Source organism: Dyella japonica (assembly GCF_040545895.1).
GTDB classification, from domain to species: Bacteria; Pseudomonadota; Gammaproteobacteria; order Xanthomonadales; family Rhodanobacteraceae; genus Dyella; species Dyella japonica_D.
Map to the genome: position 1 here is coordinate 285,010 of NZ_JBEPMU010000002.1, position 56,517 is coordinate 341,526.

General features: G+C 65.0%; 51 protein-coding genes, 1 tRNA gene and 1 riboswitch (2 of these 53 cut by a window edge). Of the genes, 12 read left to right on the plus strand and 40 right to left on the minus strand.

Annotation, left to right across the window (positions count from 1 at the left end; genetic code table 11):
* Both ABIC75_RS07965 and ABIC75_RS07970 read left to right on the plus strand, forming a co-directional pair.
* A protein-coding gene (locus tag ABIC75_RS07965) for a TVP38/TMEM64 family protein (RefSeq protein WP_354013313.1) crosses the window boundary here: on the plus strand, nt 1-714 show its 3' portion. It extends 24 nt beyond the left edge of the window; only the last 714 of its 738 coding nucleotides appear in the window; the start codon falls outside the window, past its left edge; the stop codon is at nt 712-714.
* A gap of 109 nt (nt 715-823) precedes the next feature.
* Nucleotides 824-2,725 (plus strand): ATP-binding response regulator, encoded by a 1,902-nt coding sequence (locus ABIC75_RS07970; RefSeq protein WP_354013314.1) that lies wholly within the window; start codon nt 824-826, stop codon nt 2,723-2,725.
* A 9-nt stretch (nt 2,726-2,734) separates the two neighbouring features.
* On the opposite strand, the gene ABIC75_RS07975 is transcribed toward ABIC75_RS07970, so the two are convergent.
* Nucleotides 2,735-4,501, minus strand: coding sequence for a type VI secretion protein IcmF/TssM N-terminal domain-containing protein (locus ABIC75_RS07975; RefSeq protein WP_354013315.1), 1,767 nt, complete (start codon nt 4,499-4,501; stop codon nt 2,735-2,737).
* 546 nt (nt 4,502-5,047) lie between these two features.
* On the opposite strand from ABIC75_RS07975, the gene ABIC75_RS07980 reads away from it, so the two are divergent.
* Nucleotides 5,048-5,728: a response regulator transcription factor gene (locus ABIC75_RS07980; protein WP_354013316.1), complete on the plus strand. Its 681-nt coding sequence runs from the start codon at nt 5,048-5,050 to the stop codon at nt 5,726-5,728.
* A gap of 117 nt (nt 5,729-5,845) precedes the next feature.
* Nucleotides 5,846-6,856 carry a phosphate/phosphite/phosphonate ABC transporter substrate-binding protein gene (gene phnD / locus ABIC75_RS07985; protein WP_354013317.1) on the plus strand — a complete coding sequence of 337 codons (1,011 nt, stop codon included), beginning with the start codon at nt 5,846-5,848 and terminating at the stop codon, nt 6,854-6,856.
* Between the two features lie 10 nt (nt 6,857-6,866).
* Here the strand turns inward: phnD and ABIC75_RS07990 are convergent, their stop codons facing one another.
* On the minus strand, nt 6,867-7,388 hold the full coding sequence (locus ABIC75_RS07990; protein WP_354013318.1) for a DUF3617 domain-containing protein: 522 nt from the start codon (nt 7,386-7,388) through the stop codon (nt 6,867-6,869).
* A gap of 349 nt (nt 7,389-7,737) precedes the next feature.
* Here ABIC75_RS07990 and ABIC75_RS07995 point away from each other — a divergent pair, with 349 nt between their 5' ends.
* Nucleotides 7,738-9,174, plus strand: a complete 1,437-nt coding sequence (locus ABIC75_RS07995; protein WP_354013319.1) for a sensor histidine kinase — start codon at nt 7,738-7,740, stop codon at nt 9,172-9,174.
* A 91-nt stretch (nt 9,175-9,265) separates the two neighbouring features.
* Here the strand turns inward: ABIC75_RS07995 and ABIC75_RS08000 are convergent.
* From ABIC75_RS08000 to btuB, 30 genes are all read right to left on the minus strand, one after another.
* A tRNA-Lys gene (locus ABIC75_RS08000) sits at nt 9,266-9,341 on the minus strand.
* A gap of 61 nt (nt 9,342-9,402) precedes the next feature.
* The gene (queC, locus tag ABIC75_RS08005) at nt 9,403-10,089 is read right to left on the minus strand and encodes a 7-cyano-7-deazaguanine synthase QueC (RefSeq protein WP_354013320.1); all 687 of its coding nucleotides are present in this window, start codon (nt 10,087-10,089) and stop codon (nt 9,403-9,405) included.
* A gap of 164 nt (nt 10,090-10,253) precedes the next feature.
* A complete protein-coding gene (queE, locus tag ABIC75_RS08010) occupies nt 10,254-10,946 on the minus strand; it encodes a 7-carboxy-7-deazaguanine synthase QueE (protein ID WP_354013321.1) in 693 nt (230 codons plus the stop codon).
* Between the two features lie 10 nt (nt 10,947-10,956).
* On the minus strand, nt 10,957-11,832 hold the full coding sequence (ybgF, locus tag ABIC75_RS08015; protein ID WP_354013322.1) for a tol-pal system protein YbgF: 876 nt from the start codon (nt 11,830-11,832) through the stop codon (nt 10,957-10,959).
* Complete coding sequence (gene pal / locus ABIC75_RS08020) at nt 11,832-12,338, minus strand: peptidoglycan-associated lipoprotein Pal (RefSeq protein WP_354013323.1); 507 nt, start codon at nt 12,336-12,338, stop codon at nt 11,832-11,834. The genes ybgF and pal overlap by 1 nt, the downstream gene beginning before the upstream one ends.
* A gap of 249 nt (nt 12,339-12,587) precedes the next feature.
* Entirely contained in the window at nt 12,588-13,910 is a 1,323-nt protein-coding gene (gene tolB, locus ABIC75_RS08025; protein WP_354013324.1) for a Tol-Pal system beta propeller repeat protein TolB, read from the minus strand.
* 11 nt (nt 13,911-13,921) lie between these two features.
* Nucleotides 13,922-14,866, minus strand: coding sequence for a cell envelope integrity protein TolA (locus ABIC75_RS08030; protein WP_354013325.1), 945 nt, complete (start codon nt 14,864-14,866; stop codon nt 13,922-13,924).
* Entirely contained in the window at nt 14,863-15,300 is a 438-nt protein-coding gene (gene tolR / locus ABIC75_RS08035; RefSeq protein WP_354013725.1) for a protein TolR, read from the minus strand. Before tolR ends, ABIC75_RS08030 begins: the two co-directional genes overlap by 4 nt.
* Before the next feature lie 15 nt (nt 15,301-15,315).
* Entirely contained in the window at nt 15,316-16,005 is a 690-nt protein-coding gene (gene tolQ / locus ABIC75_RS08040) for a protein TolQ (protein ID WP_354013326.1), read from the minus strand.
* A 33-nt stretch (nt 16,006-16,038) separates the two neighbouring features.
* Nucleotides 16,039-16,467, minus strand: coding sequence for a tol-pal system-associated acyl-CoA thioesterase (gene ybgC / locus ABIC75_RS08045; RefSeq protein ID WP_354013327.1), 429 nt, complete (start codon nt 16,465-16,467; stop codon nt 16,039-16,041).
* Entirely contained in the window at nt 16,460-17,509 is a 1,050-nt protein-coding gene (gene ruvB / locus ABIC75_RS08050) for a Holliday junction branch migration DNA helicase RuvB (protein WP_354013328.1), read from the minus strand. The genes ybgC and ruvB overlap by 8 nt, the downstream gene beginning before the upstream one ends.
* 96 nt (nt 17,510-17,605) lie before the next feature.
* Nucleotides 17,606-19,486, minus strand: a complete 1,881-nt coding sequence (locus ABIC75_RS08055) for a potassium transporter Kup (protein WP_354013329.1) — start codon at nt 19,484-19,486, stop codon at nt 17,606-17,608.
* Between the two features lie 27 nt (nt 19,487-19,513).
* Nucleotides 19,514-20,113 carry a Holliday junction branch migration protein RuvA gene (gene ruvA / locus ABIC75_RS08060; protein ID WP_354013330.1) on the minus strand — a complete coding sequence of 200 codons (600 nt, stop codon included), beginning with the start codon at nt 20,111-20,113 and terminating at the stop codon, nt 19,514-19,516.
* On the minus strand, nt 20,110-20,628 hold the full coding sequence (gene ruvC, locus ABIC75_RS08065) for a crossover junction endodeoxyribonuclease RuvC (RefSeq protein ID WP_354013331.1): 519 nt from the start codon (nt 20,626-20,628) through the stop codon (nt 20,110-20,112). Before ruvC ends, ruvA begins: the two co-directional genes overlap by 4 nt.
* A gap of 38 nt (nt 20,629-20,666) precedes the next feature.
* On the minus strand, nt 20,667-21,401 hold the full coding sequence (locus tag ABIC75_RS08070; RefSeq protein WP_354013332.1) for a YebC/PmpR family DNA-binding transcriptional regulator: 735 nt from the start codon (nt 21,399-21,401) through the stop codon (nt 20,667-20,669).
* A gap of 101 nt (nt 21,402-21,502) precedes the next feature.
* Nucleotides 21,503-22,138 carry an esterase/lipase family protein gene (locus ABIC75_RS08075; RefSeq protein ID WP_354013333.1) on the minus strand — a complete coding sequence of 212 codons (636 nt, stop codon included), beginning with the start codon at nt 22,136-22,138 and terminating at the stop codon, nt 21,503-21,505.
* A gap of 323 nt (nt 22,139-22,461) precedes the next feature.
* Nucleotides 22,462-24,234: an aspartate--tRNA ligase gene (gene aspS / locus ABIC75_RS08080; RefSeq protein WP_354013334.1), complete on the minus strand. Its 1,773-nt coding sequence runs from the start codon at nt 24,232-24,234 to the stop codon at nt 22,462-22,464.
* A gap of 119 nt (nt 24,235-24,353) precedes the next feature.
* Nucleotides 24,354-24,917: a DUF3011 domain-containing protein gene (locus ABIC75_RS08085; protein ID WP_354013335.1), complete on the minus strand. Its 564-nt coding sequence runs from the start codon at nt 24,915-24,917 to the stop codon at nt 24,354-24,356.
* Nucleotides 24,918-25,042: 125 nt separating this feature from the next.
* The gene (locus tag ABIC75_RS08090) at nt 25,043-25,342 is read right to left on the minus strand and encodes an FmdB family zinc ribbon protein (RefSeq protein WP_354013336.1); all 300 of its coding nucleotides are present in this window, start codon (nt 25,340-25,342) and stop codon (nt 25,043-25,045) included.
* A 122-nt stretch (nt 25,343-25,464) separates the two neighbouring features.
* Nucleotides 25,465-26,184, minus strand: coding sequence for an adenosylcobinamide-GDP ribazoletransferase (locus tag ABIC75_RS08095; protein ID WP_354013726.1), 720 nt, complete (start codon nt 26,182-26,184; stop codon nt 25,465-25,467).
* Nucleotides 26,181-26,759 (minus strand): histidine phosphatase family protein, encoded by a 579-nt coding sequence (locus ABIC75_RS08100; protein WP_354013337.1) that lies wholly within the window; start codon nt 26,757-26,759, stop codon nt 26,181-26,183. The genes ABIC75_RS08095 and ABIC75_RS08100 overlap by 4 nt, the downstream gene beginning before the upstream one ends.
* The gene (gene cobT / locus ABIC75_RS08105; protein WP_354013338.1) at nt 26,756-27,802 is read right to left on the minus strand and encodes a nicotinate-nucleotide--dimethylbenzimidazole phosphoribosyltransferase; all 1,047 of its coding nucleotides are present in this window, start codon (nt 27,800-27,802) and stop codon (nt 26,756-26,758) included. The genes ABIC75_RS08100 and cobT overlap by 4 nt, the downstream gene beginning before the upstream one ends.
* Entirely contained in the window at nt 27,799-28,320 is a 522-nt protein-coding gene (gene cobU / locus ABIC75_RS08110) for a bifunctional adenosylcobinamide kinase/adenosylcobinamide-phosphate guanylyltransferase (RefSeq protein ID WP_354013339.1), read from the minus strand. Before cobU ends, cobT begins: the two co-directional genes overlap by 4 nt.
* Nucleotides 28,308-29,792, minus strand: a complete 1,485-nt coding sequence (locus ABIC75_RS08115) for a cobyric acid synthase (protein ID WP_354013340.1) — start codon at nt 29,790-29,792, stop codon at nt 28,308-28,310. Before ABIC75_RS08115 ends, cobU begins: the two co-directional genes overlap by 13 nt.
* Nucleotides 29,789-30,787 (minus strand): threonine-phosphate decarboxylase CobD, encoded by a 999-nt coding sequence (cobD, locus tag ABIC75_RS08120; protein WP_354013341.1) that lies wholly within the window; start codon nt 30,785-30,787, stop codon nt 29,789-29,791. The genes ABIC75_RS08115 and cobD overlap by 4 nt, the downstream gene beginning before the upstream one ends.
* Nucleotides 30,780-31,709, minus strand: coding sequence for an adenosylcobinamide-phosphate synthase CbiB (cbiB, locus tag ABIC75_RS08125; protein WP_354013342.1), 930 nt, complete (start codon nt 31,707-31,709; stop codon nt 30,780-30,782). Before cbiB ends, cobD begins: the two co-directional genes overlap by 8 nt.
* Entirely contained in the window at nt 31,706-33,004 is a 1,299-nt protein-coding gene (locus ABIC75_RS08130; RefSeq protein ID WP_354013343.1) for a cobyrinate a,c-diamide synthase, read from the minus strand. The genes cbiB and ABIC75_RS08130 overlap by 4 nt, the downstream gene beginning before the upstream one ends.
* Before the next feature lie 45 nt (nt 33,005-33,049).
* Nucleotides 33,050-33,670, minus strand: coding sequence for a cob(I)yrinic acid a,c-diamide adenosyltransferase (gene cobO / locus ABIC75_RS08135; protein ID WP_354013344.1), 621 nt, complete (start codon nt 33,668-33,670; stop codon nt 33,050-33,052).
* A 2-nt stretch (nt 33,671-33,672) separates the two neighbouring features.
* Nucleotides 33,673-34,251, minus strand: a complete 579-nt coding sequence (locus tag ABIC75_RS08140) for a hypothetical protein (RefSeq protein ID WP_436407894.1) — start codon at nt 34,249-34,251, stop codon at nt 33,673-33,675.
* A 64-nt stretch (nt 34,252-34,315) separates the two neighbouring features.
* Nucleotides 34,316-36,274 carry a TonB-dependent vitamin B12 receptor gene (gene btuB / locus ABIC75_RS08145; RefSeq protein WP_436407905.1) on the minus strand — a complete coding sequence of 653 codons (1,959 nt, stop codon included), beginning with the start codon at nt 36,272-36,274 and terminating at the stop codon, nt 34,316-34,318.
* Nucleotides 36,275-36,295: 21 nt separating this feature from the next.
* Nucleotides 36,296-36,534: riboswitch (cobalamin riboswitch) on the minus strand.
* A 61-nt stretch (nt 36,535-36,595) separates the two neighbouring features.
* Here btuB and ABIC75_RS08150 point away from each other — a divergent pair.
* On the plus strand, nt 36,596-36,925 hold the full coding sequence (locus tag ABIC75_RS08150; protein ID WP_354013346.1) for a hypothetical protein: 330 nt from the start codon (nt 36,596-36,598) through the stop codon (nt 36,923-36,925).
* Between the two features lie 908 nt (nt 36,926-37,833).
* On the opposite strand, the gene clpB is transcribed toward ABIC75_RS08150, so the two are convergent.
* Nucleotides 37,834-40,416, minus strand: a complete 2,583-nt coding sequence (clpB, locus tag ABIC75_RS08155) for an ATP-dependent chaperone ClpB (RefSeq protein WP_354013347.1) — start codon at nt 40,414-40,416, stop codon at nt 37,834-37,836.
* Nucleotides 40,417-40,651: 235 nt separating this feature from the next.
* Between clpB and otsB the strand changes: the two genes are divergently transcribed.
* Genes otsB through otsA form a run of 3 tightly spaced genes read left to right on the plus strand, consistent with a single transcriptional unit; the run spans nt 40,652 to nt 44,614 of the window.
* Nucleotides 40,652-41,422: a trehalose-phosphatase gene (otsB, locus tag ABIC75_RS08160; RefSeq protein WP_354013348.1), complete on the plus strand. Its 771-nt coding sequence runs from the start codon at nt 40,652-40,654 to the stop codon at nt 41,420-41,422.
* Nucleotides 41,394-43,223, plus strand: coding sequence for a glycoside hydrolase family 15 protein (locus tag ABIC75_RS08165; RefSeq protein WP_354013349.1), 1,830 nt, complete (start codon nt 41,394-41,396; stop codon nt 43,221-43,223). The genes otsB and ABIC75_RS08165 overlap by 29 nt, the downstream gene beginning before the upstream one ends.
* 2 nt (nt 43,224-43,225) lie before the next feature.
* Nucleotides 43,226-44,614: an alpha,alpha-trehalose-phosphate synthase (UDP-forming) gene (otsA, locus tag ABIC75_RS08170; protein ID WP_354013728.1), complete on the plus strand. Its 1,389-nt coding sequence runs from the start codon at nt 43,226-43,228 to the stop codon at nt 44,612-44,614.
* Between the two features lie 31 nt (nt 44,615-44,645).
* On the opposite strand, the gene pgeF is transcribed toward otsA, so the two are convergent.
* Complete coding sequence (gene pgeF / locus ABIC75_RS08175; RefSeq protein ID WP_354013350.1) at nt 44,646-45,395, minus strand: peptidoglycan editing factor PgeF; 750 nt, start codon at nt 45,393-45,395, stop codon at nt 44,646-44,648.
* A complete protein-coding gene (gene rluD, locus ABIC75_RS08180) occupies nt 45,395-46,372 on the minus strand; it encodes a 23S rRNA pseudouridine(1911/1915/1917) synthase RluD (protein ID WP_354013351.1) in 978 nt (325 codons plus the stop codon). Before rluD ends, pgeF begins: the two co-directional genes overlap by 1 nt.
* A gap of 69 nt (nt 46,373-46,441) precedes the next feature.
* On the opposite strand from rluD, the gene ABIC75_RS08185 reads away from it, so the two are divergent.
* Nucleotides 46,442-47,284 (plus strand): outer membrane protein assembly factor BamD, encoded by an 843-nt coding sequence (locus tag ABIC75_RS08185; protein ID WP_354013352.1) that lies wholly within the window; start codon nt 46,442-46,444, stop codon nt 47,282-47,284.
* A gap of 156 nt (nt 47,285-47,440) precedes the next feature.
* Here the strand turns inward: ABIC75_RS08185 and ABIC75_RS08190 are convergent, their stop codons facing one another.
* Complete coding sequence (locus ABIC75_RS08190) at nt 47,441-47,893, minus strand: winged helix-turn-helix transcriptional regulator (protein ID WP_354013353.1); 453 nt, start codon at nt 47,891-47,893, stop codon at nt 47,441-47,443.
* Between the two features lie 179 nt (nt 47,894-48,072).
* On the opposite strand from ABIC75_RS08190, the gene ABIC75_RS08195 reads away from it, so the two are divergent.
* Entirely contained in the window at nt 48,073-49,014 is a 942-nt protein-coding gene (locus tag ABIC75_RS08195; RefSeq protein ID WP_354013354.1) for an alpha/beta fold hydrolase, read from the plus strand.
* Nucleotides 49,015-49,221: 207 nt separating this feature from the next.
* Here the strand turns inward: ABIC75_RS08195 and ABIC75_RS08200 are convergent, their stop codons facing one another.
* Nucleotides 49,222-50,853, minus strand: coding sequence for an NAD+ synthase (locus ABIC75_RS08200; protein WP_354013355.1), 1,632 nt, complete (start codon nt 50,851-50,853; stop codon nt 49,222-49,224).
* Between the two features lie 153 nt (nt 50,854-51,006).
* On the opposite strand from ABIC75_RS08200, the gene ABIC75_RS08205 reads away from it, so the two are divergent.
* Nucleotides 51,007-52,779 (plus strand): sensor domain-containing diguanylate cyclase, encoded by a 1,773-nt coding sequence (locus ABIC75_RS08205; RefSeq protein WP_354013356.1) that lies wholly within the window; start codon nt 51,007-51,009, stop codon nt 52,777-52,779.
* A gap of 22 nt (nt 52,780-52,801) precedes the next feature.
* Here the strand turns inward: ABIC75_RS08205 and ABIC75_RS08210 are convergent, their stop codons facing one another.
* From ABIC75_RS08210 to ABIC75_RS08220, 3 genes are all read right to left on the minus strand, one after another.
* Entirely contained in the window at nt 52,802-54,934 is a 2,133-nt protein-coding gene (locus ABIC75_RS08210; protein ID WP_354013357.1) for an NAD(P)-binding protein, read from the minus strand.
* Nucleotides 54,934-55,914, minus strand: a complete 981-nt coding sequence (locus tag ABIC75_RS08215; RefSeq protein WP_354013358.1) for an acetoacetate decarboxylase family protein — start codon at nt 55,912-55,914, stop codon at nt 54,934-54,936. Before ABIC75_RS08215 ends, ABIC75_RS08210 begins: the two co-directional genes overlap by 1 nt.
* 76 nt (nt 55,915-55,990) lie before the next feature.
* Nucleotides 55,991-56,517 carry the 3' portion of a LysE/ArgO family amino acid transporter gene (locus ABIC75_RS08220; protein WP_354013359.1) on the minus strand. It continues 91 nt past the right edge of the window, so the window shows 527 of its 618 coding nt (coding positions 92-618); its start codon lies off the right edge, out of view; the stop codon is at nt 55,991-55,993.

A 56,517-nucleotide genomic window follows, 5' to 3' on the forward strand; every position in this document is an offset into this window, starting at 1 on the left:
CCGCTGATCCTGCTGGTACTCGCCGGCATCGCCTTGTTCAGCTCCGGGCTGATGGACCGGCTGCATCCGGAGCAGCTGGTGCAACATCAGGCGCAGTTGCGCGGTGAGATCGAAACCGCGCCCTGGGTGAGCCGCATCACCTACATCGGCCTGCTCACGCTGGCCATGTCCACGGGCATCCCGGGCACGGTGATCATCATCATGGCCGGCGGTTTCGCGTTCGGCGCGGTGGAGGGCACCATCTATTCCTCCATCGGGCTCACCCTCGGCACGCTGATCCTGTTCCTGGCCAGCCGCTACGCCTTCGGCGCCGGCAGCAAACATCCGCCGGCCCTGGTGGACAAGCTCCATCACGGCTTCGAACGGCACCCGGTGGCTTACACCATGTTCCTGCGTTTCGTGCCGGTGGCGCCGTTTGGTCTGGTCACGGTGGCGCTGGCCTGGCTGCGCTGCCCGCTGTGGCTGTTCATGGGCGCGAGCTGGCTGGGCGGCACTGTCTCCCTGATCTTCGAGACGTCGATTGGCGCTGGCCTCGGCGATGCGCTGGCGAAGAGCCATGGCCATTTCGGGCCGGAATTGCTGATGCAACGCGGCGTATGGATGCCGCTCACCGCCATCGCGGCGCTGGCCCTGCTCCCGCTGCTGGTCGAGCGGCTTACCCGCCGGCTCCACAAGGCCGCCCCCGCGACCAAGCCGGCCCATCCTCCACAGTAAGTCCTACAAGCGCCATAGCCCATTCGCTAACCCAGTCGGCTTGCTGCCTGGCTTGGAAAATCGCGCTAGGCTGACTCCGCCTGACGCATACAGCGTGCAAGGGGATCTGATGGGTGCAGGGGCCAACTCCCGGACGGTGCAATGGTGGCGTCGTACGTCGCTGATGCAACGGCTTGCGCTTGTCACGCTGATACCGACGCTGGTGACGGCGACCTTGCTGGTCGCCATGCTGGCCCCGCAGCAACTGATGACGCTGCGCGGCATGGCGCAGAACACCGCCGACGCCATTGCGACACAAGCGGCATCGGTCACCGCGGCGCCGTTGCGCGAGATGCAGCGCCGCGAGCTGGTGCGCATTGCCGAATCCATCAGTGACTTGCCTCACGTGGCCCGCGTGCAGATCCGCGCGGCCGACGGGGAAATCCTGGCCGACAGCCTGGGCCGCAGCGGCGCCGACAACAACGAAAGCCTCACCGTCGTGCGCGACGTGGTGGACAGCGAGCGACCGGGGCAACCCGTGCTGGGCTCGGTGATGGTGGACGTGAGCCTGCGCGACGCGATTGCCATGCAGCAGGCAAGCCTTCGCCACGCACTCGTCGCACTGGTGATCAGCCTTTTCGTGGCCGCCATCATCGCGTGGCAGGCCGCGCGCTGGATCAGCGCCCCGCTACGCCGGTTGGTGGACGCGGTGCATCAACTGGGTCGCGGCGACCGCCACGTGGAAGTGGAAGTCACCGACCAGACCGAAATCGGCGAGCTGCAACGCGGCTTCAACAGCGCCGCCATGGCGCTGTTCGACGTGCAGCGCGGCATGGAACGCGAGATAGAACACGCTACCGTGGAGCTGGCGCGCAAGAACGCCGCGCTCGAAGCCGCCAGCGTGGCCAAGGCGCGCTTTCTCGCCGCCGCCTCGCACGACCTGCGCCAGCCGCTGTATGCGCTGACCTTGTTCTCTTCCGCACTGGCCGAGGACGAACGCGATCCCGTGCGCCTCGATCGCATCGCGCACATCCAGGAATGTGTGGAAGCGCTGGACCATCTCTTCAGCGAACTGCTCGACCTGTCGCGCCTGGAAACCGGCGCCATGCAGATCGAGATCGCCGAGTTCCCGCTCGATCACGTGTTCCAGGAAGTGAGCCGCAACTTCCGCATGATTGCCGAGCAGCACGGCCTGCGCCTGATCATGCGCGCCACCAATCTGTGGGTGCGCAGCGACCGCACGATGCTGTCGCGCATCCTCAACAACCTGGTGAGCAATGCATTGCGCTACACCAGCCGCGGCGGCGTGCTGGTGGTGGCACGCCACCGCGAGGACGGCACGGTGCGCGTGGACGTTTGGGATACCGGCAGCGGCATTGCGCAGGAACACCAGGTGCGCGTGTTCGACGAGTTCTATCGCGTCGAAAGCCACAGCAATGAACACGACGTGGGCCGTCGCCGTGGATTGGGTCTTGGCCTTGCCACTGTGCAGCGTCTGGCCGAGTTGCTCGACACGAAGGTGGAACTGAAATCCAAACCCGGTCGCGGCAGCGTCTTCAGCTTCCATCTGCCGGAAGTGCCGGCGCAGCACATTCCGGTCGTCAGCGGCGAAGAAGCCTCGCCCGATGTGTCGGGCATGCGTGTGCTGGTGATCGACGACGAGCCGGCGATCCTCTCGGGCATCCGCTATCTGTTGAAGAGCTGGGGCTGCGAAGTGGCCGTGGCCGAGGACCGCGTGCAGGCCTTGCTGGCCGCGGAAGAATGGAACGTTCCGCCCGACATCGTGATCTCCGATCTGCGCCTGCGCGATGGCGAAAGCGGGCTGGACGTGCTGGCCGCGCTGGATGCGCACTACCAGATCGATGGCAATCCGCCGTTCTCCCGCCTGCTCATCACTGGCGAAACCCGCAGCGATCGCCTGCGCGAAATCATGGCCGCGCGTATTCCCGTGCTCTACAAACCGGTATCGCCGGAACAATTGCGCGAAGCCTTGATGGTGGCGTGGAGCGCATCGCGCGTCACCACCGTCTGACGCGAACGCTCAGCCCTTCGGCGCCACGCGGCGCGCCAACACGCGGTCGGCCGGCAGGAAGCGACTGAACAGATCGTCGACGAAATCGCCGCCCGGCGCCTGGTTGCGCGAACCACCGGTGACGTAGATGCCCTGCCAGTGCAGGCGGCGCTCGCCATGCACTTCGTTGGCCTGAAGACGCTCCAGGAACGTGCGCAGTCCGCGCTGCATGCCGTAGAGCGACTGCAGGAACACAAAGGCTTCGCGACGCGCGCGCGGATCGCGCTCGGTAGCCAGCACGGCCTGTGCCGTTGCCACCAGGCGCTCTGTCATTGCGTCCGCGTGGGCTTCCATGCGCGCATCGGGCACGCCGTCTTCGATGACGGCCGGATGGCGCCAGCCCAGCACGCGACGAAACACCGACGCGGGAAGCGCGGCGCGGAAAGCACCGTGTCCCGGCAACGCTTCGAGCCCGGTGACCACCACGTATACCGGCAGCTGCAATTGCAGGCGACGGGTGGCTTCGTCGGCCAGGCGATGCAGGCGGTCGGCATGCGTGGCGACGACGCCTTCGGGTTCACGCAGGCTCTGCGCGGCAATGCAGATCACCATGCCGTCCAGCGGAAGTTTGCGGCGTTCCTTCGCCAGCAGCGAAAGCGCCTTCGACCAGGGCGCATCGCCATCGCCGATGGTGGCATGCGGATGCGAGAGCCGCGGGCCGGGCTCGATCGCCACCAGGGCACGGAATACCCACCAGTGCCACGGGCGCGTGTCGTTGGCGCGCGACAGCTCGCGTGCATGCGGCGCGGACGCAGCGGCCTGCAACAACGAACGGACGTCCGCCGCGCTGTCGCCCATGAACAGCAGCCACGGGTGACGCGACAGTTGCCGCCATGGGCCGCGGCGACGAAACGGGTGAAGGATCGCGCCCCGCAAGCGGCGGGCGGCGTCCTTCACCGCGGCGGAAAAACTGCCTATGCCGTAGCCGGCCTCCGTGCTGTCGGCCACGCGTGTGTGGGCGCGCATCATCACCAGCGATTGCCACGCCAGCACGCTGGTCCAGCCGACGACGCCCAGCACGGCTACGATGATGCCTCCCGTGAACCACGCCTGCTCGGACAGGGCCTGACTGAACACCGGCGCCACGAAGGCCACGAACACCAGCAGCACCAGCAGCGCGGCCACGAGTTGGGCGAGACGGCGCCCCATCCAGGTCACCGGCAGGCGCAGCACCGGCGAGCCCGGCACCATGTACGGCTGAGGCGTGACCGATTCGCGCTGCAAGGTCTGCAGCACCATTGCCGCCCCGGTGCTCGCCGGGCAATACAGGGCCTTGATGCGGCCCAGTTCGCCGGTATCGCCCTGCTCGTAGTAGTACTGGCCGGAGAAACCGAGCAGCAACGCCATGCTGAACACTTCGCGGACTTCGTCGTCGCCGCTGCCCAGGCGCCCCAGCTGATCGAAGAACTCCGTGGCGGCACTGCCCGTGCGGAAGAGGGTCTGCTGCAGCGGCGTCGACGGACCGCGCCAGCCACCGTGGCGGGTGATGACCTCGTCAAACCATGCCGTGACGGCGAACGCGGCCAGCTCCACCTCGGCCAGCGACTTGCCGCGCGCGAAGGCGGCGCCACGGCTTTGCTCCACCAGCGCAAGCGCGCGCGCGTGCACGGACGGCAGTTCGTCGTCGGAAAGATTCTGGCTGGCGGCCTGCTCGTCGATCAGCAGGCCATATGCGAACAGAGGCGCAAAACATTCCAGCAGCCGCATGGCACCTATAGCCGTCAGAGCCTGTTGCATGTTGCTCCATCGCCCCCGCCGGAACACATGGCCGCACCGGCTGGGGATGAGCGCCGAAGTCTACGACGATACACGCCGTCGTGCCGACCAAGGGATGCCCGAGGTGAGATCCAGCCCGAAAAACCGGAGACAACGCTGTCTCCGGACAAGAGGGCCATCCATGGCGAACCGGCCGACGCGGGCGTTACTTCCCGCATGCCGGAGGTTCCAACGGGTTCAGGGGAGGCTTGCTGCAGCACGCGGTGGGCTCGCTTGGGCCGGTGACGCTACGCGTGGCATTCATCAAGTACCAGATCTCTAGCGGTGTTCGGTGTGGATCGCGCCGTGTCCTGCACGATCTGACTCACTCCGCCTCACATCGCGGTATCGATGAGCGATTCCCCTGATCGCAGCGGAATTTTCACGGTTGGCGCCAGCAGCGGCCATATCCCGTTGAGGCTATGCCGTTCGTACGCGCCTTGAGGTTGCCGCGCGAACGAGCTAGGGCTATGTTGCGCAGGCGGACGTGCGGTAATGGGATTACCGTACAGCGCCATGGGGAATGAGATGCGCATATTGATCGCAGACGACCATCGACTGATCGTCGAAGGTGTCAAGCTCAAGCTGGCTGAGCTTGGGCCGAACACGGAGTTTGTGATGGCCATGGACATGGCTGAATTGCGCGAGGCCATCCATGCGCCGGAGGCGCCGTCGCTGTCGCTTGCGCTCATCGACCTGGCCATGCCCGGCGTGCAGGGCAGCGAGCACCTGGCCGAAGTCATCGAGCATCTGCCGCACGTTCCCGTGATGGTGCTTTCCGGTTCCGAGGACGGCGCGCTGATGAAAAGCCTGCTGGCCATGGGCGTGCAGGGCTTCATTCCCAAGGCGTATTCGCCCGATGTGATGCTCTCGGCCGTGCGCCTGGTGCTGTCCGGCGGCGTGTACGTGCCGCCCCTGCTGCTGCAGGAGCGCGTGGATGGCGCCGTACCCACACCGCCGCCCGCCAACGCCACGCAGACCGCGCCCGGCGCCGATTCGCTGGAAGAACGGCTGCGCAAGCTGCTGACGGAGCGCCAGATCGACGTGCTGCGCCTGCTCTCGCAGGGCAAGCCGAACAAACTCATCGCTCGTGACCTGGGGATCAGCGAAGGCACGGTGAAGATCCATCTCGCCGCGATCTTCCGCGCACTGAACGTGCGCAACCGCGTCGAGGCCGTGGTGGCCTCGCGGCGCATCAGCGGCCTCTGATCGCCGCGCCCCACGTCCCGGCAGCCAGACCCATCCATGTTCCTCGCTCCGGACAGACCTGCTAAGACCACCCACGAACGGTCCATCGTGTGCGGCAGCGTGCCGGCGAAAAGCATCGTGGCCCGAGTGCTGCGCGGCGCCCTGCTCCTTGCTGCCCTCGTCTGCGGTTCGGCTGCATGGGCCGATCCACCGCAGGACAGTGGGCACATCAACGCGCTGACCTTCGGCATCCTGCCGATTGGCGGTCCGTCCGAATCGCTGGCCGCCTGGCGCCCCATGCTGGACGACCTGAGCCGCACGCTGCACCTGCCCATCCACAGCCTCTCGGTAAGCACGTACGAGGGGCTGGGCCAGGCCATGGCCGAGGAACGCGTGGACTTCGCCTTCGTGTCCGGCCGGCTCGCGCTCGATGCGGTGGTGCACGATCGCATGCAGGTGATCGCGCAGCTCACCCGCAGCAACGGTTCGCGTGGCTATTACTCGGTGCTGCTGGTGGCCAAGGATTCGCCCATCCGCAACCTTGACGACCTGTTCCGCCGGCCCGGCAAGCTGCGCTATGCGCGCGGCGAGGTGCTCTCGGTCTCCGGCTATCTCGTGCCCGAGACCCAGGTATTCGCCAACCGCCGGCTGGATTCGGACACGTTCTTCGCCAACGTCACCGTGGACAACCATCAGAACAATGCACTGGCGGTGGCGAACAACGAAGCCGACATCGCCTCCAACAATACGGCCGACATGGAGCGTTTCGCCGAACGTTTTCCCGATCAGTACGCGCGCCTGCGCGTGCTGTGGACGTCCAGCCTGATTCCCCATGCCGTGGTGGTGATCCGCACCGATCTCCCGGCCGAACTGCGCCAACGCGTAGCCGCGGCACTCACCTCCTACGCCAAGGGCAAGAACGCGCAGGCGGAGCTGGCCAAGCTGCATCTGATCCACGACATCAGCGGTTTCTCGCCGGCCGGCAACGAGACCCTGGTGCCTTTCGCCGATATCGAATTCAACCTCGATCGCCGGCGCGCCTACAGCGCGCAATGGGTGAGCGATGCGGCCATGCAGACCCGGCTCAAGAAGATCGACGCCGAGCATGAGGCGCTGGTACGCCAGCTGATGGCGCCCAGCACCCCGTAGCGCATGGGCCTCAGTGGCCCGGCATATCCTTGATGTTGAAGGTCTGCCCGTTGGGCATGAGCATATCGCCCGGCTTCTGGCCGGCGGCGCACTGGCCCACCCAATGACCGCTGCTGGTCATCGCCATTTCCGAGTGGCCCATCACCGCCGGGTCGTACTTGATGTTGCCCTGCGTGGAATATGCCGTATCGCCCTGATACGTGGTCTCGCTGTGGCTGCTCATGTTGACCGTGCCGCTGGGTGCGTTGATCTTGCACACGGCGTCCGTCAACACCTTGTTGCCCTGCACGTCGATCTTGAACGTGCTGCACATCTGGCCACTCATGTGCGTGCCCATCTTGTACATCGCGGTGTCGGTGTCGGCGTCAAGGCAGATCTTGGTCGTCTGCGGCTGGCCGCCCATGCCGGAGGTCTGCATTTCCCACAGGCCCGGCTTGCGCTTGGGCATGTTGGCTGGAATATCCTGCGCCAGGGCAGTGCCGGCCAAACCCAGCAGGGACACAGCAAGCAACCAGCGACAACGTGAGGACATGGGGTTCTCCATTTCGCCCGGGGTGGGCGTGCGGGTGGCAAGGTAACGCCAAAAGCGCCCCGCGTCATGCCGAACCGTTGCGCAGCGCAACACGTCACAGTTTCGGCCCATAGACCGTTAGGACTATGGCGCGTCGCGCTAGATCGAACTGCGTATCGAAGGGGCGTCGTGGATTCTTTAGAGTGCCAACCAGGGCGATTCCGTGACTGAAACGCCCACGAACCATTTTGTTCCCTGTTTGCCGGGACCTTGAGTGATGCCTTCAACCCGCCGCTATCTTTGTCCAAGGCCCCGATGGCGGCTCCATTGCCCGCCGTCAGCGCGCCACTGCGACCGGGAGGCCTGACGCATGGAGCCGCGCGCGCACCTGCTGCCCCGCCTGTTCATCGATGTGGTGTTGCCCAGCACGATCGCCGCCTTGGCGTTGATCCTGGCGCTGTGCCTGCAACAGACCCACAGCCTGGCCGAACGCGTGGATGCGGCCGCAAGCCTGCGCCTGGCACGCCTCGCCGGAGAACTCGGTGTTGTAGAAGGCGTGTCGCCGCAAGCTGCGCTCGATCGCACCCTGCAGGAAGGCAAGGTCGACCAGGTGCTGCGCGTGGAGCTGCACGGCTCGGATGGCCGCCTCTGGAGCAGTGGCTCGGCAGCCGTTGCGGGTGGCTCCACCTATCGGAACGAAGTGCGGCCGCAAGGCAGCATGTCGTCGTGGGTGAGCATGGACGTGGACACGCACCCCCTGCGCAAGGCGCAGGCCATGGTATGGCTGCTCGGTGCCTTGTGTGCGACAGGCATTCTTGTACTCGCATGGCTTGCGCGCGTATCGATTCGTCATCGCGTGCTGGAGCCCTTGGCGCAGGCTCGCTACGCCGCGCATGAACTGGTGAATGCGCGACATCCGCAGATCGACAACACGCCCGTCAGCACCGAATTCCTCGAACTGCGCAAGACGCTGCAGCGTCTCTCCGAACTGCAGGAAGCGCAGCGCCGCGACTGGAGCACGATGCAGCACGACAACGCCGTCGAAGCGTTGGATCGCCTGCGCCAAAGCCAGGCTGCCACGCGCAGCAAATCGCAGTTCATCGCACTGGTGAGCCATCACTTCCGCCAGCCGCTGCAGGCATTGGAACTGTTTGCCGCCGGCCTCGACCAGAATGCGAGCGAGGAGCAACAGTCGTTGTTCCAGCAGATGCGTCACAGCATTGCATCCATGACTCGCCTGCTCGATGCGCTGTTGGAAATCTCACGGCTCGATGCCGGCGTGATCGCCGTGAAGCCCATCGGTTTCACCGCTGCGGAACTCTTCATGCGCGATCGCACCTCGCTCAACCACGAGGCCGCGCAGAATCACGTGACGCTGGCCTGGCGCGGCAGCCATCACCAGCTGCATGGCGATGCCGATGTCGCTGCCAGCTTGCTCTATCAGCTCGCCAGCAATGCCATCGCCAATGCGCCGGAAGGGCGCGTGCTCATCGCAGCGCGCCGTCGCGGCCAGGCCATCCGCATCGAAGTACGCGACAACGGCCCGGGCATCGCCGTGATCCATCAGCAGCGCATCTTCGAAGAATTCGTGCAATTGCAGGCCAGCGAAAGCGAACGTCGCGGCGGCTACGGCCTGGGCCTGGCCATCGCCGAACGCCTGGCGCGACTGCTGGGCACACGCATCGGCCTGCGCTCGGAACCGGGGCGCGGCAGCACCTTCTGGTTCGACCTGCCGCGCATGCCGGTGATGGAGCGCCACTCCAGCGCGCAGAAGCCGGCCGCACCGGCCTGGCGCCAGGCGAGCTGAGATCGCCGGTCTCGGCAGCCATCGATTGATATCGAGGCCGCTTACCGCAGACAAAAAAAGACCCGCGTTGCCGCGGGTCCCTGAGTACTTTTGGTGGGTCGTCCGAGATTCGAACTCGGGACCAATAGATTAAAAGTCTACTGCTCTACCGACTGAGCTAACGACCCATGCTTCAAAAGCCAGCCCAATATTTTATGGGCTGGGCGCCCGTGGCACAAGCAACGCCGTTCAGGCGTAGCGGGTGGGGTCCGGCAGGCCAGCCGCTTTGAAACCCTGCGCACGCAGGAGGCAGGCGTCGCAATGGCCGCAGGCACGGCCTTCGGCGTCGGCCTGGTAGCAGCTCACCGTCTCGGAGAAGTCCACGCCCAGGCGCCCGCCTTCGCGGGCGATGTCGGCCTTGCTCATGCGCATCAGCGGCGCGTGGATGCGGATGCCGGCCCCTTCCACGCCGGCCTTGGTCGCCACGTTGGCCAATTGCTCGAAGGCTTCGATGAAGGCGGGGCGGCAGTCCGGGTAGCCCGAATAATCCACTGCATTCACGCCACACCAGATGTCGGTGGAGCCGAGCACCTCGGCCCAGCCCAGCGCGATGGACAACATGATGGTGTTGCGCGCCGGCACGTACGTCACCGGAATGCCCTGCTCGCCGGCCTGGTCGAGCGGCACGTCGATGTCGGCCGTGAGCGCGGAGCCGCCGATGGTGCGCAGATCCACCTGCACCGTCTTGTGCTCGACCGCGCCCAGCAGATGCGACACGCGCTCCGACGCCGCCAGTTCCGCACTATGGCGCTGGCCGTAGGCCACGCTAAGCGCGTGCACCTGATAGCCCTGCTCGCGGGCGATGGCAATGGTGACGGCCGAATCCATGCCGCCGGAAACGAGCACGACGGCTTTGCGGGGAGTTACTTGAGACATGGGATGACATCCACTGAAAGTTCAGGCCGGTGATCCGGCCGAAAGAGCACCACCGGCAACACAGGCCGAAGCGCAGTAGAGGTAGAAGTAAGTGAAGAGGAGTGAGAAGCGAGAGAAGGCGGTCGCTCTTTCATGCTTCTCACTCCTCTCCACTCATTCTCGCCTTAGTGTCCTGGCTCGTCGTTCCACAGCAGCTTGTGCAGCTGCAGCTGGAAACGCACGTCCAGTTTGTCCTCGATGATCCATTCCGCCAGTTCGCGCGGCTTGATGGCGCCGTGCGCGGGCGAGAACAGCACCATGCAACGCTCGACGAGGCGATGCTCGGCCACCACATCGCGCGCCCATTCGTAGTCGGCGCGACTGGCTATGACTATCTTGACCTGATCGTGCGGCAGCAGGTGCTCGATGTTCGACCACAGGTTGCGCTTGGCTTCGCCGGAATCCGGCGCCTTGAGGTCCATCACCTTGCGCACGCGCGGATCGACCTGTGCCACGTCCAGCGCGCCAGAGGTTTCCAGCGATACCTCATGACCCGCGTCGCACAAGCGCTTCAGCAGGATCAGGCAGCGCTTCTGCGCCAGCGGTTCGCCGCCGGTGACACAAACGTGCCTCGCGCCATGTGACGCCACCTCGGCAAGGATGTCATCGATATCGCGCCAGTCACCGCCGTAGAACGAATACTCGGTGTCGCACCAGACGCACCGCAGTGGGCAACCCGTCAGTCGCACGAACACCGTGCGCCAGCCGATGGCATCGGCTTCGCCCTGGATCGAGTGGAAAATCTCGGTGATGCGCAGGCGCTCGGCGGGCGCCTGCGTCGACGTGGTGGGTGCCACGCTCGTGCTACTGCCAGTCACGACAACAACCTCAGTTGGCCGGCTGGGCCTGCAGTCGACGCAGGCGCTCCTGAGCCAGGCCGGCGGCCTTGGAGCCGGGATACTTCGCAGTCACGTTCTTCAGCGTGGCCTTGCCCGCATCGACCTGCTTGAGTTCGATCTGGCTGTAGCCGACCTTGAGCAAGGCGTCGGGCACCTTTTCGCTCTGCGGGAACTGCGTCACAAGATGCTGGAAGGCTTCCATCGCCACTTGGTAATTGCTGGTGGCGTAGTACGACTCGCCCAACCAGTAGAAGGCGTTGGGCAGCAGTGAGCTGTCCGGGTACTGCTGGATGAAATTGCGGAAGTCGCGCGAGGACTTCACGTAGTCGCCGGCACGCAGCGACTTGAAGGCATCGTCATAGGCGGCCTGCGCATTGGCATTGGCCGCCGCACCACCCTTTCCTGCCGCAGGCGCGGCGCCTGCCGGCTTGCCTGCAGCAGCGGCCGGCGTCGGCGCAACTGCCGGTGCAGGCGGCGCTGCATTGGCGGCCGGTGGCGGCACGTTGGCGTTGGCATTCCCCGCATTCGCACCCGCTGCACTGGCGCCGCTTTCAAGGCGACCCAGGCGCGTGTCGAAATCCGTGGCCTGCGCTTTGTTCTTGTCGTTGGCTTCCTGCAGCTGGTGCTGCAGTTCCTCGATCTGGCCTTGCATCTGCTGCAGCTGCGATTGCAGTGCCTGCACCTGATTGACCAGTGTGGTGCCCTGATTCTGGTTCTGTGCCTGCTGCTCGAGTCGCGATACGCGGTCGGCAAGGCTGAGCCGGGAATCCTGGGCCTGGGCCGGGACACCAAAAAGCATGGCGGACGCAATTGCGCCCGCCATGCCCATCCTGGCTGTGAAGCTGTTAGCCAGTCGCTTCTTCATTACTTCGCCGTGTAGACGATCTCGACGCGACGGTTCTTGCTCCAGCAGTCTTCGTTGTGCTCACGGCACACCGGCTTTTCCTTGCCATACGAGATCACGTTGATCTGGCTGGCCGAACCGCCGTTCGACTGCAGGGCGCTGGACACGGCGTTGCCGCGGCGCTCGCCGAGGCCGAGGTTGTACTCGCGGGTGCCGCGCTCGTCAGCATTGCCTTCCAGACGCATCTGCGCCATCGGGCGATCCTGCAGGTACTTGGCGTGGCAAGCCATGATCTGCTGGAACTCCGGCTTGATTTCGTCCTTGTCGAAATCGAAGTACACAACGCGCTGACGGAGGCAGGCGTCGGTATCGAGGTCAGCAGGGGTGTACTTGCCAGCGGTCGACGGAGCCGGGGTGGTCATCGGCGCTTCCGGCTGCGGCTGCGGCTTGACTTCCTGCTTCTTCGAGCATGCGGCCGCGCCAACGCAGAGCAGGGCGACCAGGGCGACGCGAACGGTCTTATTCATGGTGGACGTTCCTTCAAACAGGTTTGAGTTCCGACAGTCAATAATGATTGCGGTTTCGGGACAGTTTTCGCCGGTGAACCGGCTGTTATTTTGCCATTTTTGATGCCGGCGGTGCGCTGTCTCGCAACGCCTGGCCCGCCTTCCGCGACGGATTGCCACGGCCGGCAAGCTGTTTGATCCGAGGTGTCGTCCAAGACTTCACGCCCGGATCACATGGACCTGACGCTTACGCGTCACGTCATGAACTGCTTATCGCTGACGATAGGGACCCCAAGCCGGCTCGCGAACGTCGCCATCGGCAAGCACCAGTCGCTGACGAACCAGGCCGTCGGCGGACACGGCGTAAAGCACACCGCGTCGACCTTCCGAAGCGGCGTACAGCAACATGCTCGCATTGGGCGCGAAACTCGGCGTTTCGTCGATCGGACCCGGCGAGATGAAGCGCACCTGCCCACCCAGACTGCGATCCATAATGGCGATACGATACACGTTCCCGTTGCCCTGCACCATGGCGATCTGCTTGCCGTCATAGCTGATCGAGGCATTGGCGTTGAACTGGCCCTGGAAAGTGATGCGCTCTGCCCCGCCGCCACCGGCCGACATCTGGTAGAGCTGCGGACGGCCCGAGCGGTCGGAAGTGAAGATGATGCCCTGGCCATCCGGCGTCCAGCGCGGCTCGGTGTCGATGGCCAGGTTGTTGGTGAGGCGGGTCTCCTGGCGGGAACCCACGTCCATCACGTAGATCTCCGGATTGCCTTGATAGGAGAGCGCCAGCGCCAGCTTGGTGCCATCCGGCGACCAGGCCGGTGCGCCGTTGATGCCCTTGGCGCGTGCCGAGATGAGCTGACGCGAACCCGTGGTGATGTCCTGCACATAGATTGCGGAATTGCCGCTCTCAAACGAGACGTAGGCAATCTTGCGGCCATCCGGCGACCACGAGGGCGAGAGCAGCGATTCGCGCGAACGAGCCACCACCTGCGGGTTATAGCCATCCGAATCGGCCACGATCAGCGAGTAGGTGGTGTTGTTGCCCAGGCCCACGGCGGTGATGTAGGCGATACGCGTCCAGAACGCGCCACGCACGCCGGTGATCTTTTCGTAGATCGCATCGGCGATCTGGTGGGCCACGCCGCGCAGGTCACCCGCGGGCGCGGTGAAGGCCTGGGCCAGCAGGCTCTGCTGGCGGTTCACGTCCCACAGTTCGTATTCCACGCGCAGCATGCCGCCGCCCGCATCGCTGATGCGGCCCACGGTGATGTAGTCCTGCTTGAGCAGGCGCCACGTGGCGAAGTTGATGTCCGCACCCTTCGACGGCGTTTCCACGATTTCGCTCTTGGCGAGCGAACGGAATTTGCCCGAACGGTTGAAGTCGTTGCGCATGACATCGGCAATGTCGGTCGGCAGGGGCGCACCGCCAGCCTGCGCGAACGGCACGACGGTGATCGGCGTAGCCGATTTCGTCACGCCCTCGACGGTGCCGGTCAACGTAGACGTTTGCGCCGACGCCATGCCTGCGCACAGCAGGGCAAGGAGTCCAAGCAATAGGGCCAGATAGCGGGTTGGCTTCTTCATTGCGTTCTCACCTATGGCTTGAAAAACATATCAACGTTGCGACTGAAGACTTTTTCGAAGCCCTTGTAGGGCAACTGATTGGCCCTCATGGCCGCGTCTTCGACGGACTTGCGTCCGGCTTCGTCGAACGGGCAACTGGAATCAACCTTTGCGCTGACCACCTGTCCGCCCGAGAGCTGGACGATATGCAGCAGGCACGGCTGACTGGGCATGTTATCCGGCCCGACCCAGTTCTGTTTGAGCGTATTCTGAATCGCGGCGAGATATTGCGCCCTCAGATCAGCGTCATTGCCGTTGCTGCCGGTCTGCGCCTGTTCGGCGTAGGGCAAGTTCTCGCGACCGTTGTCCTGGGCGTTCTTGAGGTCTTCCATCTGCTGCTTGGCCTGCTTGGCCTTGCTTTCCGCCTGCTTGCGCGAACTGTCGGCCGCGTCCATCTTGGCGAACAACTCGTCGATCTTCTTCTGCTCTTCCTGCTTGTGCTTGGCCGCCTGGGCGTCCAATTCGGCGGCGCGCTGGCGCTGCTTCTCTTCCTGTTCCTTCTTGGCGTCCTCCGCCTTCTGGGCGGCATCGGCCACGATCTTTTCCTGATCGACCGTATCCGGATGCTCCGGCGGCGGCGGCAGCGTCTTGATCTTGGGTACTTCTTCCGATGGCGGCGGCGGCACGGAGGGCGGCGGCGGCACGGTGTCCGGCACGGGCTTGGCCTTGGCGGATTTCGGCGGCGGCGCGGCGGTGATGCCTACCAGCTCGGCCTCGATGATTTCACCCTGCAACGACACCGGCTTGGTGCACGTGATCGGGTTCCAGCTGGCCGGCAGGTGCAGCGTGGCGAACAGCTCTTCGTAGAACGAACACGGAATCACCGCGAAGGCCAGAAAGCCCACGATGCCAAGATGGAGAACGGCGGAAAGGACAACCGCCTTGGACGTGCCCTTGGGGCGGGAGTCGGCCCTCATTTCTTGCTGCCCGACTCCGGTGCGCTCATCAGGCCCACCTTGGCCACGCCAGCTTGCTGCAGGTCGGCAAGAACCTGATAGACACCGTCGTACTTGCCGTCGCGATCGCCCGCGACCAGCACGCTGACCTGGGGATTGGCCTTCACGAAGGCACCCACCTTGAGCTTCATGGTCGCCACGTCCACCGGCTGACGCTTCTCGGTGCCCAGCGTGAGATAGAGCTGCCCGCCCTGATCCACCGCGATGATCACCGGGTCCTTCTTGTCCTGCATCGACTTGGCGTTCGCCTGCGGCAGGTTCACGTCGACATTGGAGTTGAGCATGGGCGTGGTGACCATGAAGATGATCAACAGCACCAGCATCACGTCGATGTAGGGAACGACGTTGATCTCTGACTTGAGCTTGAAGCGCTTGTGGCGCGCGGAGCTACGCATCATTCATGCCCTCGCTCAGGCGGCCGCGTCGTCGGTCTGGATCTGACGCTGCAGCACCGACGAGAACTCTTCCTGGAACACCTCGTAGCGGGAAGCCACGCGCTCCACCTTGTTGGCGAAGCGGTTATAGGCCCACACCGCCGGAATCGCGGCAAACAGGCCCATCGCCGTGGCGATGAGTGCTTCGGAAATGTGCGGTGCGACCACGGCGATGGTGACGTCCTTCATTTCGCCCAGGCCCTGGAAAGCGCCCATGATGCCGATGACGGTGCCGAACAGGCCCACGTACGGGCTGATGGAACCCACGTTGGCGAGGAATTCGAGGTTGCGTTCCAGGCGGCCGATCTCGCGGGTGCCGGCCACGCGCATGGCGCGCTCGGAACCTTCGATGACCACGCGCATGTCATGCACGCGACGCTGGCGCTGGCGCACGAATTCGCGGAAGCCGGACTCGAACACGTTCTCCATGCCGCCGTTCTCCGCGCCACGGTTGCTCACCTCGCGGAACAGCTGGGCCAGGTCGGCGCCGGACCAGAAGCGCTCCTCGAAGCCCTCGGCCTCTTCCATCGCGGACTTCAGCTGCTGATGCTTGCGGATGATGATCACCCAGGAGAGGAAGGAGAACACCAGCAAGACCAGCATGACGGCCTGCACCAGGATGCTCGCTTCCGCGATCAACTTGAAAATGTTCAATCCACCGTTCATTGCTTGAAGGTTCTCCAGCGCACGTACTTTTATTTAAGGGGAAAGGCCGGGGATGAGGTCGGCCGGAATCTGCACCGGACGCATGCGGCGAACATCGACGCACGCCACTCGCACCTTTGCGCGGATCAGCTCCGCGCCGTCCGCCCGGCGGATCGTCTGGGCGAAAAGGATACTGGCTGCCCGCCGTTCTTTGACTTCCACGCTTACCGCCAGTTCATCATCCAGCAGGGCCGCCCGCAGAAAGTCGATCTGCATTTCCCGGACCAGGAAGGCCAAGCCGGTGTTTTCCTTGACCACGGACTGGTTGATGCCCAGCGCACGCAGCCATTCGCTGCGGGCACGCTCCATGAAACGCAGGTAGCTGGCGTGGTAGACCACCCCGCCCGCGTCCGTGTCTTCCCAATAGACGCGCACCGGCCACTCGAAGGGCTCGGTCGCGCTGGTTAGCGTGATGTCAGACATCGGTGTTGTCGGTCGTGAAAAGGTCGGCGGGAACCGACGGTCGCGGCGGCGGCGTGAGCCCCAGGTGACGCCAGCCCTTGGCGCTGGCCATGCGGCCGCGCGCGGTGCGTACCAGATAGCCCTGCTGGATCAGGTACGGCTCGACCACGTCCTCGAGGGTGCCGCGGTCTTCGCTCAGCGCGGCGGCCAACGATTCCACACCCACCGGACCGCCATCGAAGTTCTCGATGATGATGGTCAGCAGGCGACGGTCCAGCTCGTCGAAGCCTTCGGCGTCGATCTTGAGCATGTCGGTGGCGGCACGGGCGGCGTCGCGGGTGATCTGCCCGGCCGCGCGCACTTCGGCATAGTCGCGCACGCGGCGCAGCAGGCGATTGGCGATGCGCGGCGTGCCACGCGAACGGCGGGCGATTTCCTGCGCGCCTTCCAGCTCGCAAGGAATGCCCAGGATGCGCGCCGAACGCCGCACGATGGCGGTGAGCTCATCGGGCGTATAGAACTCCAAACGCTGCACGATGCCGAAGCGGTCGCGCAGCGGCGCGGTGAGCAGGCCGGCACGCGTGGTGGCGCCGATCAGCGTGAAAGGCGGCAAATCGAGCTTGATCGAGCGGGCCGCGGGACCTTCGCCGATCATGATGTCGATCTGGAAGTCTTCCATCGCCGGATAGAGCACTTCCTCTACCACGGGCGACAGACGATGGATCTCGTCCACGAACAGCACGTCGTGCGGTTCGAGATTGGTCAGCAGCGCTGCCAGGTCCCCCGCCCGCTCCAGCACCGGGCCGGAGGTGGAACGCAGGTTGACGCCCAGCTCGTTGGCAATCACGTGGCTCAGCGTGGTCTTGCCCAGGCCGGGTGGTCCGAAGATCAGCACGTGATCGAGCGCACCACCACGCTTCTTGGCGGCCTCGATATAGATCGACAGCTGCTCGCGCACCGTCTGCTGGCCCAGGTATTCGGTCAGTCGCTTGGGACGGATGGAGGCTTCGAGGGCCTCGTCGTCCATCTGGGCGGCAGCGGTGACGATGCGGTGTTCGGTCATGGGGCGAAATTATGGCAGAGCACGATGACGCAGGCTTGAAAAAAAGCCCGCTCGGCCAGCCCCACAACGAAAAAGGGCGCCGAAGCGCCCTTTTCCTCAAATTTCGACCTGGGCGCCCAGTTCGATCAGGCGATTGCCTGGAATCTGGAAGAACGCCGTGGCAGGCAGCGCGTTGCGTGCCATGAAGGCGAACAGCTTGTCGCGCCACAACGCCATGCCCGGTCGCTTGGCGTCCGCAATGATGGTTTCGCGCGACAGGAAGAACGTGGTGTCCATCATGTCGAACGGCAGGCCCATCTTGGAACACTTGGACAGCGCGCGTGGAATATTGGGGTCTTCCGCAAAGCCGAAGCGCAGCGCCAGCCCGTAGAAGTCGCCGCCCAGCTCGGTGATCTCGATGCGTTCGCCAAAATCGGCGGTCGGTGTTTCGAGCATTTCCACCGTGAGCAGCACATTGCGGTCGTGCAGCACCTTGTTGTGCTTGAGGTTGTGCAACAGCGCGTGCGGCACCGCGTTCTGATTGGCGGTGAGGAACACCGCCGTGCCCGGCACTCGCAGCGGCGGATGCTCGGCGATGTTCGCAATGAACGGGTCCAGCGCCAGGCCCGATTGCTTGATCTCGCGCACCACCAGTTCGCGGCCACGGCGCCAGGTGGTCATCACGATGAACACCGCGACGCCGAGCACCAGCGGGAACCAGCCGCCGTATTCGATCTTGATCAGGTTGGCGCCGAGGAACGAGAGATCGATGGTGAGCAGCAGCACGCCCGCCAGGATCACCGTGAGTCGGCTCCAGCCCCACTGACGACGCGCCACGATCAGCGCGAGGATGGTGGTGATGGTCATCGTGCCCGTCACCGCGATGCCGTAGGCGGCACTCAGGTTGTCCGAGCTGCGGAAGCCGAGCACCGCGGCCAGCACCATGATCAACAGGAAGTTGTTCACCCACGGCACGAAGATCTGGCCGGACATTTCGCGCGAGGTATGCACCACCGGCATGCGCATCGAATAACCCAGCGACATGGCTTCGCGCGTCATCGAGAACGCACCGGAAATCACCGCCTGCGACGCGATCACCGTGGCCACCGTGGCCAGGCCGATCATCGGATAGAGCAGCGGTTCCGGCGTCAACTTGAAGAACGGGTTGTCGATGGCTTCGGGATGATCGAGCAGCAGCGCGCCCTGGCCGAAGTAATTGAGCACCAGCGCCGGCAGTACGAAGCTGAACCAGGCCAGCCGGATCGGACGCTTGCCGAAATGCCCCATGTCGGCATACAGCGCCTCGGCACCGGTAAGCGCCAGTACCACGCCACCGAGGGCGATGAAGGCCTGGAAGCCGTGGGTGAAGAAGAACCTCACCCCATAGTACGGATTGATCGCCAGCAGCACGTGCGGATTGCGCACGATCTGGTTCACGCCGAGCAGGGAAATGACGATGAACCAGATCACCATGACGGGGCCGAACAGCTTGCCCACGCGCTCGGTGCCGTGACGCTGCAGCGTGAACAGCAGGAACAGGATCACCGCCGTGATCGGCACCACCCAGTGCTCCAGGTGCGGCGCCGCCACCTTCACGCCTTCCACCGCGGACAGCACTGAAATGGCCGGCGTGATCACGCCATCGCCATAGAACAGCGCGGCGCCGAAGATGCCGATGATGGCGAGCGCCCAGCGACTGCGCGCATCGCCCTTGACGCTGCGCAGGGCCAGCGCGAGCAGCGCCATGATGCCGCCCTCGCCCTTGTTGTCCGCGCGCATGATGAAGACGACGTACTTCAGCGACACCACGATGATCTGCGCCCAGAAGATCAGCGACAGCACGCCGAAGATGCTTTCGGCAGTGGGAAGGCCATGGCCTTCGTGATGCAGCGTGGTCTGCAAGGTGTACAGCGGGCTGGTACCGATGTCGCCGTAGACCACGCCGATCGCGCCGAGCGCGAGCGTAGCCAGCCGACGTTTGGTATCAGCGTCGGACATGCCGTGTGTGGAATCCGGGGTCACGTCTCAATTCCCTAGTGCGGCGCGCAGCGCCTTGCGAATGATGGATTCGGCGGTGTCGCCTTCGGCGGCAACCTTCTGCACCAGGCGAGTCACTTCCGCCGGCTTGTAGCCGAGCTGCTGCAAGGCCACGGTGGCTTCGCCGGCCGGGTCGAGCGGCGCGCCGTTCGTTGACGGATGCATGCCGGGCAATGCGGTGGCGAGTCCGTCCACGCGATCGCGCAGCTCCACCACCATGCGTTCGGCCGTCTTCTTGCCGATGCCGGGAATCTTGGTGAGCGCCACCACGTCGCCCGCCTGCACCAGGCGCGCGAAATCGTTGGTGGACACGCCCGACAGCACGGCCAGCGCGATCTTCGCGCCGATGCCGCTCACTTTCTGCAGGTTGCGGAACAAGGTGCGTTCGGACTCGTGCAGGAATCCATACAACGCCACGCTGTCTTCCTTCACCGCGTAGTGCGTGAGCAGCGTGACTTCCTTGCCGGTCTGCGGCAGGTCGTAGATGGTGGACATGGGCGCTTCGAGTTCATAACCCACGCCGCCCACTTCCACCATCAGCCACGGCGGCTGCTTGGACACCAGGGTGCCGCGCAAACGACCGATCATCGACGCCTCCAGGCGGTACGGGGAATACCCACGCGCGCAAGGCTGGCACGGGTGTGTGCGTGGGTCACCGCAATGGCAAGCGCGTCCGCCGCGTCAGCCTGCAGGGGGCCCTTCAGTCCGAGCAGGACGCCGATCATGTGTTGCACCTGGGTTTTGTCGCCTCGACCGCTGCCAACCACGGCCTGCTTTACTTCCGTCGCTGCGTACTCGTGCACCGCGATCCCCTGGCTGACCACCGCGCAGATCGCGGCGCCCCTCGCCTGCCCCAGCTTCAATGCCGAGTCGGCGTTGCGCGCCATGAACACGCGCTCCACGCCGCACTCGTCCGGCCGATGGGCGGCGATGATGGCACACAGCTCGTCAAATATGCGTTTCAGGCGCAGCGGAAAGGTGGCTTCGCCAGCCACCGCCAGCGCGCCATGGAAAACATGGGACAGCTTGCCGCTGGCGTCGACATCGATGATGCCGACACCGGTACGTTGGCTGCCCGGGTCGATGCCGATGATGCGTGTCATGGGCGAAGGCTCGCCGCGGGCTGGTGACAGCCGCGGACTTAACCAGCGGCCTCGGCAGGCAGCAGAGCGTTGTGGGAGACCTCGCTGACGTCATCCAGACCGTCCAGCTTCTCCAGCAGGTCGAGCAGCGGCTCCAGCGCCTCTTCCGGCACCGGCACGCGATTGGCAGGACGCATGGCCACGCCGCCGTGCTGCGCGTTGAGGCCGGCTGCGGCCAGTGCCTGTTGCACCGCTTCGAAATGCTCCGGCGCGCACAGCACGGTGCTCTCGCCGTTCTCGTTCACCACGTCGTCGGCACCGGCGTCGAGCGCGGCTTCCAGCACCTTTTCCTCGGCGGCTTCGTTGCCGCCGGTGGCGAACACCAGCTCACCCGTGCGCGCGAACTGGAACGCCACGGACCCGGACGTGCCCAGGTTGCCGCCGTGCTTGGTGAGCGCGTGGCGCACATCGGCCACGGTACGGGTCGGGTTGTCGGTGAAGCAGTCGATGATGAGCGCGATGCCGCCGGGGCCGTAGCCCTCGTAGCGCAGTTCTTCCATCGCCGCGCCGCCGTCGGCACCGGAGCCGCGCTTGATCGCGCGCTCGATGGTGTCCTTGGTCATGTTCGCCGACAACGCCTTGTCCACCGCAGAGCGCAGGCGCGGATTGGCGGACGGATCGGCGACGCCGGCGCGTGTTGCCACGGTGATTTCGCGGATCAGCTTGGTGAACACCTTGGCGCGCTTGGCGTCTTCGGCGTTCTTGCGACCTTCGATGGACGGGCCTCTACCCATGGCACTTCCTGCAAATCTGGTGAACGGACAAGGCGCGAATTCTATCGCTTCACGGTGTCACGCGGGCAAGCGGCCCTCAAAAGCGGGTGGGAATGGGGCTGTCAGGCCCCTGCGTGATCGAAAACGCCCTGGTGCAGGAACTGCGTGACCTGCCGCGCCGCCTCCTGCGAGAACAGCAAACCGGTGTGGCTGGTCTCGATGGCGCAGTGGTCCGCGATGCCCGGCAGGCAGGTTTCCTCCACCGTCACGCAGCCGTCGTTGTCGCCGTCGAACTGACCGATCATTGCGCCCAGGCCCAGCGAGACCTTGCCGGCGATCACGCCCACCTCGCGCTCGCCGCTCCAGCGGTCGAAGCCGTTTTCCAGCAGTTCGCGATTGTGGCCAAGCAACACCTCGCCACCCCGCCCCATGCCGGCGAAACGCCGCGCCGCCGCGCTGCCCTTGAGTGGCGAGCCCAGGCAAACAACCCGCCCCGGCGGCAACGCGACTTCCGCACAGGCACGCAAGGCAAGCAAGCCACCCAGGCTGTGCCCGACCAAGTGCACGGTGTGCGAATCCTGGCCGAGCTCATGGATGCGCGACTGCAGGCTGCCCAGGATGCGCGGCTGCGTGGCGGCCACGCTCATGTAGTCGAAGCGATGCACGCGAAAGCCCGCTTCCATCATGCGCCGATGCAGCAGCAGGAGCGCGAAGCCGCGCATCCAGAGGCCGTGCAGGAGAATGACGTGATCGGTCATGGCGCGTGGGACACATTCATCGACGGCGGGAACGGCCGGGCTTGTGCAACCCGGTCATCCTGGAGAGTCCATTGTGTACAAAAAGTTGCGATCAGGTCGCGACACAGTGCTCGGATGCCTTCTCGCCGCAACGTTTGAGCATGCGTTGTTTTGTTCGTCATTCCGGCGCACCCCCAAAAGGGGGCGAGGGCCGGAATCCAGGTCCTCGCTGGAGGGTTTCGCGATGATTCACAGGTTTGATGAACTCATCGCAAGCACCCAGCCCATTCGCCACTGGATTCCGGCGTGCGCCGGAATGACGAGCGAAAGAGCCAGGCGCTTTCTTACCCAGCCGACTTCGCTTCCACCGCCACCTTCACGTGCAGCTCCTTGAGCTGCGGTTCGCTGACCTGCGACGGCGCATCGGTCATCAGGTCCTGCGCGCTGGTGGTCTTGGGGAAGGCGATCACGTCGCGGATCGACTCGGTGCCCGCCATCAGCGCCGCGATGCGGTCGATGCCAAAGGCCAGGCCACCATGCGGCGGCGCGCCGAACTTCAGCGCCTTGAGCAGGAAGCCGAACTTCATCTCCGCCTCGTCCGGCGTGATGCCGAGCAGGTCGAACACCGTGCTCTGCATCTCCGGACGATGGATACGGATGGAACCGCCACCGATCTCGTTGCCGTTGAGCACCATGTCGTAGCCGCGGCTCACCGCGATGGCGGCATTGGCGCGCAGGTCGGCAATGTCGTCGACCTTCGGTGCGGTGAAGGGGTGATGCAAGGCGACGAAGCGCTTCTCTTCCTCGTCGTATTCGAACATCGGGAAGTCGGTGACCCACAGCGGCTTCCAGCTGTTTTCCACCAGGCCGCGGTCCTTGCCGACCTTCAGGCGCAATGCGCCCATGAAATCGGTGACGGCCTTCCAGGTGCCCGCGCCGAAGAACACCATGTCGCCCGTTTCGGCGCCGGTGAGCTTGAGCACGCCTTCCAGCGCCTTGTCGTCGAGGAACTTGGCCACCGGCGAATTGATGCCGTCGCGGCCCTTGGAAAGATCATCCACGCGCAGCCACGCCAGACCCTTCGCGCCGTACTTGGCCACGTATTCGGTGAGCTGGTCGATTTCCTTGCGCGTCAGCGTGGCGCCGCCCGGCACGCGCAGCGCGGCCACGCGGCCGTTCTCGGCGTTGGCCGGTTCGGCGAACACTTTGAATTCCACGTGCTTCACGGCGTCGGCGATGTCGACCAGTTCCAGCGCAATGCGCAGGTCCGGCTTGTCCGAACCGAAGCGACGCATGGCTTCGGCCCAGGTCATGCGCGGGAAGGTGGCATCCAGCTCCACGCCCTGCACTTCCTTGAACACGTGGCGGATCAGTTCCTCCACGAAATCCTGCACGTCCTTCTCTTCGACGAACGCGAACTCGAGGTCGAGCTGGGTGAATTCCGGCTGGCGATCGGCGCGCAGGTCTTCGTCGCGGAAGCAGCGGGCGATCTGATAGTAGCGATCGAAACCGGCCATCATCAGGATCTGCTTGAACAGCTGCGGCGACTGCGGCAGCGCGTAGAACTGCCCCGGATGCACGCGGCTGGGCACCAGGTAGTCGCGCGCGCCTTCCGGCGTGGCCTTGGTGAGGATGGGCGTTTCGATGTCCTGGAAACCGCGTGCGTCGAGATAGCGACGCAGCGCCTGCACCAGCTTGATGCGCGTGCGCAGCATGCGCTGCATGTCCGGGCGGCGCAGGTCGAGATAGCGGTAGGTCATCCGCATGTCTTCGTTCGGATTCTCGTGCATCGCGAAGGGCAGATCCTTCGCGGCGTTGAGAATCTCGACCTTGTCGGCCAGCAGCTCCACCGTGCCGGTGCGCAGCTTGTCGTTCACCGACAGGCGCTTGCGGATGGTCCCGGTCACGCGCAGGCAGTATTCGTTGCCGATCTCGTTGGCCACCGCAAACGCGTCGGCGTTCTCGCGCTCGATCACTACCTGGGCCAGACCCTCGTGGTCGCGCAGATCGACGAAAGCCACGTGGCTCTGCAGGCGTAGGGTGTTGACCCAGCCACACAAGGTGACGGTCTGGCCGACCAGTGCCTCATCGATGAGGCCGCAGTAATGCGTGCGCATGCGCTTGGAACTCCGGGCCGACTAGCGGCGTGATGCGTGGACAAGAAGACCCGGAATGTTAACACCGGCAGGCGCCGGGCGCGGCCTGGAAGCCGCGCCCGCGCCCACTTTTCAGCCCGTCACCAGCGGCGATTGACGGAGAACAGGCCGCGGCAGCCCTTGGAAACCCACACGCCCGCGCGATTCCAGCCCCAGCTGTAACCCTCTTCGCAAGGCGAACCGGACAGCTGCCTCACCAGGTAGGCATTGCCGCGTCCGCCCACGTCCACCTGGCAGAAGTGATACTGCTTGTCGTTGCTTTCGCACTGCAGGCGGATCTCGCGATCCCAGTCGGGACCCGGGCGCCAGCCGCCGTTATCCGGCGGCGGGCGATAACCCGGCGGCGGGTAATAGCCGCCGCCACCACGGCCCATTTCGACGAACTGGCCGCGGCAGCCGCGATCCACCCACAGGCCGCCGCGATCGACGCCCCAGGTCTGCCCGCGTATGCACGGGCTGTTGGATTCCTGCCGAATCATCTCGGCATCGCGCCAGGGCACCTGGCAGCGCGTGAAGCGACCGTCGTCGCTGCCGCAGCGCACCTGGTCGCGCCCTTGGGCATGCGCAGCCGGTGCAGACACCCATAACAGGCCGGCGATGAGGCCTGCTGCAACACCCATCAAGCCAGTTCGTATCCGGAACATCGATCCCACTCCTTCTAGTGACGGCTCGTCACGCTAGTGGGGATATCTTCAACCGGAATTGAATATCTTGCGACCGTTCGTAGAAACCTGCTCGCCGGCTATCCGGCGTTCAGCCGCGCGACGCGTCAGCTCTCGCTGGACGAACCCGAGGAGCCGGAAGAACCGCTCGATCCCGTCGTTCCGGTCGAACTGGAAGACGACGGTGCCGTGCTGTCGCCGGCCAGGTTGCGTCTCTTGTCGCCGTCCTTCTTGAAGTCGGTTTCGTACCAGCCGCTGCCGGCGAGACGAAAGCCCGGTGCGCTCAGGCGGCGCTTCACTTCGGCCACGTCACAGGCCGGGCACACCGAGGGATCGGGGTCGGATATTTTCTGCAGGCGGTCGAAACGGTGGCCGCAGCTGCTGCATTCGAATTCGTAGATAGGCATGGACACTCCGGAGGATCGGTCGCCGCGCCGGGATCACGCACCGGCCGCATGAGGCGACAGTTCGCCATTATCGAGGCGAACGGCGCGAATTCAACGATTTGGGGTAGCGCGGCGCAAAATCGCTAGAGCGCCAGCGCCACCAGCAGGGCCGCCTCAGTGAACTCGGTCAGCGCACCGCAGGTGTCACCGGTCATGCCGCCCAACCGGCGCATGCACGTCCATCGCCACCAGGCAAAAACGGGGGCGGCCACGATGATGGCCCGCAGCCCATGCCAGCCGGCGAACAGCGTGACGATGGCGGCGAGAAGCAACGCCACCGCACATACCGCGCGCGACTCGCCTACCAAGCCGCTGCCCAGGCCGCCGCTGCGCACGTACGGGGTCGTCATGAACGCCGCGGTGAGCACCGCGCGTCCCAGCAAGGGCGCAACCCACAGCATCGCCGACGGCTGCGGCACGCTGGCCAGCGCCGCGAACTTCAACAGCAACACCAGCACGATGGCGGTAACGCCGATAGGACCGCTACGCGGGTCTTTCATGATCGCCAGGGTGCGCTCGCGATCGCCCAGCCCGCCCACCCAGGCATCCGCGCTATCGGCCAGGCCATCCAGGTGCAGCGCGCCGGTGAGCGCCACCCAGGCGACGAGCAGCAGGGCTGCCGCCAGCAAAGGCGACGCACCGGACAACAACCAACCCAGGCACCACAGCAAGCCGCCGATCAACAAACCCACCGCGGGGTACCAGGCCAGCTGCGCCGACGGTGACGACGCGCCGTCGAACGCGCGCGCCGGCAACGGAATGCGCGTGAGGAAGCCGATGGCAGCGAACCATCCGCGCATCAGGCCCTGACCTGCGTGCCCGTGGGCGACGCCCAGTGCAACGCGTGCAGCGACGCGTGCGGCACCTCGATGTTCGCCATCTCGCCGAAGTCGCGGCCTTCCGCTTCGCAACGCAGCAGGCGGATCGCACCGCCATGCGTCACCACCAGCACGCGCTGCGTTTCCGCCGCCTCGGCCACTTCGTTCAAAGCGGCGCAAAGACGATCGCGAAAGACAGCGAACGGTTCGCCACCCGGCGGCGGATGCGCCACCGGGTCTCTCCAGAAATTCCCCAACGCATCGCCCTGCTCCTTGGCCAGGGTTTCGATGGGCACGCCCTGCCAGTGGCCGAAGTGATACTCGGCCAGGCGCGGATCGATGCGCAGCGGCACGCGCCGCGCAACGGCCAGATCCTGCGCGAACTCGGCGCAGCGACGCAGCGGCGAGCTGACGATGGCATCCCAGCTGCGTCCGAAGATGGCCGCGCGCAGCTGGCTCCAGCCCAACGGGCTGAGTGCATCGTCGAGTTGGCCGCGATAGCTGCGCTGCCCGGTATCCCCGTGGCGCAACAGATCGATGCCGACGTGCTTGCCGATCATGCGCTGCTCACTCCTGCCTGCGCGAAGGTGGCCATGCGCGAATGCAGCTCGCACGCCAGCCGCATCAGCGGAACAGCCGTGGCCGCGCCACTTCCCTCGCCCAGACGCAGGCCCAGGTCGAGCAACGGGTCGGCCTCCAGCACCGACAGCAGGCGCGCATGGCCACGCTCGCGCGAGCGATGCGCGAAGAACATCCACTCGCGGCACGACGGGTTGATGCGCACCGCGGCCAGCGCCGCTGCGGTGGTGATGAAGCCATCCACCAGCACCGGAATGCCACGCTGGGCTGCGGCGATATAGGCACCGCACAGCGCCGCGATCTCGAAACCGCCCACGCGCCCCAGCCACGCCAGTGCGTCGTCATCGGCCGGATAAAGCGCCAGCGCGCGTTCGATCACCGCGACCTTGTGCTGGATGCCGGCAGCGTCCAGGCCGGTGCCTGCGCCAGCGAGCGCGCTGGGCGACTCGCGCAGCAGACCGCAGGCAAGCGCCGCGGCCGAAGTGGTGTTGGCGATGCCCATCTCGCCGCCGATGAAAAGTTTCGCGCCGGCTTCCAGCGCGGCTTGTGCGCTGTCGGCACCGGCACGCAGTGCCAGTTCCAGTTGCACCGCGCTCATGGCGGGTTGCTCGCAGAAGTTGTTGGTCTGCGGCGCGATGATGGCGCGGCGCACATTCGGCAGCTCGCCCGGATCGTTCACCGTGCCCAGGTTCACCACTTCCAGCATGGCGCCCAGGCTGCGCGCCAGCACGCTGATGGCCGCGCCGCCGTTGGCGAAGTTGCGGATCATCTCGCCGGTGACCACCTGCGGAAAGGCCGACACGCCCTCGGCAGCCACGCCGTGATCGCCCGCAAAAATACTGATCCACACCGACTGCACCGACGGCATTGCCACGTGCTGCATGCCAGCCAGTCGCACGGCCAGCGTTTCCAGCGCGCCCAGCGACCCCGGCGGCTTGGTCAGTTGCGCCTGATGGTCGAGCGCGCGCTGGCGGCTGTCTTCGTCGATGGCGAAGCAGGATTCGATCAGCCAGTCTTGGCTCATGCAAGGTTTCCTTTAAGAGGCATCGGCAAACCGGCGGCCACGAACACCACGCGCTCGCATTGCGCAGCGAGCGATTGGTGCAGCCGTCCGGCTTCATCCACGAAACGCCGCGTCAGCTCGCCCATGGGCACCACGCCCAGGCCCACTTCATTGCTGACCAGCAACACCTGCCCCTTCAACGAAGGAAGCAGCTGCAACAGCGCGTCGCGTTCGCGCGTGAAACGTTCGGTATCGGCATCGCCCAGCAGGTTGCTGAGCCACAGCGTGAGGCAATCGACCAGCACGCAGCGGCCGGGCCGCGCCTGCGCCTGCAGCGCATCGGCGAGCGCCAGCGGTTCTTCCACCCTGAGCCAGTGGGAAGGACGCTGCGCGCGATGGTGCGCGATGCGCGCGGCCATCTCTTCATCGTGCGCCTGCGCGGTGGCGATGTAGACCACCTCATGGCCGGATTCCGCCGCCAGTCGTTCGGCCAGCGCGCTCTTGCCGGAGCGCGCGCCGCCCAGGATCAGGGTGCGCATGGCGTGTTCTCCTTGGTCGGCTGCAGCAGACGCAGCAAGGCAGACATATCGAGGTGCGCTTCCACCGCGTCGGCCAGGCGATCGATGCTCGCTTCGCGCAAGGCATGCATGTCCAGCGGCGCGGCGTCGCGCAGGCCTGCCCAAGCGAGCAGCGCGGCGAGCGCCTGCGGTTCGTCGAACAGGCCGTGCAGATAGGTGCCGAAAATCTGGCCATCCGTGGTCAGCGCGCCATCGGGCTCGCCGCTATCGAGGATGCTTGCCGGTTGTCCCAGCGCATCGCCACGGCTCACGCCGCAGTGGATTTCATAGCCACTCACTCGCGCATCTCCCAGGACCAGTTTCCCCTCCACGCGGCGCAACTGCTTGCGCGCCTCCAGCGTAGTCTCCATCTGCAACCAGCCCAGTCCAGCGCTCGAGCCCGGCTCGCTCTCGATGCCCTGTGGATCATGCACGAACCGCCCCAACATCTGGAAGCCTCCGCAGATGCCGATCACTTTCCCGCCATAGCGTAGATGCCGCGTGATGGTTTCGTCCCACCCCTGCGCGCGCAGCCAGGCAAGGTCCGCCCGGGTGGATTTGGACCCAGGCAGCACGATCAGGTCGGCCGGTGGATGCGCTTCATCCGTTCCGATGAAACGAAGATCGACCTCCGGATGCGCACGCAACGCATCGACGTCGGTGTGGTTGCTGATGCGCGGCAACGTCGGCACCAGTACGCGCAGGCGCGCATCGGCCTTGCGGGTGGCTTCGCGCGGCAAGGCGTCTTCCGCTTCCAGTTGCAGTCCATGGAGATACGGCAGCACGCCCAGCACCGGCTTGCCGGTCTCGCGTTCGAGCCAGTCCAGTCCCGGCTGCAGCAAGGCCATGTCGCCGCGAAAACGATTGATCACGAAACCGGCGACGCGCGCCCGCTCGCTTTCCGACAGCAGCGCCAAGGTACCCACGAGATGGGCGAACACGCCGCCGCGATCGATGTCGGCGATGAGGATCACCGGGCAATCCACTGCCTCGGCGTAACCCATGTTGGCGATGTCGCGATCGCGCAGGTTGATCTCGGCCGGACTGCCCGCGCCCTCCACGATCACCGCGTCGTAACGATGGGCCAGGCGACGATGCGAAGCCAGCACGGCGTCCATCGCGATGCGTTTGTAATCGTGGTAGTGGCGCGCATCCATGTTCGCCACCGCGTGCCCGTGCACGATCACCTGCGCGCCGATATCACTGTTCGGCTTGAGCAATACCGGATTGAAATCGGTGTGCGGCAGCAGGCCCGCGGCCTGTGCCTGCACGGCCTGCGCGCGGCCGATCTCGCCGCCATCCACGGTCACCGCGGAATTGAGCGCCATGTTCTGCGGCTTGAACGGCGCCACCGACATGCCGCGCCGACGGGCCCAGCGACACAGCGCGGCAACCAGCGTGCTCTTGCCCGCATCGGAGGTGCAGCCCTGCACCATGAGCACGCTCGCGGTCATGACGAGGAGTCCTTCAAGTTCAACGAAGCCAGTGCCTCATCCAGCCGCTGCAGCCCCGACTCATCGGCAGGCAAACCAAAACGCAGGCTCGCCGGCGTGTCAAAAAGACGCGTGAGAACGCCCTGCTTCGCCAGCGCCACATACACGGCCTCGGCGCGTGCGTCCTGCCACCAGTGGAAGAAGGCACAACCGGCAGTAGGCATCAGACCGTGGCGCGACAACACCACGGCAAGCCGACTGCTCATCGAGTGCAACCACTCACGCGCCGTCGCTTGCCACGCGCAATCGGCGAGCGCCTGACGGAGTACGTAACGTGTCGGCCCGTTCAATGTCCACGGCCCGAGCTGGTCGCGCAGCTTTTCAAGCAGGCCCGGATGCGCGGCGACGAACCCCGCGCGCGCGCCAGCGAGCCCGAAGAACTTGCCGGCCGAGCGCAGCACGATCAATCCCTCGTGATGCGCCTCGTTGCACAGGCTGTCTTGCGGCGTGGCATCCATGAAGGCCTCGTCGACGATCAGCCAGCCGCCACGCTTCGCCAGCGATGCGTGGCAAGCCAGCAACGCAGCGCGCCCGAAACGTTCGCCGCCGGGATTGTTCGGATGGATCAGCACGACCACGTCGAAGCGTGCGACGTCTGCAAGCAATGCGGATGCCGGCAACGTTTCCACGGCATGTCCGGCACGACGCCATGCATGCGCGTGCTCGTTGTAGCCGGGTGCGATCACGCCAACGCGCGAAGGTGGCCGCAGCAGCGGCAACGCCTGGATGGCGGCCTGCGATCCGGCCACGGGCAACAGATGCATCGCGCCGTAATACGCGCAGGCGGCTTCGACCAAACCATCGTCGTCCTCGGGAAGGCGCTGCCATACCGACGAAGGAATCGACGGCACCGGCCATCCGAACGGGCTGATGCCGGTGGAAAGATCCAGCCACGCCTCCGGCGCGTTGCCATAGGTCTTGGCCGCTTGCAGCAAGCGTCCGCCGTGCTCAAGCATGGCTCGCACCCCAACGGATGATGCCGAGCAGCACAATCACCACCAGCCACAACACCACGCTGCGACGAACCAGCTGCAGCGCGCGCACGATGGAACGCGCATCGGCCGGATCGCCTTCGCCCAGCGCGGGTCGCGGTTCCCACACACCGTCATAGGGCGCAGCACCGCCCAGGCATATGCCCAGCGCGCCCGCACCGGCAGCCATCACAGGACCGGCGTTGGGGCTGTCCCAGTGCGACGCCTGCACGCGCCAGCAGCGCCATGCGCGTGCCGCGTCGCCCAGCAACAGATAGCTCATCGCGGTCAGTCGTGCGGGCAGAAAATTGAGCACATCGTCGATACGTGCGGCCGCCCAACCGTAACGCTCGTAGCGTTCGGTGCGATAACCCCACATGGCATCCAGCGTGTTCGCCAGCCGATACAGCACCGCACCGGGCACGCCAAGCACGGCGAACCAGAACAGCGCGCCGAACACCGCATCGTTGCCGTTCTCCAGCACCGACTCCGTCGCTGCAGCGGCCACCTGCGAATCGTCCAGCGCCGCCGTGTCGCGGCTCACCATGCGTCCGACCGCCGTTCGCGCGCCCAGGATGTCGCCGGCTTCCAGCGCGCGGGCCACCGGCGTGGCGTGATCGCCGAGGCTGCGCAAACCGATCACCACGTAAAGCACGACCGCCTGATAGACGAACCCCAGCCACGGTGCGTCATGCCCGAGCCATGCGTTTATCACCCACGCACCCAACACGACCGGTAACACGACCACACACCACGCCGCGATGCCCGCGGAACGGCGATCGCGATGCAACCGCGATTCGACGAACGTCACCAGACGCCCAAATGCCACCAACGGATGAAATCGCCGCGGCTCGCCCAGCCATGCATCGAGCAGTACTGCCGCCACCATGGCCAGGGCCGTCGTCATGGCCGGAACAACGCCACGATGGCGGCCGGGTTCGACGGGAAATACAGGTGCATGAAGCTCGCCGTGAAACGTTCACGCCGGTACACGCCTTCCTTGCTGGGCCCGCCGTCCGGGTTGCTGGCCATGGCCAAGGGTGACTCGCCGATCTGCGCGAGCGCGTAGTGAAAGGTGTGGCCGCGCAGTTCGCCTTCGGGCAGGACGACCGACTGCATGCCCAAGCCACCCAGTCGCGCCTGCATGGCCGCGCTGCCGCGCAACAGGCCGGCCATGGGAAACACCGCGCCGTCGATTCCCGCGAGCGAATCCAACGCGTAGAGCATGCCGCCGCATTCGGCGAGCAGCGGCCGGCGCGCAGTCACGTGATCGTGCAAGGCGTGGCGCAAGGCATCGTGTGCGGCAAGCGCCTGCAGATGCAATTCGGGATAACCGCCAGGCAACCACGCCGCGTCGCATGCCGGCAGCGCATCGCCCGCCAGCGGCGAGAAGAAGCGCAATTCAGCGCCGGCTTCACGCAGCAGATCCAGGTTCGCCGGATACAGGAAACAGAACGCCGCATCGCGTGCGACGGCGATGCGGCAACCTTGCAGCGTCCGCGGTACCGGCGCGCGCGATGCCGCAGGAAAACCCACGGGCGCGGGGAGTTCGGCTGTGGCATGCGTTGCCCAGGCATCCGCCAAGGCATCCAGCCGCGCATCGATATCGCTCAGCTCGCCCGCCGCCACCAGGCCCAGATGCCGCTCGGGCAACGCCAGCGACGCGTCACGCGGCAACGCACCCAACCAATGCAGATGCGGCGGCACGCTGCCCGCCAGCAACTGCGCGTGGTACGCACTGCCCACGCGATTGGCGGCAACACCATGCACGCGTAGTCCGTCGCGATAACTGGCCAAACCCAGCGCCAGCGCGCCGAAGGTCTGCGCCATCGCCGAACCGTCGATCACGGCAAGCACCGGCACATCGAAACGTTGGGCCAGGTCGGCGCTGGACTGGCCGCCATCGAACAGACCCATCACGCCTTCGACGAGGATGAGGTCCGCCTCGCCCGCCGCCTCATGCAGGCGCGCGCGCACGTCGTCCTCGCCATTCATCCACAGGTCGAGCTGATACACGGGCGCACCGCTCGCGCGTTCCAGCACCATCGGATCGAGAAAGTCGGGCCCCGTCTTGAACACGCGCACGCGCCGGCCCTGGCGCACATGCCAGCGCGCCAACGCAGCCGTCACCGAGGTCTTGCCCTGGCCCGACGCGGGCGCCGAGATCAGCAGCGCAGGACAGGACGTGTTGGTATCGGTCATCGACAACTCCGGCAACTCACTCACCTGCCTTGGAGAGAAAACGCGTCAGAGCTCAATGCCCTTCTGCGCCTTGATGCCCGCCTGGAACGCGTGCTTCACCAGGCGCATTTCCGTCACCGTATCGGCCAGCTCCACCAGCGCGTCGGGCGCACCGCGACCGGTGATCACCACGTGCTGCTGCGGCGGTCGCGCACGAAGCGCCTCGCACACCACCGCAACATCGATATAGCTCTTCACCAGCGCGATATTGAGTTCGTCCAGCAGCACGAAGTCGAGCGAGGTGTCGGCCAGCATGTTGGCCGCCACCTGCCAGGCAGCCTGCGCCGCCTGGATATCACGCGCCTTGTCCTGTGTTTCCCACGTATAGCCTTCGCCCATCACGTGGTAGTCGAGTTCATCGGGGAAGCGGCGGAAGAAGGCTTCCTCGCCGGTGGAGAAGCTGCCCTTGATGAACTGCACCACGCCGCAGCGGAAACCGTGACCCAGCGATCGCGCCAGCATGCCGAAGCCCGACGAGCTCTTGCCCTTGCCGTTGCCGGTGTTCACCACCAGCACGCCGCGCTCGATGGTGGCGCGGGCGATCTTCCGATCGACCAGCTCCTTCTTGCGCTGCATGCGTTCGCGATGGCGCTCTTGCGCACTGGACGATTCGGGCGTGTCGCTCATGCTCAAGCTTCCTTCTGTTGCGCCGTGGAAGACCATGCCACGCGCACGATCACGGCATGCAGCACCAGCGCCACCGCGACATAGCTGATCGTGGTACGCACGAACAGCGGACCCCACTGCCACAGGCGCGAGAGATATTCGGTCATGTGCGGCTGCGCATAACGGCCACCCAGCCAGTAGAACGAACCGTTGGAGATGGCGAACGACACCACCGCTGCCAACACCGCCACGCCAAAGGCGCCCAGCAGCGACAACGCACCGTGATTCACCCGCGGCGCGTACCAGCGCCCGGCGTACCACAGCACCGCATAGGCCAATGGCAGGAATGAGTACGCCAGCGTCACGCAGAAGGCGCTCACGCCGGCGTAGCTGATCGAAATCCAGTCCAGCGCCACCGCGAGCAGCACCATCGTTACAAAGGTCCAATGCCGACGCAGGTAGAGGCCACCGAGGAAGAACAACGCCATCGACGCATCAGGCAGATGCAGCATGTCGCCGAAATGCTTGAAGCGGGTGGCGATCATCACCGCCATCAGCAGCAGCCACAGCGCGTTGAAACGGGAACCGGAGAGAGCTTTCACGACGCGACTCCTAGTCGAATGCATGGAAAAACGCCGGGGCCTTCGCGGGCCCCGGCGTCATGGCTTACTGCGCGGGCTGATAACGCAGGGTCAGCATGTAGTTGCGACCCGGCTGGTTGAAGTACCAGGCCGTCTCGTAGTCCTTGCCGAACGCGTTGTTCAGTGCCAGCTGCAGCTTGAAATCGCGCGAGATGGCATAGGCGACGCGCAGGTTGGTGATGGCGTAGCCGCCCAGCGGATGCTGATTGGCCAGGTCGTCGTAGCGACGACCCGAGACGAACCACGTGCCACCCACGCTGAAGTCGCCGAAGCTGCGATCCAGATCGATGTTGCCCGTCTGTCGCGCGCGACGCGGCAGCAGATTGCCTTCGTACGCGGTGGATTCGTCGCGCGGGTCCAGCCAGGTGGCCGTTCCCGTGACCAGCCAGCCCAGCACGTGCCCGCTCACTACGCCTTCCGCGCCGCGAATGCGCGCCTGGTCCACGTTGCCCGGCGCCTGCGTGGCTGCGTCGTAGGTGATCAGGTCGGTGACGTTGTTGCGGAACGCATTCAACGACCAGTAGCCCCAGTCGTAGCTGCCGCGAAGACCGAGCTCGATATTCCGCGAACGCTCGGGCTTGAGGTTCGGGTCGCCGTAGAACGGGTAGTACAAGTCGTTGAAGGTCGGCGCCTTGAACGCGGTGCCATAGCTGGCCGTGAGGCGCAGCGTCTGGGTGAAGTCCCAGCCCCACAACACGCTGCCGGTGTTCTTGCTGCCGAACTGGCTGTTGTCGTCATGGCGCACACTGGCCTGCACCGATTGGCTGCCGAAGGTCTGCTGCCACTGCACGAAGCCACCGCGGTCGATGCGGCTGTTCACCGGCACGCCGGTAAACGCATTCACGTAGCCTGCGCTGCTGTCCACGTGGTCGCGCTGCCAGTCGAAGCCAGTCGTCAGCAAGCCGCCCCAGAAACCGATATCCGCCTGGAACGAACCCAGATCGCGATGCGTGTCGAAACGATCGACGTACACGCCCTGGTAGAAGTCCTTGCTGAAATCACCGCTGGTGCCGAGGCTGAGCGTGAGCTTCACATTGGACGCCGGGCGATAGTGCACGCTGCCGCCCACGACCTGCGTGGCGCTCTTGTCGGAGTCGGTGTACGTACCGTCGTAGTAGTTGTGGCCTTCGCTGCGGAACAGGCGCACATCCGCGTCCCACTGCTCGTCGAACTTGTAGCCGCCCTGCAGCGTCAGCGCGTTGTTGCGGTAACCGTCCTTGTCCGGCTGATCGGCAAAGCAGGCCGCGCCCACTTCGGCCGCACCCACGCGGCAGGAATTGATGCCGTGCGTCTGGTCGTGCGACGCCTCCAGCGAGTACCAGCCATCGCCGCTCTTGCCGGCAAAACCCGCCGAACCGTTCAGATGGCTATAACTGCCCACGCCCAGGCTGAAGGACGGCACGAAGGCGCCTTCCGGGCGACGCGTGAAGATCTGGATCACGCCGCCGATCGCTTCGGAGCCGTACAGGCTGGAGAACGGCCCGCGCACGATTTCGATGCGCTCGATCTGGTCGACCGGAATGTCCTGCAGCGCCGCGGTACCCAGCGTGGCCGAACCGATCTTGACGCCGTCGATCATCACCAGCACATGGTCGGCTTCGGTGCCACGCAGGAACGCGCTGGTCGCCTTGCCGGGGCCGCCGTTGTTGGCAATCTGCATACCCGGCGTGCCACGCAGCAGGTCTGCCAGCGACGATGGTTGCAGGCGTTCGATATCGGCGCGGTCGATCACCGTCACCGCGGAAAGCGTCTGGTTCTGGGTCTGCTCGGTACGCGTGGCCGTGACGACGACGCCGTCAAGGTTGGTCGTGTCGTCGGCGAACGCAGGGAAGACGATGGCCAAAAGCGCCGTCGCCAATACGGAACGACGGATCGTGGAAATTCGGGTGGTCAAAGCACTACTCCTCAACCGCGCCTGCCCGCGCGGATCGCATGGGAAATAGACAGGCAGGAGGAGCGTGGCGGCCGTGCGCGAGCGCGGCATCCATGACACGGCCCACCGCCTGTCTGGTCGTGCCTCGAGGCCGGTCTCCGGGCTCGCGGGCGAAGACGTCACGTCTTCCGGAACGACGCCTTCCCATGCGCGTGGCACAGTGGCTGATGTCGCTCCGTCGATCCCCATCTGGATCGCGCCTGCCTACCGTTGCGGGGGCAGCTCCGGAATAAGCGCTCATGCGCCGCACCGGATTCCCGTTTCAACCTCCAGCCAACTGGCTGGGGGTCACCTCAGGCGGGGCGAATGGTAACAGACTGGGGGGCGTTGGGCTGGCGAGCCCTTGTTTCGCTGCTGGGCGATGGCCGAGGCATGGCCACCTTTACGGTGGCGTGGCCACGTTTATGGTGGCGAGGCGCAAGTACTCGCTGGTCGCCTATATCTCGTGATCCTGCGCCGCAGGGCCAGTTCGTCATTCCGGTACAGGCAACCGAAGACCTCCCGCTCGTCATTCCTGCGAAGGCAGGAGGCGCTTTTCAACAGCCGAAGGCTGGTCATCCAGTGACTTTGCTCTTGGTTATCGCGATTCCTTTGCCCGCGCTTTTGCAGCGCTGCCGCGATCTGGCTGCCTACGCGGCGGGCGTTTCGATCGGCTGCCGCCGCTCGAGTCACTTTTCTTTTGCTGGCCCAAAAGAAAAGTAACCCAAAGAAAATGGCCTTCAGAGCAAAGGCTCGCAGCATTGTGCTGGGATAAGCCCGAACGCTAGAGGATGGTTGTGGCGGGACACCCATGGGAGGCCACATAGCGAGCACTCCCAAGCGCTGCGCAACGCGCCCGAATCGCAGAGGACTTAAGTCGGAGCCTCGCTTCGCATCGGCCTTTGCTTTGGCTTCGCTCTTCACGCCTTCTCCGCGTACCGCACTTCTCCCTCTCCCCTTGCGGGAGAGGGTTGGGGAGAGGGGGCGGGTGCTCGCGAAAACACTACTGCTGCGAGCTTTGGCTCTGGCTCTTGGGGTCCCCGTATGACAGCGGCGGGCGGGTGGAGGAAAGCCCGCAGGGTGGCCGGCATGGATGCCGGCCAGTTTTTCGACAGGACACGGATGTCCTGTCGAAAAACCCCGTAACCCGACCGCGAACCTGAAGGGCTGAAAGCCCGGAAGGCGCGTCATCCGGGGTGCTCTTTCTTTTGGCATTGCCACCATCTCGGTGGTTACTTTTCTTTGAGCAAGCAAAGAAAAGCGACCCGGCCTGCGGCAGCAGGTCGGAAGCCCGCCGCAGGCGAGCCAGGTCGCCGTACCGCGACAACCAAGCGCAAAGTCACTGGATGACCAGCCTTCGGCTGTTGAAAAGCGCCTCCTGCCCTTGCCCCCTTTGGGGGTTCGCAGGAATGACGAGCAAAAGAAACAGCACTGTTACACCATGAGGCAAGGCTGCTCCTCACGAGCATGAAGGTGCCAATCCCACGATGGAGGCACCCATGCTCTCACCTCTCCCCGGCGCAGAGAGGGTGCAAACACTTCGCCACCAAAATGGACGTCCAAAAACAAAACGCCCGCCCTGCTCACACAGGACGGGCGCCACAACAGCAACTCAAACAGAAGCCAACGGCTTACTGCGCGTGGAACGTCAAATGCCCCTGCGCCGCTTCCACCACAATCGTCGCGCCTGCCTGGAATTTCCCTTCCAGGATTTCCCGCGCCAGCGGATTCTCCAGCTGCTGCTGGATCGCCCGCTTCAGCGGACGCGCGCCATACACCGGATCGAAGCCCACGTTGCCCAGCAAATCCAGCGCCTTCTCGCTGATCTCCATGCGTAGCTGGCGTTCGGCCAGGCGCTTTTCCAGATAGGTGAGCTGGATCAGCGCGATCTTGCGGATCTGCTTCTTCTCCAGCGGACGGAAGACCACCAGTTCGTCGAGTCGGTTGATGAACTCCGGACGGAAGTGCGCCTGCACCACGCCCAGCACCGCCGCCTTCATCTGCAGGTAGTCGGCTTCGGAATCGCCGGCCTGCTCCTGGATCATCTGCGAGCCGAGGTTGGAGGTCATCACGATGACGGTGTTGCGGAAGTCCACCGTGCGGCCCTGGCCATCGGTGAGGCGACCGTCGTCCAGCACCTGCAGCAGGATGTTGAACACATCCGGATGCGCCTTCTCCACTTCGTCCAGCAGGATCACGCTGTACGGGCGGCGACGCACGGCCTCGGTGAGATAGCCGCCTTCCTCGTAGCCGACATAGCCCGGAGGCGCGCCGATGAGCCGGCTCACGGAGTGCTTCTCCATGAACTCGCTCATGTCGATGCGCACCATCGCGTCCTGCGTATCGAACATGAACTCGGCCAGCGCCTTGCACAGCTCCGTCTTGCCCACGCCGGTGGGGCCGAGGAACAGGAACGAGCCGTTCGGGCGATTGGGATCGGACAGGCCCGCACGCGAGCGACGAATGGCGTCGGACACCGCGCGCACGGCCTCGTCCTGCCCCACCACGCGCTTGTGCAGCGCGTCCTCCATGTGCAGCAACTTGTCGCGCTCGCCTTCGAGCATCTTGTTGACGGGAATGCCCGTCCAGCGTGACACGACCTCGGCGATTTCCTCTTCGGTGACGCGATCCTGCACCAGCTTGAAGTCCTGCTTCTCGGCGGCCTGCGCGGCGGCGAGCTGCTTTTCCAGTTCCGGCAGCTTGCCGTACTGGATCTCGCTCATCCTGGCGTAATCCTGCTGGCGTTGCGCCGCTTCGAGTTCGACGCGCGCGGCCTCGATCTGCTCCTTCACCTTGGTCGCGCCCTGCAGCGCGGCCTTTTCGGACTTCCAGATCTCGTTGAGGTCGGAGAACTCGCGCTCCAGCTTTTCGATATCCGCCTCGAGATCGGCGAGGCGCTTCTTGGACGCATCGTCGGTTTCCTTCTTCAGCATCTCGCGCTGGATCTTCAGCTGGATCAGTCGACGCTCCAGGCGATCGAGTTCTTCCGGCTTGGAATCGATTTCCATGCGGATGCGCGAGGCCGCCTCGTCCATCAGGTCGATGGCCTTGTCGGGCAACTGGCGATCGGGGATGTAGCGATTGGACAACGTGGCCGCCGCCACGATGGCGGGGTCGGTGATCTCCACGCCGTGATGCACGGCGTAGCGCTCCTTCAGGCCACGCAGGATGGCAATGGTGTCTTCCACGCTGGGCTCGCCCACGTAGACCTTCTGGAAGCGGCGCTCCAACGCGGCATCCTTCTCGATGTACTTGCGGTATTCGTCCAGCGTGGTGGCGCCGATGCAATGCAGTTCGCCGCGCGCCAACGCGGGCTTGAGCATGTTGCCTGCATCCATGGCGCCATCGGCCTTGCCGGCGCCGACCATGGTGTGCAATTCGTCGATGAAGAGGATGACGCGACCTTCCTGCTTGGACAGGTCGTTGAGCACCGCCTTGAGGCGCTCCTCGAATTCGCCGCGGAACTTGGCGCCGGCGATCAGCGCGCCCATGTCCAGCGCGAGCACGCGGCGATCACGCAGGCCTTCAGGCACTTCGCCCTTGACGATGCGCTGCGCCAGGCCTTCGACAATGGCGGTCTTGCCCACGCCGGGTTCACCGATCAGTACCGGATTGTTCTTGGTGCGACGCTGCAGCACCTGGATGGTGCGGCGGATTTCCTCGTCGCGGCCGATCACCGGATCGAGCTTGCCCGACTCGGCGCGCGCCGTAAGATCGATGCAATATTTCTCCAGCGCCTGGCGCTGGTCTTCCGCGTTCTCGCTCTGCACCTTTTCACCGCCGCGCACCTTCTCGATGGCGGCTTCGATGTTGGCCTTGGTGGCGCCGGCGGCCTTGAGCGCCGAGCCCAGCTCGCCCTTGTCTTCCACGGCGGCAAGCACGAACAGTTCGCTGGCGATGAACTGGTCGCCGCGCTGCTGCGCGAGCTTGTCGGTGAGGTTGAGCAGGCGTGTCAGCTCGTTGCCGACATGGATATTGCCTTCCTGCCCGCTGACGCGCGGCAGGCGATCCACCATTTCATTCACGCGCTGGCGCAGCGTAGGCACGTTCACCTGCGCCTGCGTCAGCAACGGCGCCGTGGAACCGCCCTGCTGGTCGAGCAGCGCGGCCATCACGTGCACCGGTTCAAGCATGTTGTTGTCGCGTCCAACGGCGAGCGATTGCGCATCGGCCAACGCCTGCTGAAAACGCGAGGTAAGTTTGTCCATCCTCATGGGTTGTCCCCTCGATCAATAGGATCTGGCGGCCCTCGCCGCCACTACCCAAACACATGCGGATCACCCGCGCGTGATTCAAGCCGCGTCAACGCAAGGTGTACGACTTTCCTTCAGCCAATACGTAAGGGGAGCCCAGAGCTTGCCTTCACATTTGGGTTGATAGTCTGGCTTCGTGCTATCCCCCGTGCCCCACTCCGCCATGTCCGCCCAACCGCTCCTCCCGGCTCCGCCAATGCCAGGCGTGGATGACCGCTGGGCGTTGTTTCTCGACGTCGACGGCACGCTGCTCGACTTTGCGGATCACCCGGATCACGTCTACGTCGACTCGCGCCTGCGCGAGCTGATGGAAGATCTCTACGGCGCCCTCGATGGGGCGCTCGCGCTGGTAAGCGGCCGCAGCCTCGACGATCTCGACGATCTGTTTGGCCATCCGCCGTGGGCGATGGCCGGCCTGCATGGCCTGGAACTGCGTGGTGCCGACGGCCGCTATCGCGGCGTGCACATCGGCGCGAGCCGCCGCTCGCTGGTGCGCGACATCGCCGGGTCCATCGCTGCCGAGCTTCCGGGCGTGCTGCTGGAAGACAAAGGCATGGCCATCGCCCTGCATTGCCGCACCTCGCCGCAACAGTTCGAACGTTTGCGCGAGCGCGTGACGCAGGTGCTGCCCTCGCTGGCCGGCTACGAAATGCAGCCGGGCAACCTGGTGATCGAACTGAAACCCGAGGGCATGGACAAGGGCTCGGCGGTGGCCAACCTGATGTCGGCATGGCCCTTCCGCGGGCGCCAGCCGGTCTACGTCGGCGACGACCTGACCGACGAACACGGCTTTGCCACGGCCAATCTCCAGAGCGGACTGAGCATTCGCGTGGGTTCCCGCGAACCAAGCCTCGCCCGCTATTCGCTGCCGGAGCCTGCCGCCGCGCGGGCCTGGCTGTTCCGCGTGCTGCACGCACTCAAGCATGGAGCCCTCTCGCATGCCCACTCCTCAGGAGGAAACGCCTGATACCCAGGAAAATCCAGAGCCGACGTCGTCTCTGGAACTGGGTGTCATCGGCAACGGCAGCGTTGCTGCGTTGATCGACGGTCGCGGCCGCATCGTGTGGTGTTGCCTGCCTCGCTTCGACGGCGACGCGAGTTTTTGCGCGCTGTTGTCGCCACAGTGTGAAGGGGGCGACTGGTCGATCGAACTGGAAGACATCGACCGCGCCGAGCAGCATTACATGCCCAACACGGCGGTACTGGTGACGCGTCTGTACGATCACCACGGCTCGGGCGTGGAGATCGTCGACTACATGCCGCGCTTCCGCACGCGCGGCCGTTTCTACCATCCCGTGCTCATCGCGCGCCGCGTGCGGCCCATCGGCGGTTCGCCACGCATCCGCGTGCGGCTGCGTCCGCTCTGCAAATACGGCAGCGAAACGCCGCAGAGCACCTCGGGCAGCAATCACATCCGTTTCCTGCTCGATGGCGTGGTGCAACGGCTGACCAGCGACGTGTCGTCCACCATGATCGAACGCGGGCTGCCTTTTTTTCTCGAGAAACCGGCGCATTTCGTGTTCGGTCCGGATGAAACGCTCACGGAGAGCCCGGCCGATTTCATCCACCACACGCTGGAGAACACGCTCACCTATTGGCGCGAATGGGTGCGCAACCTGTCGGTGCCGTACGAGTGGCAGGAGCCGATCATCCGCGCCGCCATCACGCTGAAGCTGTGCCAGTACGAAGCGACCGGCGCCATCGTCGCCGCGCTCACCACCTCCATTCCGGAATCGGCCAATTCCGGGCGCAACTGGGACTACCGCTACTGCTGGCTTCGCGACGCGGCCTTCACCGTGCGCGCACTCAACCGTCTCGGCGCCACCCGCAGCATGGAGGAGTACATCCGCTACGTCTTCAACCTGGTCGCCGCTGATGGCGACAACGAGATAGGTCCGGTGTTTGGCATCACCTTCGAACACGAATTGCCCGAAACGCAGGTGGCAAGCCTGGCCGGCTATCGCGGCATGGGCCCGGTGCGCGTGGGCAACGACGCGTGGCGGCAGCGCCAGAACGACGTGTACGGTTCGGTGGTGCTCGCTTCCTCGCAGATCTTTTTCGATCGCCGCCTGGAACATCCCGGCGACGAGCTTACTTTCCGCCGACTGGAATGCATGGGCGAACTGGCGTTGCGTGTGGCCGAAACGCCTGATGCGGGACTCTGGGAATACCGCGGCCGCGCAGCGGTTCACACGTATTCCGCCGCCATGTGCTGGGCAGCGTGCGATCGGTTGGCGCACATCGCCACGGAACTGGGCCTGGACGAGCGCGCGCGCTACTGGCACGACGAAGCGGTTGCCCTGCACGCGCGCATCGAGGCGCGTGCGTGGAACGAGAAGCTCGGCACCTTCGTGGATGCCTACGATGGCGAACATCTGGACGCGAGCCTGCTGTTGCTGGCGGACATCGGTTTCGTCAACGCGATGGACCCGCGCTTCATCGCCACCGTCGATGCCATCGGCGTCGCGCTGGGCCGCGGCGACTATCTGTTCCGCTACATCGCGCCCGACGATTTCGGCGCGCCGGAAACCAGTTTCAACATCTGCACCTTCTGGTACATCGAGGCGCTTGCCGCCACGGGACGCCGGGAACGCGCGCGCATGATGTTCGAGCACATGTTGGCGCAACGAAATCCGCTGGGCCTGCTGTCGGAAGACATCGCGCCGGCCAACGGCGAGCACTGGGGCAATTTTCCGCAGACCTATTCGATGGTGGGCCTGATCCAGGCCGCCATGCGTCTATCGAGACGCTGGGAGGACGCATTGTGATGATGGCGGTGCGGAACGGAAGAAGTCAGGGACGATTGATCGTGGTTTCCAATCGCGTGGCACTACCCGACCAGACCGCCACCGGCGGGCTGGCCTCGGCGATGAGGGCGGCCCTGCAGGAACGCGGTGGCGTGTGGTTCGGCTGGAGCGGCAAAGTGGCGCGGCAAGCCGGCGGCGAAGTGCACCGGCAAACGGATGGCCAGGTGGAATACGCCACCATGGACCTGTCGCGCACCGATCACGACGACTTCTACGACGGTTTCGCCAATCGCACGCTGTGGCCGCTGCTGCACTACCGGCCCGATCTGGTCGACTACGACCGCAAGCACCTGGCCGGCTATCTGCGCGTCAACAATCTCTTCGCCGAGCAGCTGATCTCGCTGATCGGGCCCAACGACCTGGTGTGGATCAACGACTATCACCTCATACCGCTAGCCGCGATGCTGCGCGAGCGCGGCGTGCGCAACCGCATCGGTTTCTTCCTGCATACGCCCTTGCCCGCCGCCAGTCTGCTCATTGCGCTGCCGCGCCATCTCGAACTGCTGGAAACCTTAGCGAGCTACGACCTGGTCGGCCTGCACACGCCGCGCGACCAACGCGCGCTGCAGGAATATTTCCTCTACGAAGTGGGCGCGACCATGCGGCGCGACGGACGCATCCGCACGCCAGAAGGGCGCAACTTTCGCGCCGAAGTGTTCCCCATCGGCATCGATACGGCCGCGGTCGCCGAATGGGCGAGCCATGCCGACGAGCACGAGGAGATTCATGACCTGAGGCAAAGCCTGGAAGGTCGCGCGCTCATCATCGGCGTCGATCGCCTGGACTATTCCAAGGGCTTGCCCGAGCGCTTTCACGCCTATGCGCGCCTGCTCGAACGTTCGCCACAACTGCATCGCAAGGTGAGCTTCCTGCAGATCGCGCCCACCTCGCGCGGCGGCGTGCCTGAATACCGGCAGATCCGCCGCGAGCTCGAGCGCATGGCCGGCCACATCAACGGCGAATATGCGGCGCCGGATTGGGTACCGATCCGCTACGTCAACAACTCCTATCCGCATAGCCTGCTCAGCGGCTACTACCGCAGCGCACGCGTGGGACTGGTGACGCCGCTGCGCGACGGCATGAACCTGGTCGCCAAGGAATACGTGGCCAGCCAGGATCCCGAGGATCCCGGCGTGCTGGTGTTGTCGCGCTTTGCGGGCGCCGCGCAGGAATTGCGCGACGCGCTGCTGGTCAATCCGGCCGACACCGAAGAGGTGGCCGAAGCCTTGGGCATTGCGCTGGAAATGTCCCTGCACGAGCGGCGCGTCCGCTGGCGCCGCATGATGGACGTGCTGGAGAAACAGGACGTCACCGCGTGGCGCAACGCCTTCCTGCGTCGCCTTGCCGAGTGAAGATGCGTTGAACGCGTTCCGCGGGAGCGCGTCAGGCTTCCCGCCAGATCAGGCTGGCGAAACGACCGCTTTGCGCGCCATCGCGGCGATAGGAATAGAAGCGGTCGTCGGTGCGCGTATCGAACCCGCCGCCGTGCACGCTGGCAACGCCTGCGCCCTGCAGGCGGCGACGCGCCAGCCACGCCAGGTCGCACAGCCAGTGACCCGGCCGCGTCGATTCGAAACCCTCGGCCGCGCCGGCATCGAACGCCGTGAAGGCGTCGCGCACTTCCGCGCCCACTTCGTAGCTGGCCTTGCCGATGCACGGACCCAGCCAGGCCATGACCTGCGCCGGCGGCACCTGCATGGCGTTTAGTGCAGCTTCCAGCACGCCGGCCTGCAGACCACGCCAGCCTGCGTGCGCAGCAGCCACGGCACGACCGTCGGTGGAGCAGAACAACACCGGCAGGCAGTCGGCCGTGAGGATGGCCAGCGGCTCGCCGGCGCGCTGCGTCACCGATGCATCGGCCCGTGGTTCGTGCCCATCGGCGAGGCGATCGACATCGGCCACATCCACGCCATGCACCTGCTGAAGCCAGTGGGGATCGCGGTCCAGCCCCAGCGAGCGGCGCACGGCCGCCCGGTTGGCAACCACCGCCTCGGGCACATCGCCACAGCGGGCGCCGAGATTGAAGCGCGCCCAGGGGCCTTCGGACACGCCAGGCCCCTGCCGCGTGCTGACCGCGGCCCGCACGCCGGCGGGCGCCGGCCAATCCGGGATCAGCCAGGCGCTATCGGGCATTACCGCCATTCGTCCGGGTCGGCTTGGGCGGTGTCGGCTCGCAGGGCGTCTATCAGGGCCTGCTGATCGGCCGGGCGCTCGGCGCTGAACGACAGCGGCTCGTGGGTGACGGGGTGCTCGAACGCCAGCCGTTCCGCATGCAGCGCCTGCCGGCGGAAGCCGCGCAGCGTCGCCACCAGCTCGGGCGTGGCGCCCTTGGGCAGCTTGAGACCGCCGCCGTACAGCGGATCGCCGATCAGCGGATGGCCGATATGCGCCAGGTGCACGCGGATCTGGTGCGTGCGGCCGGTTTCCAGGCTGCACTGGATCAGGCTGTGGGCCCGGAAGCGCTCGCGCAGGCGGTAGTGGGTGACGGCGTGTTTGCCGTCCTCCTCGTCACGCACGGCCTGGCGCAGCCGGTCGCCCATGTGGCGCCCGATCGGGGCGTCCACCGTGCCGCCGGCTACCAGGGTGCCCAGCACCACGGCCTCGTACTGGCGTTCCACGTCGTGGCGCGACAGCATGTCCACCAGCGCGGTATGGGCCGCCAGGCTCTTGGCGACCACCATCAGGCCCGAAGTTTCCTTGTCCAGGCGGTGCACGATGCCGCCGCGCGGCAGCTGGGCCAGCTTCGGATCGTGGTGCAGCAAGGCGTTCAGCAGGGTGCCGGCGCTATTTCCTGCGCCCGGATGCACCACCAGCCCGGCCGGCTTGTTCAGCACCAGCACGTGGTCGTCCTCATGGACGATATCCAGCGCCATGGCCTCCGGTTCCAGCTCCACTTCGGTCTCAAGTTCCGCTTGCAGCTGGACTTTTTCCCCGCCACGCAACAACTGGCGGGGCGGCGCGACGGCACCGTCCAGGGTCACCGCACCGGCCTTGATCCACGCCGTGAGGCGCGAACGGGAGTAGTCGGGGAACATCTCGGCCAAGGTCTGGTCGAACCTCCGACCCGCGGCCGACAGGGGCACCGCGGCTTCATGACGGATCATCGTCATGGCTGGCCGCCCGGCCGCCCGGCCGTTTCGGCTATCATCCCTTTTCGCTCAAACATCTGAACCCTTCTCATGCGCGTAACCAAGCTGCCGGCTTTCAAAATTTTTGTCGTGCTCGCCATCGCTTTGTCGATGAGCGCATGCTCGATGTTCCACCACAAGAGGGACACCAACGATACGCTGCCGGTAGACAAGCTGTACGACAAGGCTCACGACTCGCTCGAGCACGCCGACTATTCGGCAGCCAGCAAAGCGTACCAGCGACTGATCGCGCGTTTCCCGTCCGGTAACTACAACGAACAGGCCCAGCTCGACCTGGCCTATGCGCAGTACAAGGACAACCAGCCGGACGACGCTTATTCCACGATCAACCGCTTCATCAAGACGTATCCGACCCACAAGCACGTAGATTATGCCTATTACCTGCGCGGTCTGATCAATTTTGATCGCACCGGTGGCGCAATGGAGCGCCTGCTGCAGCGTGGCGACCAGGCGCAGACGCGTCGCGACCAGGGCTTCAACCTGAAGTCGTTCGACGACTTCTCCGAGCTGTCGCGCCGCTTCCCGGACAGCGCCTACACCGCCGATGCGCGCCAGCGCATGATCTACCTGCGCGACGTGCTGGCCCAGTTCGAGATCAACGTGGCCGAGTACTACCTGCGCAACAAGGCCTACGTGGCTGCTGCCGACCGCTCGCAGTACGTGATCGAGCACTACCAGCAGGCGCCGCAGACCGGCGATGCGCTGGCCATTCTCACCCGCAGCTACCTGGGCATGGAACAGAACAACCTCGCCGACCAGACGCGCCAGGTGCTGGCCCTGAACTACCCGGATCATCCGTACCTGAAGGATCCGAAGTGGCCGCACGCGCCGTCGATCCTGCGCAAGGCGATTCCGTTCTCGGGTCACCATTGATCGAACATCCGGTTTTACGGATGGCATGAAAAAGCCGGTGCAGACGCACCGGCTTTTTTTATGTGCCCCATTCCGTCAGGCCCTTGTCGCCGCCGCGCAAGGCCCGCCCCAGGACGGAAGCGCCCGGCTCATAGGCTTCGTTGAATCGCGCACCGGCTACTTGCCAGGCGGAAGGCGAACGTGCGTGTCCTTATGCCGCAACAAGCGACCATCTTGCGAGCGCAGCTCAAGCGCCCGGACAGGGCGACCATGCTTCTTGTCGACCAGCATCGCTCGCGGCTCGTCCGGTTCAAAAAAGAAAGCGTCGCTCCATTGTCGCAACGCGACCAGCAGCGGAAACAACCCCCGCCCTTTCTCCGTCAACACATATTCCTGATACGGCCCGTCATCACTGGCCTGCACCACCTCAAGGATGTCATGCGCAACGAGATGGCGCAGGCGAGCAGCCAATATGTTCTTTGCCAGTCCCAGATTCCGCTGGAACTCGCCAAAACGCCGCGCCCCATCGAACGCATCACGAACGATGAGCAACGACCAGTTGTCGCCTATGACGTCCAGTGGCCGCGCCACTCCGCACATGGAATCTTCGTGTGAAGTTCGTTTAACCATGTTTCCTGCCAAGTGAGCCGAAAGGAACGGCTTTCGCGAAGGTGCGCTGCGCGCCATCTATCGTGGTTGCAAAATAAAACCACGGGTGATAAAAAACAATAGGTTTCAATTTGAAACCTCATTCCCAATGGCATCGGGCGGCAGTCGCATTGTCCATGAATCCAGGCAGGCAAAAAACCATGATCCCCACCAACGAAACATTCGGCGGAACGTTCCCGTATGCAGCGCGATTCGACAACGCGTCCGACTTCCTCATGCATTACGTCGATGAGGGCCCCAGCTCGGCTTCCGTAATCCTGTGTCTTCATGGCGAGCCGACGTGGGGTTACATGTTCAGGCATCTTATTGAAGCCCTGAAAAACCAATACCGCGTCGTCGTTCCTGATCACATGGGGTTTGGAAAGAGCGAGACGCCGCAGGACCGCTCGTACTGGCTCCAGGACCACATCGACAATCTGGAACGTTTCGTACTGTCCCTCGACCTGCGCAACATCACATTGGTGATGCATGATTTCGGTGGACCTGTCGGCATGGGGCTCGCCGCCAGGCATCCTGATCGCATCGCACGCATCGTGTCAGTCAATGGGCCGACACCCTTCGGACAATCGACGCTGGCCGAACACTGGGCTGCCGGGGCCGCGGCGGCACCATGGTTTCAATGGATACGCAAGGCCGACTCCGAGGGTCGCCTCGACGCCGTACTTGGTGAGCTGGGCTTCAACATACTCAGCACCCTGAAGCTCAATGGCTTCGAGCGCACCGCATTGATCAACGATACGTGGCTACACGCCTACGGTTCGCACTTTGTGCGCCCCGCAGACTGTCTGGGCGCCATTGGATGGGCAAAGGGCGTTGCCCGCGACCAGCATCGCTTTGAAGAACCCACTCTCAGTGCCAAGCGGGTGATCGCATCAAAACCGGCCCTCGCGGTTTGGGGAATGGCCGATCGCACACTCGGCGCAAACGACTTCCTGCCGTTATTCGAGGAACTCTTTCCTTCGGCGCCGATACATCGCCTTCCCGATACTGGGCACTACAGTCTTGAAGACGCACCCGAAGCAATCGGCCTGATCATCAGCGATTTCCTCGCGACAACCGAGCATTCCCACGCGCTGCCATAGTTGCCTTCTCTCGAGGAGAGGGCGATCGCATTTGATTACGCGATCGCGACGAGGACAAACAAACCCTATTCTTCGTGACAGCTGGAAAAATCACGTCGCCGCTTGGGGCTGTAGCAAAGCGGGGACTCCGGGCAACGGCCTCCAACGAGCTAAAAATCCCTGAGTCTCCGCTTTAGCAGGAATCACGGGCACTTCGCCCCCAATCGGTTATTTCCAGCCCGACGTGATCGGGTAGCGACGCTCGCGTCCGAACGCCCGCGTGGTGACGCGCGGCCCCGGTGCGGATTGCCGGCGCTTGAATTCGTTGAGCAGCACCAAGCGCACCACGCGGCGCACGGTGTCGGCATGGAAACCCTGCGAGGCGATTTCCGCCTGCGACTGCTCGCCTTCGATGAAGCGCGCGAGGATGGCGTCCAACTCGTCGTACGGCGGCAGCGAATCCTGGTCGGTCTGGTTGTCGCGCAGTTCGGCCGAGGGCGGGCGATCGATCACGGCCGATGGAATCGCTTCCGGCTCGCCGATGCGCGCCGCGTATTCGTTGCGCCAGCGCGAGAGGCGATAGACGACGGTCTTGTAGACGTCCTTCAGCGGCGCGTAGGCACCGCACATGTCGCCGTAAAGCGTGGCGTAGCCCACCGCCATCTCGCTCTTGTTGCCGGTGGCCAGCAGCAGGCGGCCGTGCTTGTTGGACAAGGCCATCAAGGTGACGCCGCGCGTGCGCGACTGCAGGTTTTCCTCGGTGGTGTCCGGTGCCTTGCCGGCGAAGGCGGGCGTGAGCGCGCCCAGGAAGGCATCCACCATCGGTTCGATGTTGATGATGTGGTAATCCACGCCCAGCCGCTCGGCCTGGGCACGCGCGCCATCCAGCGAGAGCTGCGAGGTGTAGCGCGTGGGCATCATCACGGCAGTGACGCGCTCGGCGCCCAGCGCATCCACGGCCAGCGCCAGCGTCAGCGCGGAATCGATGCCACCGGAAAGGCCGAGCAGCACGCCCGGGAAACCGTTCTTCTCGATGTAGTCGCGGATGCCACGCACCAGCGCCGCATACAAGGTGGCCTCGGTGCACGCGTCGGCGGCGGTCGGCCAGTTCTCGGCGCGCAGCGTGCGCGTTTCGCTGTCGAACTCGGCCCACAGCATCGCGTCCACGAAGTTGGGTGCGCGCGCGGCGATGCTGCCGTCCGCGTTCACCAGCAGCGAGCCGCCGTCGTAGACCACTTCGTCCTGGCCGCCGATCAGGTTCACATAGGCGATGGCGCAACCGGTTTCCAGCGCACGCGCGGTGAGCACGTTCTCGCGCGAGGATTGCTTGGCGTCATCCCAGGGCGAGGCGTTGATCACCACGATCAACTCGGCGCCTGCGGCGGCCGCTTTCGCGGCGGGCTCGGGCTGCCAGATGTCCTCGCAGATCAGCATGCCCACGCGCACGCCGTCGATGGTCGCCACGGCGCTGTCATGGCCGGGGCGGAAATAACGCTTGTCGTCGAACACGCCGTAGTTGGGCAGCGCCTGCTTGTGCGTGGTCAGTTCGATGGTGCCGCCGCGCAGCAGGCTGGCGGCGTTGTACACCTCGCCTTCGCTGTGCGGATGCCCCACCAGCGCCGCCACGCCATTGGTGCCGCCGGCGAGCGCGTTGAGTTCGCATTGGCAGGCCGCAAGAAAACTCGGGCGCAACAACAGGTCTTCCGGCGGATATCCGCTCAGTGTCAGCTCGGGGAACGCCACCAGCGCCGCGCCGCCATCGCGCGCCTGCGCCAGCAGATCCCCCACCTTGGCCGCATTGGCCGCAACCGCGCCTACCGGAAAATCGAACTGTGCGAGCGCGAAGCGTAGGGAGGGCATGCCGTGGGGATCCATACTCTTGGGGCCTGAAATTGTACCCGAGGCCTGCCCGAACGCCGCCTGCCCGGCCGTTCCGCACCTGCCCGCAGGCCTTCACTTTGTTGTCCAGGGGCGGTGCTAGGATCGCTGGACGCAAACTGACAGGGGGCAGCGTTGCGTCGTTTCCGGTCCACAGGAACAGTCGTTGCCGGGCGCCGTTACGGGCGTGCCTGGCGCGTGCTGCTGTGGCTGCTGATCACCCTGCTCACTTCCGCAGCACACGCTGCGCAGCCGTGGTCGCTGTTCGGCGCGCCGCCGCTGGAACCACAAATCGCGACGTATCGTGCCTTGCCCGGCGAGTCGCCGCCGCAGGACTACCACGAACTGCCCCGATGGCTGGCCGCGCGCCAGCAACGGGCGTCCGTGGACATGCTCGGCGGCGAGTTCTGGCTGGTCGCGCCACTGGAAGTACCCGACGACCGGACGGACTGGGTCGTCACCTTCGGCAACACCTACTACCAGCGCGCCAGCCTGCGCGTGCTGGGCGACGACGGCACGCGCCAGCGCCTGGATGCAGGTCGCGGCATCGACACCAACTTCATGCTGCGCGGCACGCTGCCTGCGACGCTGCACGCGGGGCACCGCTATGCGGTGATGATACGCGTCGCCGCGCCGTTCTACACGGCGCGCCCGCGCATCGACGTGCAGACGCGCGAGGCCTATCGTCGTCGCCTCACCAACGAATCGGCATTGATGCTCGGTTCGCTGGGCGTGCTCGGCGGCTTGGGCATCTTCATCCTGTTCGTGGGTTTGTGGACGCGCGTGCTGAGCTACACGCTGTACGGCTGCCAGTCGCTCATCCTCATGGCGGGCTGGGCATCGTTCTTCGGATTGCCCGATGACTGGCTGGGCGCAGGCACGGGCGCGTTGAACTTCACGCTGTGGTTCATCCTGGTGCCGGTGGTGCATGCGCCTTTCACCATTCGCTTCCTGGAACTCGCCCGGTATGCGCCGCGCGCAACGCGCATCGGCTACGGCATCGCCATCGCCTCCGCACTCGCGGTGCCGGCGGCATTGCTGTGGCCATCGCTGGCTTTCCTGATCGCCACCATCGCGGTGACGTCGGTGGTGGTGTTCTCGGCCAGCGTGGGCATCTGGGCCTTGCTGAGCGGCATTCGCCAGGCGCGCTTCTTCGTGCTTGCCTACGTCTGCGTGTTGGTGCCGGGCGCCATCATCCTGCCGGTGAATTTCGGCCTGATGCCCAGCCCGGTGGACAACGCGGACCTGCTCACCCTGATGGGCAACAGCGGCGAAGCGATGCTGCTGGCGTTTGCGCTCGCCGATCACATGAAACTCGTGCAGGCGGCGCGCGAACGTTTTCGCCTGGGCATGCTCGATGCCATTGCGCGCGCGTCCACTGATCCGCTTACCGGGCTCGGCAACCGCCTCGCCTTCAACATGAGGATCGAAGAGATCACGCGGCGAACCTACGCGCCCTCATCGATGACCGAAGGCGCGTGGCAGGTCGCGATGATCGACCTGGATGGACTCAAGCAGATCAACGACAGCGAAGGCCACGAGCGCGGCGATGCGCTGCTGCAGGCCGCCGCGCGCGGTCTCGGGCGACTGCCCTGCCAGGGGCAGGCCTATCGCCTCGGTGGCGACGAATTCGCCGTGATCTCGTTTGGCGACGAACTGAGCCTGCACCGCCTCACGCGCGCACTGCTGAAGCTGGACCGGCAACTGCACGAGTACGGTTTCCACGGCGCCGGGCTGAGCTTCGGTGTGTGCGGTTCGACGATCGGCCAGACGCTGGACGGCGAGGACTTCGCCGAACTCGTGCGCGAAGCCGATCGCATGATGTACGAGCAAAAATCCCGTCGGCGCACGCCATCGGCGAGCGATCACCAGGACCCGATGGAAACGGAAACCGGCTGCGAGCAGTGAGCGCGCGCAACCGCCTGCGTGCTTACCAGCCCTGTTCGCCCGCTATCGTTTCAGGAAACCCGCAGATCGCGCGGCTCGCCTGCATGCCGCCCATCACGGCCGCTTCCACGCAGCCCGCATCGAGGCCGGTCTTCAACCAGTCGCCGGCAAGGAACAAGTTGGCGAAGCCGCTTTCGTCCGCATGCAACCGATACCGCGAGCTATCCACCAGCGATTGCACGTAGCGTTCCGAGGGATCGACGTTGGCACGCCAGTACTGGCGATCGAATCGCGCCACGCCTTCGCCGTCCGCCGGATCGACCAGCCAGTTCCAGTCGAAGCCGCCGGTGCCCACGTTCGTCCACAACGCATGGATGTCATGGTCGAGTTGAGCGATCGCCGCGGCCTTCACCTCGTCGGCGCAGCGCGCGGGAAAATCGTGCTGGTCAACGGGCGGGTAGTTGCTCACCGTGAACACGTTGCAGAAGTACGAAACGCCGAGCGGCTCGTCGCCGGCTAGCCAGGTTTCGCGGCACAGCAACTGGTTCATCGAAGCCCAGGTATCGAACGGCTCGGTGAAACCGGACAACACCGGCTCTTCGCCATCGGCCACGCTGCACTGCCATCCCATCTGCTGCAGGTTGCGACGCGTCCACACCTGATAGGCCTGCGTCGCCACGGCGCCCACGTTGTCGCTGCATTGACGCAAGGCCGTACTGCGTTCGAGCAGTTCCGACGCCACCACCGGCAGGCTGGCCACGGAGAGGCCGAACACGATCTGGTCGAAATCCTCACCATGGCGCAGCGTTTTCGTGGGCAGCGGCTGGTGGAACGCCTCCTGATAGCGCTGTGGCCAATCGGACCAATGGCACTCCAGATTGACGTCGTACTGCTTCAGAACGTCGACCTGCGCAGGATCGAGCTGGTCGTACAACGGCTCCGATGGCCAGCACGGCAAGCCCTTCACATCGCGCAAGGGTCGATAGCTGTCGCCGCGCAGCGACACTTGTTGCTGCAGCTCGATGCTTGCCACCGACGCACCGGTTTCGTCGGGATGCAAGGCCATCAACTTGTGGAAGTAGTGGAAACGCACGCCGCGACGTTCGAGCAGCTCCTGCAACGGTGCGAACACGACGTCGCCCATGCCGGCCTGCATCTTGTACATGATGGCGCCGCGATAGCCGAGCCCCACCTTCAACATGCCGCGCAGCATGGTGCCGGCCTCGATGTTTGGCTGTTGCGGATCGCCATCGCGATAGGCGAAGACGAGATCGTAGAAGCCGCGCACCGGCGCGCTGTCGACGCTGGCAGGCTGCGCACCATGCGAGGCGAGCCAGGCGCAGAAATCGACGTGATTGATCACCTCGAAGCCTTTGCTCACCACGTCGTCGGCGAGCATGCCGATGCCGGCGGCCAGCGCGAGATCCATGCACAGATAGAGGCGACGGACGTCATCGGGCCATAGCCCGGCCTGTTGCAGCCACGCTCCCACCGCATGCAACACCGCCTGCAACCACTTGAGCAGCGCGAGCACGGTTTGCGCGTGCTCCGCCGAATCAGCCTGCGCGTCGGCGTGGGCGAGTTCACGGGCAACACCGACGATGGCCGGCGCATCGCCGGTGAACGCCGTCGTCGGTGGAACGGCCGCTCCATGCGTGGCCGCACACTCCATCACCAACGGCTTGGCCGCGATGCCGTTCCATTCGTTCACCCAGGCGTGCAGCTGATCGAGCAGCGCTGCGAGCGCCGATCCGATATTGCTGGTATCGCGTGGCGTGCCCGGCTCGCCCGGCATCAAGGGCGTGAGGATCGACCACACGCGCCACGCGTCGTCGATGGCTTCGGTAAGACACACCAGCCGCTGCTTCTTGAACGCCTCGTCCCACGTCGCGAGCGGACTGTCCGGCGCACGTCCGAGCGCGGCATAGGCTTCGCGCATCACCCTGAAAGCGTTGTCGTAGAAGCCGAACCAGATGTGCAGCCCGTGTTCCTCGATGCGCTCTGCCATCGCGGCGTTGCGTCCGCTCGCACCTTTGCCGCCGAGCCGCCAGCCCATCTGGTAGACGTCGATCTGGTAGTCGCTCTGCCAGCCGTCGCGGTGGGTAAGCCAGAACGCGGCCGTCATGGCGCCTACACCGCCACCCAGGATGGCGATGCGCCGGGGTTGTGTGGACATCAACGTGCCTCCGTGCCGTTCGTGTTGTTCACCAGTTCCACGCCAGGTTCGACCTGGAAATCGAAGTCGATGCGAAAACCGAACCATGCCTTTTGCTCGCCCAGCGCCCAGCCCAGCGTGGTGTTGAGCGGAAAGCTCGCGAACTCGTGCAGGTTGAGCTGATAGCCGTGATCGAGCAGCCAGAGGCCGTGAATGGACTGCACCTGCGCATCGGCGGACACAATGGCCTGATACACCGCCTGTTGCCCGGTAGCGTCGGGAAACTGCTTGAGGAAGATCTGCGGCATCGCCGGAAACTGCATGAACCACTGGTCGAACGACTTGCGCCATGACCGGTCAGCTGCCCAGAAACCCGGCACCTGCTGCAGACCTTCCAGCAGATCGCCCCGCCACGTCTGCACGTCGCCCACCTGGCGACCGCTGCTTAAGCCCGGAAGAGCCGTCACTTCCAGCAAGGGATGTACGCTCAACTCGGTGTCCGGCGTGAAAGGCTGGAATCCCTTGACGGCCATGGTGAAAGCAAGCGGCGGCTCGCTGGGCTTGGGCATCGTGTAATTGCACAGATATTTGGGATAGCCGAACACTTCGCGCCCGACGATCAGCGCCATGCAATCGTCCACCCAGATGTGCAATGGATAGGCGTAGAACGAGGGCCTGAGCTGTCCCTTTACGAATCCCGCGACCATCACCCACGCCACGATGTCGACTTCGCGTCCCCAGCCTTTCGCCCGATCGTCCGGCCATAGACTGTAGGCACGTGCGATATCGGTGAACGTCATCAGCACGAAGGGAGACACGACCACGAAGGTCATGCCGCCACCACTACCCTGGTTGAGCGTGGCATCGATGCTCGCCTGCAGCGCCTGGATTTCGCCCGGCACCCAGAACCCGTACATGCGAGCCTTGGTGAGTGCGAGGGCCGGGTGCATCAGAGGTGAACCCGGTGGATAGAGAAACGACGGACGCGACGAAGCTGTCATGCGAATTCCCCCCGGAAGCCGTAGGCAAGACGCTACGCTCGCATGATGACCGTACGTTGTCGATCCACCGTCCGGTTTACTTCACCGGCTGACAGAGCAACACCGCGGCCAGCGTCAACATGAAGGCGGCCACCGCCACATCGAACACGCGCCACGCCAACGGGCTGCGGAATACCGGCAGCAGCAGACGCGCGCCATAGCCCAGCGAGAGGAACCACACCACGCTCGCGGTGGACGCGCCTGCGGCGAATATCCAGCGCGCGTTGCCCTGGTAATGCGTGGAAAGACTGCCGAGCAGCACCACCGTATCGAGGTAGACATGCGGATTGAGCAAGGTGAAGGCCAGGCACGCCAACACCACGCGACCGCGACTCATCACGCCGTTGCCTTGCGGCTGCAGGCCACTCTCGCCCTGCCATGCTCGCCGCAAGGCCAGGAAACCGTAGGCCGCCAGGAACGCCGCACCTGCGAAACGCAGCCACTGCAATAGACCCGGATGCTGCTGCACGGCCAGGCCCATGCCCGCCACGCCGAGCAGGATCAGGCTGGCGTCCGCAAGAATGCATACGGCCACCACCGAGCCGATGTACTGGCGCTGCAGGC

What these genes read in the sequence shown, in the direction of transcription:
- ABIC75_RS07970 (WP_354013314.1), top strand. Translation starts at nt 824, where the DNA reads ATGGGTGCAGGGGCCAACTCCCGGACGGTGCAATGGTGGCGTCGTACG.
- ABIC75_RS07975 (WP_354013315.1), bottom strand. Translation starts at nt 4,501, where the DNA reads ATGCAACAGGCTCTGACGGCTATAGGTGCCATGCGGCTGCTGGAATGT.
- ABIC75_RS07980 (WP_354013316.1), top strand. Translation starts at nt 5,048, where the DNA reads ATGCGCATATTGATCGCAGACGACCATCGACTGATCGTCGAAGGTGTC.
- ABIC75_RS07990 (WP_354013318.1), bottom strand. Translation starts at nt 7,388, where the DNA reads ATGTCCTCACGTTGTCGCTGGTTGCTTGCTGTGTCCCTGCTGGGTTTG.
- ABIC75_RS07995 (WP_354013319.1), top strand. Translation starts at nt 7,738, where the DNA reads ATGGAGCCGCGCGCGCACCTGCTGCCCCGCCTGTTCATCGATGTGGTG.
- queC (WP_354013320.1), bottom strand. Translation starts at nt 10,089, where the DNA reads ATGTCTCAAGTAACTCCCCGCAAAGCCGTCGTGCTCGTTTCCGGCGGC.
- ybgF (WP_354013322.1), bottom strand. Translation starts at nt 11,832, where the DNA reads ATGAAGAAGCGACTGGCTAACAGCTTCACAGCCAGGATGGGCATGGCG.
- pal (WP_354013323.1), bottom strand. Translation starts at nt 12,338, where the DNA reads ATGAATAAGACCGTTCGCGTCGCCCTGGTCGCCCTGCTCTGCGTTGGC.
- tolB (WP_354013324.1), bottom strand. Translation starts at nt 13,910, where the DNA reads ATGAAGAAGCCAACCCGCTATCTGGCCCTATTGCTTGGACTCCTTGCC.
- ABIC75_RS08030 (WP_354013325.1), bottom strand. Translation starts at nt 14,866, where the DNA reads ATGAGGGCCGACTCCCGCCCCAAGGGCACGTCCAAGGCGGTTGTCCTT.
- tolR (WP_354013725.1), bottom strand. Translation starts at nt 15,300, where the DNA reads ATGCGTAGCTCCGCGCGCCACAAGCGCTTCAAGCTCAAGTCAGAGATC.
- tolQ (WP_354013326.1), bottom strand. Translation starts at nt 16,005, where the DNA reads ATGAACGGTGGATTGAACATTTTCAAGTTGATCGCGGAAGCGAGCATC.
- ybgC (WP_354013327.1), bottom strand. Translation starts at nt 16,467, where the DNA reads ATGTCTGACATCACGCTAACCAGCGCGACCGAGCCCTTCGAGTGGCCG.
- ruvB (WP_354013328.1), bottom strand. Translation starts at nt 17,509, where the DNA reads ATGACCGAACACCGCATCGTCACCGCTGCCGCCCAGATGGACGACGAG.
- ABIC75_RS08055 (WP_354013329.1), bottom strand. Translation starts at nt 19,486, where the DNA reads ATGTCCGACGCTGATACCAAACGTCGGCTGGCTACGCTCGCGCTCGGC.
- ruvA (WP_354013330.1), bottom strand. Translation starts at nt 20,113, where the DNA reads ATGATCGGTCGTTTGCGCGGCACCCTGGTGTCCAAGCAGCCGCCGTGG.
- ruvC (WP_354013331.1), bottom strand. Translation starts at nt 20,628, where the DNA reads ATGACACGCATCATCGGCATCGACCCGGGCAGCCAACGTACCGGTGTC.
- ABIC75_RS08070 (WP_354013332.1), bottom strand. Translation starts at nt 21,401, where the DNA reads ATGGGTAGAGGCCCGTCCATCGAAGGTCGCAAGAACGCCGAAGACGCC.
- ABIC75_RS08075 (WP_354013333.1), bottom strand. Translation starts at nt 22,138, where the DNA reads ATGACCGATCACGTCATTCTCCTGCACGGCCTCTGGATGCGCGGCTTC.
- aspS (WP_354013334.1), bottom strand. Translation starts at nt 24,234, where the DNA reads ATGCGCACGCATTACTGCGGCCTCATCGATGAGGCACTGGTCGGCCAG.
- ABIC75_RS08085 (WP_354013335.1), bottom strand. Translation starts at nt 24,917, where the DNA reads ATGTTCCGGATACGAACTGGCTTGATGGGTGTTGCAGCAGGCCTCATC.
- ABIC75_RS08090 (WP_354013336.1), bottom strand. Translation starts at nt 25,342, where the DNA reads ATGCCTATCTACGAATTCGAATGCAGCAGCTGCGGCCACCGTTTCGAC.
- ABIC75_RS08100 (WP_354013337.1), bottom strand. Translation starts at nt 26,759, where the DNA reads ATGATCGGCAAGCACGTCGGCATCGATCTGTTGCGCCACGGGGATACC.
- cobT (WP_354013338.1), bottom strand. Translation starts at nt 27,802, where the DNA reads ATGAGCCAAGACTGGCTGATCGAATCCTGCTTCGCCATCGACGAAGAC.
- cobU (WP_354013339.1), bottom strand. Translation starts at nt 28,320, where the DNA reads ATGCGCACCCTGATCCTGGGCGGCGCGCGCTCCGGCAAGAGCGCGCTG.
- ABIC75_RS08115 (WP_354013340.1), bottom strand. Translation starts at nt 29,792, where the DNA reads ATGACCGCGAGCGTGCTCATGGTGCAGGGCTGCACCTCCGATGCGGGC.
- cobD (WP_354013341.1), bottom strand. Translation starts at nt 30,787, where the DNA reads ATGCTTGAGCACGGCGGACGCTTGCTGCAAGCGGCCAAGACCTATGGC.
- cbiB (WP_354013342.1), bottom strand. Translation starts at nt 31,709, where the DNA reads ATGACGACGGCCCTGGCCATGGTGGCGGCAGTACTGCTCGATGCATGG.
- ABIC75_RS08130 (WP_354013343.1), bottom strand. Translation starts at nt 33,004, where the DNA reads ATGACCGATACCAACACGTCCTGTCCTGCGCTGCTGATCTCGGCGCCC.
- cobO (WP_354013344.1), bottom strand. Translation starts at nt 33,670, where the DNA reads ATGAGCGACACGCCCGAATCGTCCAGTGCGCAAGAGCGCCATCGCGAA.
- btuB (WP_436407905.1), bottom strand. Translation starts at nt 36,274, where the DNA reads ATGCCGCGCTCGCGCACGGCCGCCACGCTCCTCCTGCCTGTCTATTTC.
- ABIC75_RS08150 (WP_354013346.1), top strand. Translation starts at nt 36,596, where the DNA reads ATGGCCACCTTTACGGTGGCGTGGCCACGTTTATGGTGGCGAGGCGCA.
- clpB (WP_354013347.1), bottom strand. Translation starts at nt 40,416, where the DNA reads ATGAGGATGGACAAACTTACCTCGCGTTTTCAGCAGGCGTTGGCCGAT.
- otsB (WP_354013348.1), top strand. Translation starts at nt 40,652, where the DNA reads ATGCCAGGCGTGGATGACCGCTGGGCGTTGTTTCTCGACGTCGACGGC.
- ABIC75_RS08165 (WP_354013349.1), top strand. Translation starts at nt 41,394, where the DNA reads ATGCCCACTCCTCAGGAGGAAACGCCTGATACCCAGGAAAATCCAGAG.
- otsA (WP_354013728.1), top strand. Translation starts at nt 43,226, where the DNA reads ATGGCGGTGCGGAACGGAAGAAGTCAGGGACGATTGATCGTGGTTTCC.
- pgeF (WP_354013350.1), bottom strand. Translation starts at nt 45,395, where the DNA reads ATGCCCGATAGCGCCTGGCTGATCCCGGATTGGCCGGCGCCCGCCGGC.
- rluD (WP_354013351.1), bottom strand. Translation starts at nt 46,372, where the DNA reads ATGACGATGATCCGTCATGAAGCCGCGGTGCCCCTGTCGGCCGCGGGT.
- ABIC75_RS08185 (WP_354013352.1), top strand. Translation starts at nt 46,442, where the DNA reads ATGCGCGTAACCAAGCTGCCGGCTTTCAAAATTTTTGTCGTGCTCGCC.
- ABIC75_RS08190 (WP_354013353.1), bottom strand. Translation starts at nt 47,893, where the DNA reads ATGGTTAAACGAACTTCACACGAAGATTCCATGTGCGGAGTGGCGCGG.
- ABIC75_RS08195 (WP_354013354.1), top strand. Translation starts at nt 48,073, where the DNA reads ATGATCCCCACCAACGAAACATTCGGCGGAACGTTCCCGTATGCAGCG.
- ABIC75_RS08200 (WP_354013355.1), bottom strand. Translation starts at nt 50,853, where the DNA reads ATGCCCTCCCTACGCTTCGCGCTCGCACAGTTCGATTTTCCGGTAGGC.
- ABIC75_RS08210 (WP_354013357.1), bottom strand. Translation starts at nt 54,934, where the DNA reads ATGTCCACACAACCCCGGCGCATCGCCATCCTGGGTGGCGGTGTAGGC.
- ABIC75_RS08215 (WP_354013358.1), bottom strand. Translation starts at nt 55,914, where the DNA reads ATGACAGCTTCGTCGCGTCCGTCGTTTCTCTATCCACCGGGTTCACCT.